Annotated in this window: 37 protein-coding genes, 3 pseudogenes and 1 riboswitch; of the genes and pseudogenes, 31 read left to right on the forward strand and 9 right to left on the reverse strand. The window is 37.4% G+C overall.

Translation table 11 applies throughout. The features are described from left to right. Positions 1-66: 66 nt before the first annotated feature. Complete coding sequence (locus DS742_RS23880) at positions 67-1,479, reverse strand: IS4 family transposase (protein WP_205692797.1); 1,413 nt, start codon at positions 1,477-1,479, stop codon at positions 67-69. 148 nt (positions 1,480-1,627) lie between these two features. On the opposite strand from DS742_RS23880, the pseudogene DS742_RS23885 reads away from it, so the two are divergent. The 13 genes and pseudogenes from DS742_RS23885 to DS742_RS23950 form a co-directional block, all read left to right on the forward strand. Further along, a pseudogene (locus DS742_RS23885) lies at positions 1,628-2,596 on the forward strand (transposase); the annotation flags it as partial. 327 nt (positions 2,597-2,923) lie between these two features. Beyond that, positions 2,924-3,451, forward strand: a complete 528-nt coding sequence (locus DS742_RS23895) for a hypothetical protein (RefSeq protein WP_117419458.1) — start codon at positions 2,924-2,926, stop codon at positions 3,449-3,451. Positions 3,452-3,903: 452 nt separating this feature from the next. After that, positions 3,904-5,491: pseudogene (locus DS742_RS23900) on the forward strand (IS3 family transposase). A gap of 53 nt (positions 5,492-5,544) precedes the next feature. Then, on the forward strand, positions 5,545-7,131 hold the full coding sequence (locus DS742_RS23905) for a transposase (RefSeq protein ID WP_117419459.1): 1,587 nt from the start codon (positions 5,545-5,547) through the stop codon (positions 7,129-7,131). 208 nt (positions 7,132-7,339) lie between these two features. Continuing rightward, positions 7,340-8,395, forward strand: a pseudogene (locus DS742_RS23910) (phospho-sugar mutase); the annotation flags it as partial. A gap of 149 nt (positions 8,396-8,544) precedes the next feature. Next, a riboswitch (cyclic di-AMP (ydaO/yuaA leader) is annotated at positions 8,545-8,678 on the forward strand. Between the two features lie 423 nt (positions 8,679-9,101). Next, a complete protein-coding gene (locus DS742_RS23915; protein WP_117419460.1) occupies positions 9,102-10,748 on the forward strand; it encodes an ABC transporter substrate-binding protein in 1,647 nt (548 codons plus the stop codon). A 69-nt stretch (positions 10,749-10,817) separates the two neighbouring features. Beyond that, positions 10,818-11,750: an ABC transporter permease gene (locus DS742_RS23920; RefSeq protein WP_117419461.1), complete on the forward strand. Its 933-nt coding sequence runs from the start codon at positions 10,818-10,820 to the stop codon at positions 11,748-11,750. Next, positions 11,750-12,661, forward strand: coding sequence for an ABC transporter permease (locus DS742_RS23925; protein ID WP_117419462.1), 912 nt, complete (start codon positions 11,750-11,752; stop codon positions 12,659-12,661). The genes DS742_RS23920 and DS742_RS23925 overlap by 1 nt, the downstream gene beginning before the upstream one ends. A gap of 12 nt (positions 12,662-12,673) precedes the next feature. Further along, positions 12,674-13,660, forward strand: coding sequence for an ABC transporter ATP-binding protein (locus tag DS742_RS23930; protein WP_117419463.1), 987 nt, complete (start codon positions 12,674-12,676; stop codon positions 13,658-13,660). Then, entirely contained in the window at positions 13,657-14,661 is a 1,005-nt protein-coding gene (locus DS742_RS23935) for an ABC transporter ATP-binding protein (RefSeq protein WP_117419464.1), read from the forward strand. The genes DS742_RS23930 and DS742_RS23935 overlap by 4 nt, the downstream gene beginning before the upstream one ends. A gap of 20 nt (positions 14,662-14,681) precedes the next feature. Continuing rightward, on the forward strand, positions 14,682-15,755 hold the full coding sequence (locus DS742_RS23940) for a mandelate racemase/muconate lactonizing enzyme family protein (protein ID WP_117419465.1): 1,074 nt from the start codon (positions 14,682-14,684) through the stop codon (positions 15,753-15,755). 43 nt (positions 15,756-15,798) lie between these two features. Continuing rightward, on the forward strand, positions 15,799-17,166 hold the full coding sequence (locus tag DS742_RS23945; RefSeq protein ID WP_117419466.1) for a transglutaminase-like domain-containing protein: 1,368 nt from the start codon (positions 15,799-15,801) through the stop codon (positions 17,164-17,166). A 76-nt stretch (positions 17,167-17,242) separates the two neighbouring features. After that, on the forward strand, positions 17,243-18,649 hold the full coding sequence (locus DS742_RS23950; protein ID WP_170313566.1) for a serine hydrolase domain-containing protein: 1,407 nt from the start codon (positions 17,243-17,245) through the stop codon (positions 18,647-18,649). 298 nt (positions 18,650-18,947) lie between these two features. Here DS742_RS23950 and DS742_RS23955 read toward each other — a convergent pair whose 3' ends face one another. Further along, a complete protein-coding gene (locus DS742_RS23955; RefSeq protein WP_117419468.1) occupies positions 18,948-21,263 on the reverse strand; it encodes a tetratricopeptide repeat protein in 2,316 nt (771 codons plus the stop codon). 250 nt (positions 21,264-21,513) lie between these two features. Between DS742_RS23955 and DS742_RS29050 the strand changes: the two genes are divergently transcribed. The 8 genes from DS742_RS29050 to DS742_RS23995 all read left to right on the forward strand — a co-directional run bounded on the left by DS742_RS29050 (position 21,514) and on the right by DS742_RS23995 (position 29,321). Then, positions 21,514-21,675 (forward strand): hypothetical protein, encoded by a 162-nt coding sequence (locus DS742_RS29050; protein ID WP_170313567.1) that lies wholly within the window; start codon positions 21,514-21,516, stop codon positions 21,673-21,675. Between the two features lie 173 nt (positions 21,676-21,848). Further along, positions 21,849-23,540 (forward strand): recombinase family protein, encoded by a 1,692-nt coding sequence (locus DS742_RS23965; RefSeq protein WP_117419470.1) that lies wholly within the window; start codon positions 21,849-21,851, stop codon positions 23,538-23,540. Between the two features lie 276 nt (positions 23,541-23,816). Continuing rightward, positions 23,817-24,278, forward strand: a complete 462-nt coding sequence (locus DS742_RS23970) for a VanZ family protein (RefSeq protein ID WP_117419471.1) — start codon at positions 23,817-23,819, stop codon at positions 24,276-24,278. Positions 24,279-24,650: 372 nt separating this feature from the next. Beyond that, positions 24,651-24,926: an FAD binding domain-containing protein gene (locus DS742_RS29835; protein WP_117419472.1), complete on the forward strand. Its 276-nt coding sequence runs from the start codon at positions 24,651-24,653 to the stop codon at positions 24,924-24,926. A gap of 79 nt (positions 24,927-25,005) precedes the next feature. Further along, complete coding sequence (locus tag DS742_RS29840; RefSeq protein ID WP_147325858.1) at positions 25,006-25,440, forward strand: FAD binding domain-containing protein; 435 nt, start codon at positions 25,006-25,008, stop codon at positions 25,438-25,440. Between the two features lie 260 nt (positions 25,441-25,700). Beyond that, a complete protein-coding gene (locus DS742_RS23985; RefSeq protein WP_117419474.1) occupies positions 25,701-26,423 on the forward strand; it encodes a DUF5131 family protein in 723 nt (240 codons plus the stop codon). 159 nt (positions 26,424-26,582) lie between these two features. Then, a complete protein-coding gene (locus DS742_RS23990; RefSeq protein ID WP_170313568.1) occupies positions 26,583-27,974 on the forward strand; it encodes an amidase family protein in 1,392 nt (463 codons plus the stop codon). A 729-nt stretch (positions 27,975-28,703) separates the two neighbouring features. Then, a complete protein-coding gene (locus DS742_RS23995) occupies positions 28,704-29,321 on the forward strand; it encodes a lactate utilization protein (RefSeq protein ID WP_117419476.1) in 618 nt (205 codons plus the stop codon). 301 nt (positions 29,322-29,622) lie between these two features. Here the strand turns inward: DS742_RS23995 and DS742_RS24000 are convergent, their stop codons facing one another. Beyond that, complete coding sequence (locus DS742_RS24000) at positions 29,623-30,198, reverse strand: TetR/AcrR family transcriptional regulator (protein WP_117419477.1); 576 nt, start codon at positions 30,196-30,198, stop codon at positions 29,623-29,625. Positions 30,199-30,373: 175 nt separating this feature from the next. Between DS742_RS24000 and DS742_RS24005 the strand changes: the two genes are divergently transcribed. After that, positions 30,374-30,547, forward strand: coding sequence for an oxidoreductase (locus DS742_RS24005; RefSeq protein WP_242996746.1), 174 nt, complete (start codon positions 30,374-30,376; stop codon positions 30,545-30,547). A 137-nt stretch (positions 30,548-30,684) separates the two neighbouring features. Here the strand turns inward: DS742_RS24005 and DS742_RS29640 are convergent, their stop codons facing one another. Further along, on the reverse strand, positions 30,685-32,346 hold the full coding sequence (locus tag DS742_RS29640) for a M56 family metallopeptidase (protein WP_242996748.1): 1,662 nt from the start codon (positions 32,344-32,346) through the stop codon (positions 30,685-30,687). Continuing rightward, the gene (locus DS742_RS24020) at positions 32,346-32,711 is read right to left on the reverse strand and encodes a BlaI/MecI/CopY family transcriptional regulator (protein ID WP_117419478.1); all 366 of its coding nucleotides are present in this window, start codon (positions 32,709-32,711) and stop codon (positions 32,346-32,348) included. The genes DS742_RS29640 and DS742_RS24020 overlap by 1 nt, the downstream gene beginning before the upstream one ends. 277 nt (positions 32,712-32,988) lie before the next feature. On the opposite strand from DS742_RS24020, the gene DS742_RS24025 reads away from it, so the two are divergent. From DS742_RS24025 to DS742_RS24060, 9 genes are all read left to right on the forward strand, one after another. Then, a complete protein-coding gene (locus tag DS742_RS24025) occupies positions 32,989-34,299 on the forward strand; it encodes a PA2928 family protein (protein ID WP_117419479.1) in 1,311 nt (436 codons plus the stop codon). Positions 34,300-34,527: 228 nt separating this feature from the next. Next, entirely contained in the window at positions 34,528-34,815 is a 288-nt protein-coding gene (locus tag DS742_RS24030) for a zinc ribbon domain-containing protein (protein WP_117419480.1), read from the forward strand. A gap of 14 nt (positions 34,816-34,829) precedes the next feature. Continuing rightward, positions 34,830-35,189 (forward strand): DUF2085 domain-containing protein, encoded by a 360-nt coding sequence (locus tag DS742_RS24035; RefSeq protein WP_117419481.1) that lies wholly within the window; start codon positions 34,830-34,832, stop codon positions 35,187-35,189. 376 nt (positions 35,190-35,565) lie between these two features. Beyond that, complete coding sequence (locus tag DS742_RS24040) at positions 35,566-36,501, forward strand: GNAT family N-acetyltransferase (protein WP_117419482.1); 936 nt, start codon at positions 35,566-35,568, stop codon at positions 36,499-36,501. A 22-nt stretch (positions 36,502-36,523) separates the two neighbouring features. Next, positions 36,524-36,853 (forward strand): MFS transporter, encoded by a 330-nt coding sequence (locus tag DS742_RS24045; RefSeq protein WP_242996751.1) that lies wholly within the window; start codon positions 36,524-36,526, stop codon positions 36,851-36,853. Positions 36,854-37,038: 185 nt separating this feature from the next. Beyond that, a complete protein-coding gene (locus tag DS742_RS29055) occupies positions 37,039-37,275 on the forward strand; it encodes a hypothetical protein (RefSeq protein WP_170313569.1) in 237 nt (78 codons plus the stop codon). A 154-nt stretch (positions 37,276-37,429) separates the two neighbouring features. Next, entirely contained in the window at positions 37,430-37,624 is a 195-nt protein-coding gene (locus DS742_RS24055) for a hypothetical protein (RefSeq protein ID WP_242996754.1), read from the forward strand. Further along, positions 37,605-37,775: a hypothetical protein gene (locus DS742_RS29060; RefSeq protein WP_170313570.1), complete on the forward strand. Its 171-nt coding sequence runs from the start codon at positions 37,605-37,607 to the stop codon at positions 37,773-37,775. Before DS742_RS24055 ends, DS742_RS29060 begins: the two co-directional genes overlap by 20 nt. A 128-nt stretch (positions 37,776-37,903) precedes the next feature. Then, the gene (locus DS742_RS24060) at positions 37,904-39,016 is read left to right on the forward strand and encodes a PQQ-dependent sugar dehydrogenase (RefSeq protein ID WP_242996757.1); all 1,113 of its coding nucleotides are present in this window, start codon (positions 37,904-37,906) and stop codon (positions 39,014-39,016) included. Positions 39,017-39,029: 13 nt separating this feature from the next. On the opposite strand, the gene DS742_RS24065 is transcribed toward DS742_RS24060, so the two are convergent. From DS742_RS24065 to DS742_RS24080, 4 genes are read right to left on the reverse strand one after another with little or no spacing between them, the layout of a single operon-like run. Beyond that, positions 39,030-39,368, reverse strand: coding sequence for a phage holin family protein (locus DS742_RS24065; protein WP_117419483.1), 339 nt, complete (start codon positions 39,366-39,368; stop codon positions 39,030-39,032). Positions 39,369-39,389: 21 nt separating this feature from the next. Beyond that, positions 39,390-39,701, reverse strand: coding sequence for a hypothetical protein (locus DS742_RS24070; protein ID WP_117419484.1), 312 nt, complete (start codon positions 39,699-39,701; stop codon positions 39,390-39,392). Next, a complete protein-coding gene (locus DS742_RS24075; protein ID WP_117419485.1) occupies positions 39,691-40,134 on the reverse strand; it encodes an SHOCT-like domain-containing protein in 444 nt (147 codons plus the stop codon). Before DS742_RS24075 ends, DS742_RS24070 begins: the two co-directional genes overlap by 11 nt. A 59-nt stretch (positions 40,135-40,193) precedes the next feature. Further along, a complete protein-coding gene (locus DS742_RS24080) occupies positions 40,194-40,583 on the reverse strand; it encodes a DUF2089 domain-containing protein (protein WP_117419486.1) in 390 nt (129 codons plus the stop codon). Between the last annotated feature and the right edge of the window lie 189 nt (positions 40,584-40,772).

The raw sequence follows: 40,772 nt of genomic DNA on the forward strand, positions 1-40,772 counted from the left end.
CTATCTCAAGTTTCGCACCTTAAAAAAACCGTCAAAAGCTTATCAGTTCAAGGCTCATCAAGTGAATCAAGCTGCGATTTGTCTTTGTTTTGGTTGTGTTCCGACTAAAATATCTTTAAATTTGCTCGGTAAGGTGTCGATCAATTGATCTAGTAACTTCGTTACCTGCTGTTCAGATAGTACAAATTCGTCTTCAAGCAGTTCTTTCAATGCATCTAACAGTAGAGACAGTGATTCTGTGAAGCGAATATTTTCCAGTTCATCGCATTCCAAATAAAACAGCTCTCCAATCGTTCTTGGATCCTGTTCATTCCGCGAAGCCAAGGCGAAAAATATATAGCGCATAAATACAATGGACGTATGAGCTATCATGATGTCATATTTTCGGCCGTACACTTCTTTCCCAAGCTGTAAATACGATTTACAGTATTTAAAAAATGTTTCAATACCCCAACGTTTGCCGTATAAGCGAATAATTTCTTTGTTGTCCATTTCAGTGTCTGTGGAAAGTAAAGCTAACCAGTTTCGCTTACCGTTAACGTTTCGATTTTTAACAAAAATAATTTTGGCTTGAATGTCTTCCCCTTTATCATTCTGCCCTAGGTTGACAATGGCTTCTGCTTTAACAATGGCACGTCCACGTTTTTTTCTCAGATGGGCGTATAATCCTTTAAGCGTGTACTGTTTTCCTTCGTAGCCATATTTGGCTCTCATGGGTTTTATCATGCAGATAACATCTAAAGAGTAGTCAGTGACGACGCGCTTAATGACTGACGCATGACCAAACCAACTATCAAAGAGGATCGTCTTCGCTTTCAACTGGTTTAAAGGAAGAGAACTGAGTAGATCAAATAGTGTTTCCGTTGCTTTCTTTTGAGCTTCCTGGCGCCTTTTATACCCAACGGTCCGTTTATCTATGCGATCATCTACTTCAGTTAGACGTTTGGCTTTTTCTTTAGAACTGAGGAAGGTCTTAGCCAACGGAATAAACGTATGCCCATCACTCCATCCTAGAGTGAGCATACGAAAGCCTTTCATGTATTTTCCGCTCGCATGATCATAGTTTCTGGCTAATAGCTCTACCTTTTTGCTTCGATTACGACTATAGAGAGAGTCATCAAGAATAAGTACGCGCTCGTCGTCTTTTTTGACGTATGGTATCAATGTGGCAATTACTTTCGAAGAGAATAAAATCAGAAATTTCCGCCAATTGAACTGCTCATTTTTAAGAAAACGATTGACCGTATCTTTTTTGAATCCTGGCTGCTTCTCAGGATCATTTAACAGCTGATTCATGCTTTTTCCGCCATGGAAAGCGACCGCAAATAGAAAAGTGACAATAGCGGTTGCACTAACGCCGTCTTCTTTTCTAATGTTCGATTGATTTAACAAGGTGCCCACTTTAAATTGTGTCATAAACTGATGAATACTAGAATTAAACTCGTTTTTTTCCGTTTTATCTGGTAAAATATTAGCCATAAGACATCTCTCCTTAAAATGTTGGTGTGGTACTTACATTTTACCAAAAAGAGATGTCTTTTTCTGTACTTTTAAGCTGATATATAGTAACCCTCCTTGTTAAACCAAGGATAGAACGACGTTCTTAGGGTGCGAAACTTGAGTAACTATGCTAACAACTACTTATTATAACGACTTTTTTGAGTTTGGGCAACAGAAAATTAACTTTAGTTTCTTCGAATTGAGTTTACCCGACGACGATCCAGTCTATACCCTGAAAAAAGTGATGGAGGATTTAGATTTTTCTGGCCTGCTGGCCAATTGTTCAGATAAGGGAAGAACCGGGTATAACCCAATTATGATGTATGCTGTAGTTACTTATGCAAACATGCGCGGGGTACGTTCTGTTGACCGTAATGTAGAATTATGTGAAAGAGATCTCGCTTTTATCTGGCTGACCCGTGGGCAGAAACCAAAACGGGATGCTTTTTATGAGTTTAAAGGGAAAAAGCTGACCTCTGAAATACTGGATGACCTTAATTACCAGTTTTTGCGCCGACTTCAAAAAGAAGGCCTTGTTACACTGAAAGAACTTTTTATTGATGGGACTAAGATTGAAGCCAACGCAAACCGTTATACATTTGTCTGGCGTGGTACGATCAATTACCATCTGGCTGGCCTGCTGGATTCTATCGAGCTGAACTTTACCAGGTATAATACATTTTTGCAGGAGAAGGGTTATGGACAAAAGTATGATATCGGGAATGCACAGATGTTTGTGATCGAGGGAATGGATAAAGTCCGCAGTGTAATAGAAAAGAACCGGAAAAGGAAGCTGTCAAAGCATAAGAAGCTTGCAAATAATACAGTCATTGAGATTGATAACTGCTCTCCTCTTGAAATCCTGAAGCTGCAGAAGAACCTTAATACGATTGCCACTGGAGAAGGGACAGAGTTCGTTTATGGAAAAGGAAAAAGAAAACCTGAGATCCAGCAGCTGTATGAGGAACTGGAACATCTCGGTCAGCGTCTGATGGGATATAAAGAATGCTTTGAGATCATGGGAAAAGACCGAAACAGCTATTCTAAAACAGACCTGGAAGCTACTTTCATGCGGATGAAAGAGGACGAATGCATTAAAGAACTTTTCAGCAGTTAGTTATAAGGTTGGAAGCCATACTTTTAGATTAACCCAAACTGATATGCGGCATATTTTAGTAAGACACCATCCTTCATATTGGAACGGAACCATTAAATGTTCCCAAACTTTTTTCCATCATAATACTACAATTAACCAAATTAGAAATATTGCTATTGAATTAGCAAAACAAAATAGAACAATTATTGCTAGTAAAGGAACAACAAGTACATTTCAGGTGCATGGTATAGTAAATGGAGTTAGATATACAATGGGTATTACAAATGGGCATATACGTCAAATATATCCAAGATAGGAGTTGGCATAATGAAAGATAAATTTAAAATAGAAACGTTTATTTTAAGGGAACCAATACTAGATTTTATGGATTTTGAAGAGAATCCTAATAAATATCTTGTCTCAATAAATTATCAAAAAGAAGAAGCAGAAAAAATATTAAGAAAACTTGCAAGCAAAGTAGAAACAGATGATTTGTTATACGTTGAGGGGGTAGTGTTCATGGAGTATCAAGGGCAAACAATTATCCCTTATATTTATTGGGACGAAATAAGTGCTTTGTGGCCATATATAGTGAACTTAATTGAAGATTTCATTACAACTGGAGAAGGATTGTATTATTTTCCTGATCAACCAATTGAAATGAAATTGTCGCAAAAAGACAATGGAATTGTTTTCTCGGTTGATAATAAAAAAATATTTATGGATAAGCACTATTTTTTAACTAAAGTAATAACAGCCGCCGAGTATTATTTTGAATTTATTAATAGTACTCTTGAAAACCAAGAATCAGTTGAAAGCCAAAGAGTAAAAAAACTGCTAGAGAAAATATCATAAAAGTAGCATTTAGGGCTTCTTTAGGTAGCGAGGAACTTGATTATTATTAAAATAGGGAATATCGTTTTGTGATTTACTAGAAGTGATAATATTAAATATAAGAATAAAAAGCCTCTACCTATAGTGCAAAAAAGTTTTAAATTATATTATAGGTAGAGGCTTTTAGAACATCAAGCTTTTTGGGTATCGAGATTCCCATTTATTAAAAGCGCAACAGGAAATGAATTATCGGAGGCCGTCAAGCTATGCATGAAGGTGGATTTATCAATGTCTGTTTAGTATACGAAAAAAGGATATTAATTGAAAATGAGTTATTAGCTTTAATTTCGTTGTTTAAAGAAAACATATCTTCTTTTCAATTGAAATATAGTAGAGATCCCTCTGAGTTAGGGTAGTTGTCACCCACCTCTCATACTGGTATGATAGGTACCAGAGAAGGACAGGTGACAGATATGAGTTTTAATAAATATCCAAAAGAAATGAAGAATGCAGTTGTAGCGAGAATGCTATCTGGAGAAGAAACCATAACAGATATTCATCGCGAAACCAGAATAAATATCAATACGTTATATCGGTGGAGAGATGCCGCACAGCAAACAGGATTATCTGCGACAACAAAATATAAAAGTGCTGATAAGTGGAGTAGCCAGGATAAGTTTATGGTGGTTCTTGAAACAGCGAATCTGAATGAAATAGAATTCTCCGAATATTGCAGAAATAAAGGAATTTATCCAGAACAGGTGAAAGAATGGAAAGAAGCCTGTATGAATGCAAACGATGGAGAAAAAGAACAAAATGCAAAAGTCAGTAAAGAATTAAAGGAAGAACGTCGGCAGAAAGAAAAACTAGCGAAAGAATTAAATCGTAAAGAAAAAGCCCTGGCAGAGGCTGCAGCACTCTTAGTGCTAAGAAAAAAAGCCGATGCGATTTGGGGGATGGACGACGAGGACGACTGATTAGCGCCTCAGATCGCAAGCAAGCAGTAGAGCTAATTAGTGAGGCAATCAATGCAGGAGCTTGTTTATATAAAGCAAGTGCTGAACTTGGAATCAGTAAAAGAACCTATAACCGTTGGAAAAATAATGCCAATGATTATATAGATGAGCGAGTAACATGCGCTCGTCCTGAGCCAGTAAACAAACTGACGAAGGAAGAAAGAAATCTGATATTGGACACGATGAATTCAGAAGAATTTGCATCAAAGACACCTTGTGAAATTGTACCGATTTTAGCAGATAGAGGAATTTATCTTGGAAGTGAAAGTACATTTTATAAAGTTTTGGATGAGGCAGAAATGTTAGCACATAGAGGGCGTGCACATAAGCCTCAAAAGCGACCAATATCAACCCATAAGGCAATGTCACCAGATGAAGTCTTGGATTAAAGAACTAAAGTTCTTGGGATATCACATATTTAAACGGACCCATTAAAGGAAAATATTATTATCTCTATCTGTTTTCTGATTTATTCAGTCGAAAAATAGTGGGTTGGGAAGTGTGGGATAGCGAAACAGCAGAACATGCAAGTGAGCTTATAAAACGAATTTACAGAGATGAAAAGATGTATCTGAAATCAAAACCATTGGTTTTGCATTCGGATAATGGAAGTCCAATGAAGGGGGCGACTATGTTGGAGACCCTGTATGCATTGGGAATTATTCCATCAAGAAGCAGACCAAGAGTAAGTAATGATAATCCATATGCAGAGAGTTTATTTAAAACCTTAAAATATGTACCGAATTATCAGCCAGAAGGATTTGCAACCTTAACAGAAGCAAGACTTTGGGTAAAGCATTTTGTGGACTGGTACAATAATGAGCATCGTCACAGTGGAATAAATTATGTTACACCATCAGAACGACATGAAGGAAAAGATATTGAAATACTAGAAAAAAGAAAAGAAGTTTATGAAAAAGCCAGACAAATGCATCCGGAAGGATGGTCAAGAGAGACTAAAAACTGGGATTATAACAACACAGAATGGCTGAATCCAAGCCAGAAAACAGAAGAAATAAAGGGGGCTGTAAAAAAACTCCCCTAAAAGAAAAATCGCTGAGGTCGTGAGACTTCAGCGATTTTTTGGTATAATTAATTATGCGACTAAATAAAAACACCAATGATAATTATACCGTACGACAGCTGAAATTACCATTGGAAATTGAAAAACTAATTGATATATCTGATCCAGTATACACTTTCTGTGAGGTAATAGACCACATAGACCTATCAAAATATTTTGTAGAGAAAGGCTACAGAGCAGGTCGTCCAAGATGTGATGAACAGAAACTCCTCAAAGTGATACTCTTTGCTTTTATGGAACACGGAATCTGCTCTCTTCGGGAAATCGAAAAACTTTGCAGAAATGATATCCGATATATGTATCTTCTTGATGGCATGAAAGCGCCTTCATTTGCTACATTTGGCAACGTCATCCGAAATGAACTTATTGATTCCATTGAACAGATTTTTTTGGATGTGAATACCTATATTTTTGAAAAGGATCATGTCGACCTGGAACACACCTACATTGATGGGACAAAAATAGAGGCAAATGCAAACCGCTATACTTGGGTATGGAAAAAGTCCTGTACAAAAAACCGTGGAAAGGTTTTTGAAAAGATATCCGTGCTAATTGATGCAATGAACCAGGAAGCATTAGGATATTTTGGTGTAAAACTTGATAAGAGAGACGAGTATGCTGTTGAATATGTATCTGAACTCTTGGAAATGTACAAGAATGCAACAAATCTGGAGGAATCCACGTTTGTATCTGGTTGTGGTCATAGAAAAAGCCTTCAGCAAAAACAATATCAGGAATTAGAGGAATATCTAGAACGATTAAAGACATATGCACATCATATAGAAGTCTGTGGCGTTGAAAGAAACAGTTATTCCAAAACCGATCACGATGCCACTTTTATGCGCATAAAACGGGATTATATGGGCAATGATCAGCTTCTCCCAGCGTACAATCTACAGACCGCTATCTGTGATGAATATATAGCAGTAGTTGATGTAAAACCATATGCATCAGATATGGAATGCTTTGTTCCTTTGATGGAAAAATTCAATGAAATCTATGGTCATTATCCAAAGTATCCAGTTGCAGATGCAGGCTATGGTTCCTATAATAACTATCTTTACTGTGAAGAGCATGGGATGGAAAAGTATATGAAATTCACCATGTTCAAAAAGGAAACATCCGATAAGAAGTATCATGAAAATCCATATCGTGCAGTCAACTTTAAAAGAGACGAGAATGGAAATTTGAAATGCCCAAATGGAAAGACTTTTCACTTCAAAAGCAAACAACATGTCTATAAAAACAAATATGGCAGAACCGAAGAAATCTATGAATGCGAATCGTGTGAAAGCTGCCAATTTAAAAACGATTGTTGTCCTAAGGCAAGCAAAAACAGAACCATCCGAATGAATCTGGAATTAACATCAATACATCAAGAGGTAATTGCAAACCTTGAATCAATACATGGCGCACTGTTGAGAATGAATCGTAGTATACAGGCAGAAGGAACATTTGGCATTTTAAAATGGGATAAGTCCTACAAAAGATTATTTCGAAGAGGTGAGAAAAATGTAATTCTTGAACTCACACTGATTTCTTGTGGATTTAATCTTTATAAATATCATAATAAAAAGCAGAGAAACGAGTTGGCTGCTTAAAATCCAAGAACTATACTCATAGCTTTATTAAGTGCACGTTTTTTTATGGAAAAATCAATCATTATCATAAAAAGTAGATAAAAAAACGAAGAATCGCCAGGACCGGCATTTGCCGGAACTGGCGATTCTTGATTAAGGACTTATTTTACAGCCCCTTAGAAATGGAAAATGAAAACGAGGCTGGGTGACAACTAGCCAAAAAAATTCCGTTGCAGATGAATGTAAGGATATGAGGATTGTTTATTCTCCTTTAAATGGAACGGGCAACCTTCCTGTGAGAAGGATACTAAAAGAACTTGGATTTTCAAACGTTTATGTAGTTCAGGAACAGGAGATGCCGGATTCCAATTTTACTACAGTTGGTTATCCGAACCCGGAAGATCCAAAGGTTTATGCACTTGCCAAGAAGTTATCGGATAAAGTTGGAGCAGATATTATTCTTGCGACAGATCCGGATGCAGACAGGCTTGGAGTACAGGTACGTAATGATAAAGGTGAATTTGAATTACTGACTGGTAATATGTCTGGCGCCCTGATTGCAGAATATGTATTTTCACAGAGAGCAGCAAAGGGAACGCTGCCTGCAAATGCTGCATTAATCAAAACAATTGTAACAGGTAACATCACGGATCAGATGGCAAAATATTATGGTGCTACCTTGATTGAAGTATTAACCGGTTTTAAATATATTGGTGAGCAGATTAAGTATTTTGAAGAGACAGGTTCAAATGAATATGTATTTGGGTTTGAAGAAAGTTATGGATGCCTTGTTGGTACCCATGCAAGAGATAAGGATGCCATTGTTGCAGTAATGATGCTGTGCGAGGCAGCGGCATATTATAAAACTCAAGGAATCACTCTTTATGGACAAATGATTCGTATCTTTGAAAAATACGGCTATTTTAAAGAAGATTTAGTATCCGTTACTTTAAAAGGAATTGAAGGAATGGGTAAAATTAAAGAAATTATGGAAAGCTTCAGAAATAATCCTCCAAAAACTGCAGGGGGATATCAGGTATTAAAGGTAAGAGATTATCAGGAAAATACCATTACTGATGTGGATACCGGAAAAGTTATACCAACCGGATTGCCAAAATCAGATGTGCTTTACTTTGAATTAAACGATGATGCATGGTGTGCAATTCGACCATCCGGAACAGAACCTAAGATTAAATTCTACTTTGGTGTGAAAGGTAATTCATTAACTGATGCTGATGAAAAACTAAAGAATTTGGTACAAGATTCTGTTTGGAAGGTTCAATAAGCAAATTGTTTATACATTTATAGCTTAATTCTAGAAAATTAAATAAATTATTATTTGCGAATTTTGTAAAATGATATGATATTATCAAAGTCGGTAATTGCAATTATTAGATTAGAAAATAACAATGAAACTGAATCAAAAAAATTGAATAAAATGTAGCGCTGAGTTCATAATCATGAAACGGGAGACCCACATTTTGGGGTGAATCCGATGTAAGTTGGTAGGGCTAATCTCTTTGGCCCGAATCCGTCAGCTAATCTCGTAAGCGTAAAGGAGAGTTAGGTATATTATATTTTAATACACCTTTATTAACGCATGTAAACTCAAGTGCTACAGTTATTATCTGTAGCACTTTTTTAGTTTAGAGTTTGTATTGCAAACTCTTTCTTATTTTATTTATCATTTAGAAGGAGGTATTGGCATGATTAGAGTGTGTCTTTCAGGTATCGGGAAAACAGGTAAAACGATTTATTAATTATCCTTCAGAGTATTGTGAAGGTAAAGGAGTGGAAAACTCTTGAAAAATAATGTGTATATTTTACCATTTAAATTGTTGACAAATATAAGAGACATTGCTACAATAATATAAAGCTTTATTAACAAAGAAGTTAGTTTGAAGATTATTCCAAACTGACTTCTTTTTCAATATATTACTTTATAGCGATACAGTAGTAAAGAAAAAGCCAAATAAAAGAGGAGAAAAACAATGAAAAAAACCATTAAGAAACTTGTTTCATTAGGTTTGGTAGTTTCCCTGGTAGGAGCTTTGTCCGCGTGTGGAAGCTCTTCCAACACATCAAAAACTGTAGAAACTACTGCGGCAGCAACTGGGGAGTCAACTGCAGCAGCTGATTCATCAACGGCAGAGAGTACAGGATCAAAAGTACTTCGTGTAGCAGCAGTTGATCCACAGGTAGCTTTTGATATGCAGCTGTATACGTACAGTCTTATCATGAAGGTTACAGACAATGTTGTAGAATCATTAGTTACAACAGTTGAAGGGGGTAAGGTGGTTCCAACATTACTTACAAAGGAGCCTGAGTTATCAGAAGATATGCTTACATATTCCTTCGAATTGATTGATGGAGTTAAATTTCACAACGGTGAAACATTAAAGAGTTCAGATGTTAAATATTCACTTGAGAGACTTGTTAAGAAACAGAGTATGGGAAGTATTTTGGAACATGTAGAAGGATACCAAGCGTTAGTTGATGGTCAAGCAGATGAAATGACAGGTATCCAGGTAGTGGATGATACGCATTTCACAATAAAACTGTCCGAAGTTTATACCCCATTTGTTTCTGTTTTATCAACCCCTTACTGTGCAATTTATCCAGCAGACGCATGTGAAGCAGCTGGAGATAACTGGGGTAAGACAGAACTGATCGGTACAGGTCCTTTTAAGTTTGATAGTTATACAGCAGCCGTAGGTGTTGAGATTTCAAGATTTGATGATTATCATGGTGAGGTAGCAAAACTTGATGGTGTAAGTTATAAGTTTATTGAAGATACGAATACACAGGTTTTAGAGTATCAAAAAGGCAATGTTGATTATGTAGACGTAGAGACTAATATGTATCCTGTATATCAGGCAGATCCAACTCTAAGCAAACAGATGCATATGTTCCAGCCAATTGGTGGGTACTATATGACCTTTAACGTAAAGGTAATTACGGATCCAAAAGTAAGACAGGCTATCTCAATGTCTATTGATAGAGCAGCAATTTGTGATAGCATTTTTCATGGAACAGCAAAACCAGCAACTTCTTTTATACCAACCGGTATTATAGGACATGACGACTCTTTGGAAGCATTCCAATATGATCCAGAAGGAGCAAAGGCATTACTTGCTGAAGCAGGATATGCTGATGGATATGATCTTCGTCTAACAGTTAATACAAAATATGCAACTTCTATTCCTATTGCAACAGCATTCCAGGAGCAGGCTAAGGCAGCAGGTATTAATGTAACAATTGAACAGGTTGACTCAGCTGCATGGTCTGATATGAAGAAATCAGGTGGTGTTGATGCTGGTGTTGGTAACTGGTATGTAGACTATAACGATCCAGACAGTATGTTATATCCTGTAAGTGATGCCCGTACAGAATTAACTTCAAGTTTCTGGCATAATGATGAATTTAAGAAGCTGATGGAAGATGGTGTGAAGACAGCAGATGAAGCTGAAAGACAGGAAATTTATATAAAAGCTGAACACATTTTAACAAGAGGAGACTATGCAATTGCTCCTATTTTCAATGAGTCAAAATGCTATCTGTTAAATCCAAAGGTTACTGGACTTGTTATGGATTCAACTTACCGTAACTTCTATGCTACAGTAGATATTCAAGAATAATTTGAATTAAGTATGTGGTCTTAAGGGAGCGGCATGCCACTCCCTTTTTATCAGGAAAAGGGGAACTTTATGTTTCGATACGTATCAAAGCGACTGCTCCAGACGTTGCTTGTATTAATTGGTATAAGCCTTATTACATTTATTCTTCTTCAAGTTGTACCAGGAGATCCGGTAGAACTAATGTTGGAGAAGAGGGCAGATGTAGAAACTATTGCAAGAGTTCGTCATGAACTCGGACTGGATGTACCACTTCCACAGCAGTATTTTAATTTTATTAAAGGTGCTTTTCATCTTGATTTTGGAAAATCTTATTTCACAAAAGAAAGTGTAACTATAGCTTTAATCCGCTCCTTTAAGGTAACTGCGAAACTAGCGTCAATGTCTTTTGTTTTTGCAGTTATTATTGGGGTAACATGTGGTATGACAGCTGCAATTAATCGTGGTAAAAAGTTTGATTCTGCACTAATGACTGCTTCTATTATAGGTGTATCCGCACCATCATTCTGGATAGCTATTATTCTTCAGATTATTTTTGGTTTGAAATTAGACTTACTTCCTATATCTGGATTTGATACACCTGCAAGTTTTATACTACCCAGTATAGCACTTGGGACGCGATATGCAGGAAGTATTGCACGTATTACTCGAACCAGTATGCTAGACGTGATTAAGCAGGATTACATACGAACAGCAAGAGCAAAGGGTGTAAAAGATAATCTGGTTATTATGAAACATGCTTTAAAAAATGCAATGATTCCTATTATAACACTTGTTGGTACGGAACTTGGAAATATGCTTACGGGCTCTATGCTTATTGAACGTGTTTTCTCTATACCGGGAATTGGTAAATTAGCCGTTGACTCCATGTCCAACCGAGATTTGCCATTACTTGAGGGAACTGTTATGTATATTGCATTTGTATTTGTTATTGTAAATCTTATAGTTGATATATCATACGCATTCATCGATCCGAGAATTCGTTATGGGAAAGGAGCTAATTAATGAAATTTTTAAGCTTATTCACAAAACAAAAAAAATTCGAAGAAGAGTTCATGAATGGTGGAATGGAGTATACCAGTTATTACAAAGATAGTTTTAAGAGATTAAAGAAAAATAAAGTTGCCCTATTTTGTCTGGGTTTTATATTTTTTCTGATTCTTCTGGCTGTTTTTGCACCATTAGTAAGTCCATATGATCCTACATACCAGGACTATGCATCGGTCCTTGCTCCACCCTCATCTAAACACCTTCTTGGCGCAGATGAATATGGAAGGGATATCCTTTCTCGCTTGATTTATGGTACCAGAGTTTCTCTGAGTATTGGAATCCTTGCTCAGGTGATCGCTTCTTTAATAGGAATTACACTTGGTGCTATTGCCGGTTATTTCGGAGGTGTAGTTGATACAACTATTTCACGATTCATGGAAATTTTTGCAGCATTTCCGGATTTACTTTTTGCAATGGCAATCATGACTTTTATGGGACAGGGAATACAGAATCTATTTATTGCACTTGGACTTCTGACCTGGGTTAGAACGGCACGAATGATCCGTGGTTCAATAATGCAGCTGAAAGAAAAGGAATACGTTGAGGCAAGTAAGGCTAGTGGTGGGACATCCTTTAGAATCATTACAAAGCATCTGATACCGAACTGTCTTTCAACAGTTATAGTACTTATAACATTGGGTATTCCGAATGCTATCATGTATGAAGCTTCCTTAAGTTTCCTCGGTCTTGGCATTCAGCCACCTACACCGAGCTGGGGAAATATGATTAGTTCCGCTCAATCATTTATCAGCTTTCTCCCGACATACAGTATTGTGCCAGGTATTGCAATTATGTTAACGGTAGTCGCATTTAATATCTTTGGCGATGGACTCCGCGATGCACTGGATCCAAAACTGAGAACGTGATAGGAGGAAGGTATGGAAAATAAATTAATTGAAGTAAAAAATTTAAAAACGTATTTTTATTTGGATTCCGTTGTAGTAAAGGCAGTGGATAACGTATCATTTTCTATTGAATCAGGGAAAACCCTTGGCATAGTAGGTGAATCTGGTTGTGGAAAGAGTATTACTTCTTTATCTATTATGCAATTGCTGGAGACTCCTCCTGGAAAGATAGTAGGTGGTGAAATTCTTTATCATGGTGAAAATCTTTTGGAAAAAACACCAAATGAGATGAGAAAAATCAGGGGTAAAAAAATAGCAATGATTTTTCAGGAGCCGATGACTTCCTTGAATCCTGTATTTACAGTAGGCCAACAGATTATAGAAGCACTAATGATTCATGAGACAGAATTAACCAAGCATCAGGCTCGTGAAAAGGCAATTGAGATGCTTCGTATGGTTAAAATACCACTACCGGAAAAAAGAATTAATGAATATCCACATCAGTTATCTGGAGGAATGCGCCAACGTATTATGATTGCCATGGCTCTCTGTTGTAATCCTGAACTTCTGATTTGTGATGAGCCCACGACAGCCCTTGATGTTACAATACAAGCACAGATTCTTGATCTTATTAATGAATTAAAGAGGAAGACAGGTACCTCTATTATGATGATTACTCATGATCTTGGGGTAATTTCTGAAATAGCGGATGATGTCATGGTTATGTACGCAGGAAAAGTAGTAGAACAGGGTTCTACTGATGATATTTATGATAATCCTATGCATCCATATACTACTGGTCTTATAAAATGTATTCCAAAACTGGATGATGAAGTTGAGGAACTTCATGTGATTAAAGGTATGGTACCAAGTTATGACTCTATGCCGAAAGGTTGCTCATTTTGCCCTAGATGTGAAGATGCAAGAAAAATTTGTGAAGATGAAATGCCTGAGCTGATTGAAAAGGATGGGAGAAAGATTCGATGTTTTAAATACACGGAAAGTTGGAAGGGGGAATGAAAATGGAAAATCAGGTAGCGAAACAACCGATATTGGAAGTAAAGCATCTTAAAAAATGGTTTTCTGCAAAGACTTCACCTTTTTCAACTAAGAAGATGTTTATTAAGGCAGTAGATGATGTTAGTTTTAACTTGTATCCTGGTGAAACACTTGGTGTAGTTGGTGAGTCGGGATGTGGAAAATCAACCATGGGTCGTGCAGTTCTTCGTCTTATTGAGCCTACAGAAGGTGAAATTATTTTTAAAGACAGTGACTTTATGAATCTAAAGAGTTCAGAACTGCGAAAGAGAAGAGGTAAGATGCAAATAATTTTCCAAGACCCTTATGCTTCTCTGAACCCACGTATGACGATTGGTGAAATCATAGCAGAACCACTGGATATCCAGAGGAATCTAAATAAAGAGGAAATTAGGAAACGAGTTCTGGAAACCATGGAGGTTGTTGGATTAAATACAAAATATTACAATCGGTATCCTCATGAATTTTCTGGCGGTCAGCGCCAGAGAATCGGAATTGCAAGAGCTATAGTTATAAGGCCTGAACTGATGGTGTGTGATGAACCAGTTTCTGCTCTGGATGTTTCAATTCAGGCACAAGTAATTAATTTGCTTAAAAAACTTCAGAAACAGATGGGTATGGCATATATATTTATTTCTCATGATTTGAGTGTTATAAAACATATTTCAGACAGGGTAGCAGTAATGTATCTCGGGCATATCGTTGAAATTGCTGATAAAGAAGATTTGTACAAAGATACGCTTCATCCATATACAAAAGCTTTAATTTCAGCAATACCGGTACCGGACAGACGAACAAAGAAAAAGAAAATCATACTGGATGGGGATTTACCTAGTCCTGCTAATCCACCATCTGGATGTGTATTTCATACCAGATGCTATATGGCACAGGATATATGTAGAAAAGAGTCTCCCGTCTTTAAAGATTTTGGTAAAGGCCATTTCTGTGCATGCCATTTTGCAGGAGATTTCAATAAAATATAAGATGTATTTGGAGGATAAAGATGAAAATTACAAATATAGATATAAAAACAGTTGAAGTTCCATTGATAGAACCGTTTCATATTTCGCTTGGAACTATCACGCATGCAATCAGTGCTATCGTAAAAGTTGAAACTGATGAAGGGCTTTTCGGTTATGGAGAAGGTGCCCCCGGAGTTCTGATTACAGGAGAAAATCTTGAAGGAACAGTTGAGAGTATAAAACGTTTTGAAAAAGCATTGATTGGTACAGATCCAACAGATTTGGAAAAAATATACTGGATTTTAAACAGGGCATCAGCATATGCACCAAGTGCAAAAACGGCTATTGATATTGCCTGCTATGATATCTTAGGGAAAAAGGCAGGACTTCCTGTATACAAACTGCTTGGAGGATATTCTAATACTATCGAAACGGATATTACGGTAGGTATTACTAAGCCCGAGTTAATGGCAAAGAAGGCAGCTGCTCATGTTGCAAATGGTTTTGATACAATAAAGACAAAAGTTGGTACAGGATTAAAAGAAGATGTTGCAAGAGTTAAAGCGATTCGTGAAGCAGTTGGCCCAGAAGTTAAAATCCGTGTGGATGCCAATCAGGCATGGTCAGCGAAAGAGGCACTACAGATCATAGACCGTCTAAATGAATATGATATCGAATTGGTTGAACAGCCTGTAAAAGCAGCAGATATTGAGGGTCTTGAATATGTTACGAAAAACAGCAAGGTCCTTATTATGTCAGATGAGAGTTGTTTCAACGCAAAAGATGCGCTTAAACTTGTGGAAAGAAGAGCTGTTGACGTTCTGAATATCAAACTGATGAAGTGTGGTGGTATTAGGGAAGCATTAAAGATTAACGCTATTTGTGAAACAGCTGGAATCGAATGTATGCTTGGATGTATGGCAGAAGAAACAAATATTGGAGTTACTGCAGCAGCCAGTCTAGGTGCAGCAACTAAGAATATTACCAGAGCTGATTTGGATGCTACATTCTCACTTACTGAGCTTCCATTTAAGGGTGGCATTGGAACAGAATGTAAGAAGACGCTTGTTCTTCCGGAAGAACCTGGATTTGGTTTTATTGGACTAAATCAATAATGGAAAGGGTGCGGCACCCTTAAAATGTAAGGATGGGAATGATATGGAAAATAATATTTCATGGACTAAAATTCCGCTACCTGATGATGTTCTTCGTTTAAAAATTGGCGGATATTTCGATGATGCAGTAAGAATGATAGACCATATGATTGGTGGATTTCTGCCGGAATGTATGAGGAAACGGCTGGAATTAGAAAAAGAAATCATACGGATGCTTGGAGAAGAGGAGTATCCGTTCACACAAGAAGAAGCATTGAACATGATGAAAGAAGCCTTTATAGATTTTCAAGAGGATGAACTTGATAAGCTGATTGAAGTATCTGGAGTTAATTGGATTTATATAAAGGGGAAAAGGCATTTTCATAAGCTGTTTTATGATAATATAGTTAAAACTAGAACTGATTACAGAGAGCGTTTGAAAACCAGTGAGGTAGAAGATTTTAATATAAAACGCCAGAAGTTACTGAATGATAATGTTACGTATATGAAAGAACATGGTGGGCGGACAGCCAAAATGACAATCAGGGCTTCCGTTAAGATAAAGAAAGAATATGAACATGTCGGTAAAAAGGTGCGTGTTTATATTCCGATACCACAGAAATGCAGGCAAATAAGTGATATCAGACTTCTGGAATCTTCTCCGGAGATTACGGTGATTGCACCAGAGGATGCACTACAAAGAACCGTGTACTTTGAAACAGAACTGAAACCGAAACAGGAGTTTTTTATAAAATATTCTTATATAAACCATGTTAATTATATAGAACCGGACCCTACAATAGCTGAAATAGATCATCCTGATTTTTATATGGGTGAGCAGGCTCCTCATATTGTATTCACTCCATTTATGAAGGAACTGATAGCAGAGATTAAGGGAGCTGAGACAAATCCGTTAATCGTTGCAAGAAAAATATATGATTTTATTACAACTAAGGTAATGTATTCTTTTGTATGCGAATATGCTGCATTAGATAATATATCTGAATATGCTGCTAAAAATATGAAAGGCGATTGTGGTGTTCAGGCAATCCTATTCATAACCTTATGCCGTCTGGCAGGAATTCCCGCAAGGTGGCAGTCAGGTCTTTATGCTACTGAGATGTATACCGGATGCCATGATTGGGCTGAATTTTATATCGAACCTTATGGGTGGCTGTATGTGGACACATCTTTTGGGGGAAGTGCATATAGGTCAGGTCAAATAGAACGCTGGAATTATTATTTCGCTAACCTTGATATTTACCGTATGGTTGCCAATAGTGAGATGCAGTCTGAATTCATGCCACCTAAGGTATACTTCCGTGCAGATCCCATAGACAATCAGCGTGGTGAAGTAGAATATGAAGATGGTGGTCTGCATTTTTCGCAATTTGATTCTTTCATGAAAACAGTGGAGATAGAAGAAATGTAAATATAGTTAACAGTTAATGGTGTGGAGCTAAAGGCTTTATATGGGAGCTGATAGTTTTAAGAAAGGAGAATGCCTGGTGGACAGGATTACAGAAGAAAATCGAAAGAAATTTGAGAAACTTGTAGAGATGGTAATGTCGGAGCAGCGGGCTGTTGGGATAGCTGTTGCTATTGTAGATAAGTCAGGAAAAGTTCAGTATGAGAAGTATTTTGGTTATCGAGATGAAGAAAAGAAATTACCTATAGATGAGCATACCATATTTGGACTGGCTTCGGTGACAAAATCATTTACAAGTCTAGCAATTATGAAAATGGCAGAAGATGGGATCATTAGTTTGGATGATCCTATTAGCAAATATGTTCCTTTTTTTACTAATAAGAATCAGAATGCACCGGTAAAAATCTGGCATTTACTTTGTCACAGTGGTGGATTTTACCCACTGCCACGGATTGTAGTTGATAAAGTGGCTGAGGAAATGGGGCTAACTGAAGCAAAAGTTGGTGATTTGGCTTATAATGAGGCTCTGGCTACAGAAGGCGCTAAGCGTGTTGCCGGACGGTTGGATGAGCAGACAGACCTGATTGGTCTACCGGGAGAGATCATGAGCTATTGTAATGACGGTTTTGGTATTTTGTCTGATATTATAAAAAATTATGGTGATCAGCCATCATTTGCAGAATACCTACTGAAACATATCATTAGGCCGTTGGATATGGAAAGAAGCTTTTGTGATTTTTTAAAACCATCTTTGGATAACAATGCAGCAACCCTTTATACAAATGAAGAAGGAATAAGAAGGGCTACCAGAGACTATCATGACGATGCATTTGTTCTGAATGGCGGTGGAGCTATGAAGTCTACAATGTCAGATATGCTCAAATATATCTGCATGTATTTGAATGAAGGAAGAGGATTGAATAGTAAACGGATAGCATCCGAATACTCTATTCGAGAGATGTGTAAACCGCGTCAATATTACAGACCGGGCGGATGGTATGGGTATGGACTTTGTCTAAAGTCGATTGATGAAATCAATGTAATAGAACATGGTGGTAGTCTGCCAGGAGTTTCTTCAAATATGTCATGGTCTTATGAAGCCGAAGCCGGTGTCATGGTTCTATGTAATACCATGGATGTCTCTTCTGGTGTAATTGCAGATGCAGCTATGCGTATGTACCAGGGAAAAGATCCGGTTGCGCCTAGTATGGAGTATCCGGAGTTTTCATGGAGTAAAGAATTTATTAATGCAGTAAGTGGTGATTATGTCATGGGTGAGGGAGAAAGGTTTACATTGTCCATGTCGGAAGAAGGAAAACTAGCTATGACATTTAATGGTAAGAAGAAAGAAATACGCCCTGTTAACCCTTATCTGGCAATTACTCCAGGAAAATTTTCGAATGGATTTGTCCAGATTTTGTATGATGAAAAAAGAGGAATTTGGGGAGCTAGATGTGGTAGCAGAATCTATCCTAAAGTTAGTTAAAGGGATATTAAATAGTTTAAGCACTCGTCTGTAAATAAACGAAGTATTACAAAATAGTACCATGATTTTGTAGTAAGAGATATAAATAACAAATTTCAATAATAAAAGGGCCTTATGGCCCTTTTATTATTGAAAATAAAAAAGGAGCCCACACATGAGCTCCTCCGGCCACGGGCATCTCAAGTTTCCGTAGCGCAACCACTAAATATAATATACCCAAGAACCAATGAAATGTCAATGGAAAGTATATTTTTGTGGTAGTAGTAGTTTATGCAGTAAATCAAAATCTATGAATTATCTATGCAATCTGCATATCAGCAGACAAGAACTCTGGGACAGGTAGAAGAGAGCACTCGCTTGTTGTGGCAAGTTTATTGTTCAAATCTCGTTGCTGAGATTGGCAGAAAAGTAAGTCGGGATTGTCCTCTTCAAGGTATTGTCTCAGTATGCTATCAGCTTGAGAAAAATAGAGCATTGCCATCTTGTTTTTACCAGAAGAAGCGCAAATCGCGGCAAGATTTTGCGTAAGATATCCTTTGGTAATGCTATTATCTCCGTACACTTTGTTAACAAGACCAATGCAGTTGGAATAAATCTGTATGGCATCATTTAACTTACCACTTTCGTACAAAAGCTTTGCATATGATGTGAGAGTAAATATTCCAGCGGTGGAATATTGCATTTGTGTATTTGATAGAACTCCAGCAGCCTTTTTAGTGTAGTCCAGAGCTTTTTCTTGCTTCCCTAGCAGAGCAAGATACCTTCCTGCATCCAGATACATACTGGAAAGGCTTGGTATCTGAGAGGTTCCATATTTGGTAGCAAGATAGATTGCCTTCTCTTCCACTTCCAAAGCTTGAACATAATTTTGATGAATTTTGGCTGCTTTCACTGCCTGAAAGTGAAGTAGCATAGCTGAGTTTTCAGTTGAAATATTATGATAATGCTGGCAGATATCATTACACTCATTCAAAAGCTTTTCAAAGGAGCGGAATCGCTGGTATCGACTATTTTGCTCTAATGAGGCAAAGACGATTCGCTTCCAGATATCTTCATTATCCTTTTCTACAAAGCGCAGTGTAGTATCTATTATATCCAGTGCAAGATTATGATAACAGCTCGCTTCACTTGTGCAAGTGGATTTAAGATTTTCGAATATTTGAGGGCAGTCATTTAAAGACAAGGATTTTCGTGCATTTATCATTTTTCGTATATAGGGATGTAGTTGAATCAGGTTATGTTTGCTTGTTAAAAATCCCAGTTCCAACAGTTCATTTACTTCATTTACACAATGTCCATACCACTGATACAGTAATTTAACAGGAAATCCTGATTCAGGTGCTAGCGCAATAACAGCTAAAACTTTTTGATGATTGTATTCGAGTTCCTGTATGTCCAATAACTTTTCCATGTGATTCTGATAACGACTCTTCTCAGTCTGGTTGTCTTTGATCAATGAGATTTTGATGTCATCCGAAGGAAGCAAAATATTTTCCTTTAACAGTTCAAATAGTTTGGTAGGTGTGATTGCTGCATATGAAAGCAATCTTGCAACTAGTTCTACCGCCATTGTGTGATAGTCTAAGAACTCGAGAATGAGATTCAGTTCTTCTAGAGAAAAATCTATGGAAGTCCCTAAGTTGCTTTGCAATACTAGCTGCGCCTGCCTCATGTCAGCAGTAATTGTGAATGTTTTATATGCTGAAAACAGGTTTCTTGTGGTGTAGATAACCTTACACTTTAAATCACAAAATTGTGAGAGCAGACTTTCTTTTGAAGCGGTCGTATCAAAGTTATCAACCACAAGCAGGGTATCTTCTTTTAAGGATTTTAGAAAGCGAAAATGTTTTCGGAATCGCTCTTTATCTGTCAATCCATCGGTATCATCAACAAAATCTAAATCTGCTATCATTTCATAGAGACTTCCTGAATAATCAAGGAACAAGATGTTGGTATAGCTTTTTCGGTGCAGCTTAATATATTGCTTCATAAACTCGCTTTTTCCAATGCCAGCAACCCCTTGAATAAACAGAGTATGATGTTCATCTAGTAAATTATGTAATTCTTCCAATTCTTTTTCCCTGCCTACAAAGGTTTGAATAGGTTTTGGTAGAACTGTAGTCAGAATAATATCATCTAGCAGTGGGGAAGTGCCACCAGAAGCTTTCGCATCAAATTTGACAAAAGTTCTGGACATACCAAACATAAGAACTACAGCAATGAAGCTTGCATATGCGGCACTTGATGAGTCTGCATAATATGATAGCAGTCGTTCTTTTTCAAAATCGGATATCGAAGTGTCAGATAGCAGAAGTGTTTTAATATCTGTAGCTGCATTGGCATAATCACTGAGGTAAGGAAACAGTTCCTTTTCCATATCCTGATACATGGCTTCCTTGTGGGACGTATCCACATAATAATTAACGATTCTAGGGCTGACCTTTGCCTGTCCTTTAATCCATTTGCAGACGAGTCCATTGTCATACATAAAATCAACAGTATCATTGGAAAAACTGGAAAAAATCATATACACATAGTCTATTTGTGATGTATCTGCTTCTTTTAAATAGTGGAATAGTATTGCAGATACAGAATGAAAATCAACTCGATTCAATCAATCATCTCCTCAAAATGTTTAATATTTATGTTCCTTCAAACGTTAACCCAATGTTAGCTGAGAAGGAACATTTAAATTATATCATACAATCTCATGACGAACAAACGTTCTTTTTGGAGGGGCTCAAATTTCACTCAGTTTTCTATCAATGTCTCGGGATTCAATTCACGGTAGGATAGAAAGAAAAAGCTTTAAAAAGCAGGAAGGAGATGCTATGAATAAGGAATTTGAGCGATGTTGCAGGTTAATGGCTAAGTTGATGGAAAAGTATGGTTCTATGGTTTTGCGGGATATTGCAAAAGAACTTCGATACAGACCAGAGCGACATATTGTAAATGTGGATGGAAAGAAATCACGATTCACAACCTATGTAAAACGATTTGCAGTTTATCAACTTAGAGCAGCATAGAAAGATTTGGTGTAAGAATGGGCTCATAAATTGGGGCTTGGGGATATTATGCCATGCTCCAATTTATCAGTTTAGTAAAAGTTTTATTTGAATATAAGTTGGAACAATGATAAAATAATGTTGGGACAAATAAAGAAATCAGAAGTAATATTATTTAGAGCGGAGGTATGCCGATGAAGAAACAGCTTAAATGCTACATCTACACTAGAGTATCCACTTCCATGCAGGTGGAAGGATATAGTCTAGATGCTCAAAAAGATAAATTGAAAAAATATGCAGATTATCAGGAGATGGTAATTGCCGGTGAATATTCCGATGAAGGCAAATCTGGTAAAAGTGTTGAAGGAAGACCAGAATTTCAACAGATGCTTCAGGATATAGAAAGCGGCAAGGATAACGTAGACTTTGTACTTGTATTTAAGTTATCTCGATTTGGAAGAAATGCGGCAGATGTTTTAAGCTCCTTGCAGAGAATGCAGGATTTTGGTGTGAATTTAATCTGTGTGGAAGATGGTATTGATAGCTCTAAGGATGCTGGTAAATTGATGATTTCCGTATTGTCAGCAGTAGCTGAAATTGAACGAGAAAACATTCTTGTGCAGACCATGGAAGGTCGTAGGCAGAAAGCCAGAGAAGGCAAATGGAATGGTGGCTTTGCTCCTTATGGGTATAAGCTAGTTGAAGGTGAGTTACAGATTGCAGAAGATGAAGCACCAATTATTCGCCTAATCTATGATAAATTTGTTAATACCACGATGGGTATTGGAGCAATTGCTGTATTCCTTAATCAAAATGGATACCGAAAGAAAATCCGACAGAACAACACCATGGAGACTTTTTCTTCTTCCTTTATCAAAGGAGTATTGGACAATCCAATCTATTGTGGCAAGCTTGCCTTTGGCAGACGAAAGAATGAAAAAATAGCAGGAACTAGAAATGAATATCATGTGGTAAAGCAGGATTCTTATTTGATTAGCGATGGAATTCATGATGAAATTATTTCAGAGGAAGTTTGGAATCAGGCACAAAAAAAACGTCAGGAAACTGGAGTGGGCAATGAAAAGGTGCATAGTCTTGAACATGAGCATATTTTATCAGGTATTGTAAAATGTCCAATCTGTGGAAGTGGTATGTATGGAAATGTCAATCGTAAGAAACGTAAAGACGGAACCTTATACAAGGATTATTTTTACTATGCCTGCAAGCATAGAACTTTCATTGATGGTCATCACTGCACTTATAAAAAGCAGTGGAATGAAGATAAAGTAAATGATGCAGTAGCCGAGATTATTGGAAAACTTGTTAATAATCCGAAGTTTGAGAATGAGATTAGAACGAAAATTGGAAATAGTCTGGATACAAAAGATTTGGAGAAAGAGCACACGAACTTGAAGGAACAGTTAAAGCAGTTGCAAGGTGCAAAGAATAAGCTGGCATCTCATATGGATCATTTATCCGTATCGGACAAGCATTATGATAAAAAATATCAGGATATGCAGGAACGTATGGACGGACTGTATGATGAAATGGATGCAATGGAGATATCCATAGAGGAAGTGGAAAATCGACTATTTAACATCAAGCAACAGAAAATTTCTGGAGATAACGTCTATCAATTCCTTCTTTATTTTGATAAACTGTATGATAAGATGACCGATGGAGAGAAAAAGGAATTTGTAAAAAGCTTTGTAGAGGAAGTCCATCTCTATGAGAAAGAGCAGGAAGATGGCAGATTTTTAAAGCATATCAAATTCAAATTCCCTGTATTTTTCAATGGAACAGAGACACAGGAACTTGATTGGGACAATGAAAGTACCGTTGAAACGGTGATAATGATGACGTATTGTGGTAATAGTAAGAAATAGATGGGGTGTGCCACAAGTTGTAGTGGCTTTTGGAAGGGAAATGTGCAAAAAATGGGGCTAAAAAATACGATTTTTAGCCCTATTTAAGGAAGCAATATCCTGTTACCAGAGATTATACCATAGAAAGCAAGTGAAAAACGGGAAAGTCATAACAATTGTGGAATGTGCTTTGTGCACTTGGCTGTGGTGTTGCTGGAGGAGGTGCGGGATTATGTCTTGCCGATGGGAAGCATCCGGTTCTGGTATTAAGTTAAAGCTGGCTGAAAGGTAGAAATTATGTTACTTAAAAAAACTATTCTTCATAAAATTCTGTGGATGTATGCTGCTTTCCTTTTCCTATTTGTTGCAGTCAAATTTAATGGTTCTTTTAATGATATTACAAGCAGAGTAAATTCTATAATGGAAAATCGACGCGATGGTATTTGGAATATCAACTTAGTACCTTTTAGATCTATTGCTCCACAATTAAAGTATATTACAGAATGGTGGTCATTGAAAAACATCATTGGAAATATCATTTTATTCATTCCTCTGGGTTTTTTAGTTCCATTAGTTTATATCAATGCTCAAAGATTTTATAAAACATTTTTAATAGTATTCCTAAGCGTACTTTTAATTGAATCTTTTCAACTATTTACTATGCTAGGCGTATTTGATATAGACGATATTATTCTAAATTGTACTGGCGGTATAATAGGTTACTTTCTATTTTATATTTTAAAAAGAATGGTATATTAAGAGACGCCCGACCTTTCGATACCTATCCAAAAATGGTTACAGGATAGGAGATTTCCTATATGTCCAGAATCGCCTCTTATTAACAGGAAACTGTTCATGTAATGATGGATTGATGTGGCAAATGTTTTCTTTTTACACAATTTCAAAAAGATAGAACAGTTAGGTCTGCGACTTTACTGGAATTATCCATTCAGACCCAGCCGATGCGCCAACATGTCAGTTTAATGCCAAGGGAAAGGGCGAGTCAACATTGGTGCCCGTAGCTCCTGCAATAGCTAACGCAATATACAATGCAATAAGTGCGAGAGTGAAAATTGGACCCATAAACCCGGCGAGAGTATTAGAAGCGTTGGGGAAGATATAGGTGGAGAAATGGAAAGATTTTCATATGAGAATGCAGTAACAGTTGCTGACGCAGTTTCTATGCTGAAAGCAGAGAATGTCTCTGTCTTGGCGGGTGGCACAGACATTCTGAACTTGATGAAAAAGAACGCTCTGACCAACCCTCCCAGAAAATTAGTGAAAATCAAAAATATCCCTGAATTGGACATTATCAGTGAGGATGCACAAGGTCTGACCATAGGGGCAACGACTAAGCTTTTGTACAAGGAAAAGCGGGAGTACTTGCTTCGCCATTCAAGGAGATAATAGGTATCATTCTATATTCGGGGGAGCAAGGGGGTGTGTAGCGGTTAACGCGTCCGATATTGCCCCAGTGCGAATAGCCTTGAACGTTAAAATCAAAACTACTGCGGGAGTAATTGAAGCGGAGAAGTTTTTTACTGGTGAGCGTAAGACGACTGCTCTGAACCATGATGAGATCGTCACTGAGATCCAGATGCCCTCACCTAATTCTGGAACAAAGCAAAACTTTATCAAGTTTGCTCAAAGGCCCACGATAGATTTTCCTGTAGTAAACGTAGCTACATCTATTACAATTGAAGGTGACAAGGTGTCCGATGTGAGGATTGTACTTAATGCCGTAGCACCGGTGCCAAAAAGGGCAATCGGAGTTGAGGAGGCCTTGAAGGGTAAAATCATCAGCGAATCAGTGGTAGAAACAGCGGTTGCTGCTATTGCCAATTGTGCTGTTCCGCTGAAGGACAATAAGTACAAGGTGCAAATAGCTAAGACATTGATAAAGAGAGCGATTCTGGAGTAAAGAGTTCCGGAATCGTATATTAGGGGGGGCGTAGTTTTTTTATCCGCCCCCTAAAACTCTGTAGGTTTAATAAATTTCTATTGTTATCGAGTCTTACGGGGGGCGTAATGTATTCGCGGCGTACAATTTACGATCTCATTTTGCTGCATCTCATAACCGACACTAAAATCAGCGCGGAAAAACCAGATAGCAAGCGGTGGTGTAGCACTGAACAAGCATTAGGTTAGATACTACAAAACTAACTAAATAAGGAGGACGCTATGAACTGGGAACCATGGACAGGCTGTTATAAAATTAGTGATGGTTGCACCTATTGTTATTTTTATGGACCCCATGCAAAACGATTTGGTCAAAATGTCATAGAAAAAACAGACAAATTTGATTGGCCTGTAAGGAAGAATGCAAAAGGCCAGTACAACATTAAAGGCAACAAAATTCTTGCAACATGTTTTGCAACTGACTTTTTTCTTCCTGAAGCAGATGAATGGCGTAAAGAAATATGGGCTATCATCAAGAAAAGAACAGATATAGAATTTTTGATTTTGACAAAGCGGATTGACCGCTTCCTTGTATCGCTACCGTCAGATTGGGATACTGGATATGACAATGTGAATATTGGATGTACGGTCGAAAATCAAATATTAGCCGATTACAGGCTTCCATTATTTTTATCCTATCCGATAAAGCGGCGTTTTATTGCCTGCGCACCGCTCTTAGAACCGATCGATTTAACATCATATCTTCATGGAGTAGACCATGTTACAGTTGGCGGTGAAACGGGGCGGGAAGCCCGTGAATGTGATTATGATTGGGTACTTAATATCCGTGAACAGTGTGTAAAAGCAAATGTAACATTTTGGTTCAAAAATACAGGTTCACTTTTTAAACGTGACGGAGTAGTGGAAAAAGTAAATCCATTTAAGCAAACCAGTATGGCGAAAGAGTTTGGTATAAATATTTCTGACGGAAAAAAGCTGTTTTGACAGGAACGAAAATCAATCATGCGGCAATCCGCACTCATATCTTAATCTGCCAGTACATCTATCTTACTATGAATAAATCAAACTATATAAGAAGATAATAGTAAATATATAACTATTATTGATATATAAAAGAATGTCAAACAGATGCAGGAGATTAATATGGCAGCCAAAATAAATTTAGGCGAAGTAACAATTACTGAATTAAGTAAGATAATAAAAAATAAAACCTATTCTATAAAAGAGATTGTTTCACAATATTTAGAGCAAATTGACGCTTTGGACAAAGGCTTTAATGGATTAAATTCTATCTGTGAGATAAATTCTGATGTTATTACAATCGCAGAGGAGCTTGATGAAAGAAATAAGGATGAATCTGGATTGCTTTACGGAGTACCGATTCTTTTAAAGGACAATATAAATACTGCAGACCGCTTGCACACATCCGCAGGATCACTGGCATTGGCAGATTCAATTGCACAAACAGATGCTGAGATTGTTAAAATTTTAAGAAATAAAGGTGCTGTCATTCTTGGCAAAACAAATATGACTGAATTTGCCAATTATATGACGAAGGGAATGCCAAACGGATATAGTTCTAAAGGGGGAATTGTAAAATCACCATACGTTTTAGGTGAAAGCCCGGCAGGTTCCAGCACCGGTTCAGGGGTTGCAGTTGCAGCTAATTTATGTACGGCTGCTTTTGGCACCGATACTTCCGGTTCTATCATATCTCCTGGTTTAAAGAATGGTATTGTAGGGTACCGCCCAGGTAAAGATGCTTTGAGTATAAAAGGTATTATACCCATAAGTTTTACTCTTGATATGGTTGGTCCCATGACAAGAACTGTTAAAGATGCAATTATTATTTTTAATGAGCTATCAGCTAATAAAATACACTTTACAGAAAAGACAAGTCTTAAAGGTACTGTAATAGGGATTGACCAATCGGCTATCGATAATATGTCGCAGGAAGACGAAAAGAAGGCGAATGGTGTTTTAGATAAATTAAAGGATGCCGGTGCAATCTTAAAACGATTACATCTCAAAACAATTTCTAATAAAAAGATCGATGACATTAAAAAATATGAGTTTAAGTATGCTATGAATCAATATTTATCTGAGTTACCACAAGATTATAAAATAAAAAGTTTAAAGGAAATAATTGAATTTAACAATAACCATAAAGAAGAAGCATTAAGATATGGTCAAATATTATTAGAAGATGCCCAGAATAATACCTCTGGTGATATGACAGAATCCATATATATGGATACGTTAAAAGATATGGAATCCACGAAACGATATATGAATGATCAGCTAAAGGATGTGAATGTGTGTATTGTATTTAAAGATCACCCAATTGTTCAATATACTGGTCTGCCAGCAATTACAGTACCCTGCGGGTTATATAATAATGGAATGCCTTACGGAATAAATATTATTGCTCAAACGGATGAAGATCTATTAAATACAGCATATGCAATAGAACAAATCGCTGGCAGAAGAGTGAAACCTAAATTTATTGGGTTTAAAAAAAACTGTGATTTTTGAATTTTAGTGCTCCAGTAGAATCTGAAATTGCTTCACTAAGTGATATAATGCCTATAGAAGAGCTTTTAATTTCGCTTGGACATATATTCTTTTCCTATATTGCAAAAGACAAAAATATATTATTAATTTTGCTGAAAGAAAAAAGTGCCTTTTCAGAAGAGTATACGAATCGTTTTAATCAACATGTAAATCTTCTCATTAAGCAGACTATGGAATGAATACAGGTATATGTTGACAGAATAGAAATCGATCTTTTGATATTTTTATGATGGTAAATCAGTTTTGGAGTGCAACTTATTCTTATATTGTGCAAGATGTATTCTTTGAAAACCATAAAATGTATCACAGTGACAGAGAGGCGTATCTAAAACAGATTGTCAATTATACACTTTTAACCTGGAAAATATAATCATGTATTTTCCAGGCTTTTTTTTAGAACATTGTCAGGAGGGGAATCATGCCCTGTTTCATCAGGTTATGTTTGATTGGTTAGATGAGGTATTTCACTACAATATTCTGAGAAAGACAGGTGCGTGCCGGCATGTATTCGGATGAAATTGATATAGTAGCAGTGTCCGCAAGAGAAAAAAGTGAATTCAATATGGCAGGAGGCTGCATTTTGCTGGGACTGCCTTATTGGTATGTTTCAAAATAGTTGGAAAAAAGATTGATTCAAAAAAATCTTCGCTTATAATAGTAGCTAAAAGAAAACAGTAAGGAGATGCTATTTTGGAGCACAAAATTTTATCATTAATTAAAAATTTAGATAAGAAAAATATAAAGGGATATTTTATTCAAACCCGAGAAGATCTTTTCTCTCTTTTAAAAGAGCTGATACCAGAAAACTCCAGTATAGGTTGTGGCGATTCTGTGACTTTGGAAGAACTGGGAGTCTTTGATTTTCTAAGAAAAGAAAATGTGATTTTTTATGATAAATTTCAATCTGGGCTAACCAAAGAAGAAAAACGTGAAATTTACTTAAAAAATTTTTCTGCAGACACTTTTATCAGTGGAACCAATGCCATCACTCTGGATGGAGCTATCTTTAATATCGATGGTAACGGAAGCCGCGTTGCTCCTATGCTTTATGGTCCAAGTCAGGTCATTCTTATTGTTGGAATTAATAAAGTCACTCCCGATATTGACTCTGCTATTAAAAGAACAAGGCAGATTGCAGCTCCAATGGATGCCAAACGCCTCGGGAAACAAACTCCTTGTACAAAATTATCACGTTGTATTGATTGCAAACATAAAGAACGTATTTGTAATGATTTTGTACTAATTCAAGGCCAGTTTATCAAAGACCGAATCAAGGTGATTATTTTAAATGAGGAATTAGGCTATTAAATGTCTAACTCTATTCTTGGATTTGGGAAAAAAGGGAAAATTCAGATTTTCGAGGAAAAATCTGCACTGAAACAGATAAGAGGAGACTTTGCGGATAATGTTAATGAGGCAAACAAAATTCTTGAAAATGCAGAAAAATAATTATTTCTTCTAAGAAAGTATTTGAAAAGGACACCACTGCAATTTATATTACAATGGTGGTTTACCAAAAGAAATAATTTAATAAATCTTCCATCGGTTTGTAACGGGTACAAATCAAATGCAAGCAGGAGGCTCCCAACGGAGTCTCCTTTCTTTTTGATCAGTCTGTATTAGCCGTCAGATAGACGGCTTTCATCATATCCACGATTTGTTTCTCAATACTTTCCTGGGATATCGGCATTCTGCTGGTTAACCACCACTGTAAGGTTTCTAGGATAGCGCCGGTAAAAAAATGTGCCATAACCTCAGGATCGGCAATGAGATTATACCCTTTTTCCGCATTTTCTTTAAGCTTTTGAAGAATATCGAATTCTATCTGTTCCGATAGAATTCGGAATAATGACGGATAACATTCACTCTTCAGCACAGATTGGACGAGCCTGTCCTTTTCCTTGAAAAATGTCATGACGCGGCGGACGATAGTGATATAAAAATCGATAGGCATGGAGGTATTCAGGCTGCCCGCGATTTCCCTGTCGAACTCCGCCTGAATTTCCCGGATGATAAATGTGAAGAACTCATATTTGTCTCCGAAATGCTTGTAAAAGGTAGCCCGGCGTACCATTGCCCGGTCACATAGTTCGTTGACGGTGATATCCTCAAAACGTTTTTCTTCCAACAACTCAAAGAAGGTGTTGGTAAGGGCCATATAGGTTTTTTGTATTCGTAAGTCCATTTTTGTACAGAACTCCTTTATATCGGAAACAGTTTCGGTGTGTTTGTCAATTAAGTTACATAAGGGCAGGCATTGAGCGTTGCATTTGCTCTCCTTAAAAGTATAATTGATATAGTGACAGATGTCAATTAGTTATCATATGTAACTACACCAAATACTGAAAGGAGTTTTTATTATGAACACTGATGTATTATTTGAACCGATTCAGGTCGGTAATGTTGAACTTAAAAACCGCATTGCCATGTCACCTATGAACATGGGGTATACAGGGCCCGAGGGCTTTACCAGCGAACAGTCCAACGCCTGGTATGCTGGGAAAAATACCTTATACCATTTCAGGTACATTTAAGAATGGTGCTATCAATGCCATTGCTAAAACAAAAATGGGCGATTTGAGTATAAAATCAAAGTAGAATACTTAAAATCCCGGGCAGCCAGTTAAATGGTAGCCCGGGGTTTCGTTGCTAATGTACTTAAGTGAAGTCATTATAGAGGATTCGTCTCTGAACCAATGAAATTAGTCAGCTCCTGCAATTTTTCAGGACTCTTCCCATAATCACGAATATCTCCGTCTACAGCATGGTCTGCCCATTCCCTGCCACTGGTAAAACCAACTTTCTGGCTGCCATCTGTCAAAGTGACTTGAATTTCATCTGCATTTTCTATTAAAGCAAGTAAGAAAAGCGCGTTTGCCCTGAAGGTATTGGCTTCGGCTGAGTTTTCCCTGTCGTATTCAGCAAGGTATTCTGTTGGAACAGAATATACAATTTCCGCCTTATATGGCTGCGATGAGGTTTGTAATTCAAAATGGTCATATTTCAAACCCATAGGAACTGGCAGCAATCCAATCAGGTTACCAACCGCGGAATTATCACCCACATATTTCGTCCGGGCTTTCCACAAATCTTCGATAGGGTATGCTGTGTCTGGTATTCCTTTTGGCTGTAACTGTATTGTTGAGGCTTTTGTTCTTGTAGGATAACTCTCCTGGATTTCCCCTAAATAAAGCACTACATAATCACCTTCGGCGAAATCATCAATGGATAGTTCTGCTGGTTCACGATTGCTGTTCACTGTCTGAAGGCTTGCATTCCCCCAACTGACAATACAGTTATCGCCAATGGGACTATTTGTGTCAATTCCCTTTACTGTCATAGTCTGATTAGCCTTGTCAATTTTAAGAATGGCAGCATTTACACCTGAAAAACCGTTTGGCGTCTTTGGACTTGTTGTTAAACCGATAACAACAATAACAACCGCTATAACTGCCCCTAAAATTACCCAAAATCCAGGCTTTTTATAATTCAGAACATTTTTAACTCTGCCTTTTGTGTCGCCTTCACCAAAGGCAAGAGGCGTACTGCCCACAACTCTTCTGCCAGTTGCAAGGGCTAGCAGTGAGGCAGAATAATCCTTTTTCACATCATTACCCAGTCGTTTAATAACTGCTTCATCGCAGGACATCTCCATATCTTTCCCGCTGAGAAAAAATGCGGCCCATACAAGAGGATTAAACCAATGAGCGCAAAGAACCAGAAAGCTTATGAGTTTGACAATATGGTCAAGTCTTTTGATATGAGTCTGCTCATGAAGCAGGATATAGTTTTGTTCGGCATCGTTTAGAACAGAGGGAAGATAAATTCTCGGGCAAAAAATACCCATGACAAAGGCAGTAACAATATTCGTCGAAACATAAATGTTATTCTGAAACAGCGTGGCCTCCTTCAATTGCTTTTTCAGACGCAGAAGTGAAGTAAGGCTATATATCAGCAAAGCTGCAACACCCAGTAACCAGATCTGACTGCAGATTAATATCCCGATCTGCAATGGATTTGCGCTGGCTTGCGTGGCTGCAGCAGGAAGAATTACATGAACAGAATGATTAATTACCCCAATACCAGTATCAATTTTGGGTACCTGCATATTGATGATATCTTGTGAGATTGGGTTTGCCTTTGCCGGTAAAAGACTAAACATGCTCTCAAAAGAGAACGGGCTGATCAGGCGAAACAGAACTACCGGCCACAGCGCATAGGAGAATACCTTTGGTGCTTTTTGCAAAAGAATTCTTACAATTAATACAAAGGCAATAACAATACTTGCTGTGAAGCTCATATTTAATACGTGCAAAAATACCTTTTCTAACATCACTCCTCCTCCTTATATTCATCAATCAGTTGTTGTATCTCCTCAATTTCTTTAGAATTCAGTTTTTTCCTTCGAGTAAATGCAGCCAAAAATTGTGGAAGCGAGCCAGCGAAAGCATCGGACAAAAACTGCTCTCCCTGTGCGGCTCCAAACTCATCTTTGGACATCAGTGCAGTGACTGTGCCGTTATTATTTTCAAAAATCTTACGCTCACACAGTCGTTTTAGCATGGTGTATGTTGTAGTGCGCTTCCAGGCAAACTCTTTTTCGCAAATTTCTGTGAGAGTACGGGAGCTGACAGGCTCATTTGCCCAGATAATGCCGGCAAATTTTTGCTCCATCTCACCCAATTTATATTGTTCCATTGATGAATCCTCCTGTCGAATAGCATTAGACTAAAATTAGTCTAACACAGTTAGACTAAGGAGTCAACAGTTTTTAATTTGGTTGTAGTTTGTCTCATTAGATATTTGGATTACATTTATTCCATGTTTTTATCATTTATGTTATAATTGTAATTGAACATTAGTGTAATACCCGTTTCTAAATTTAATTCATGCAATATAAATAGAAAATAATTATCTTGATGAGATTGGGAATTACCAATTAGATGTATTAATATAAAAAAGGGAGAAATACAAATTGAATTTTTTTTCATCATGGTTTTATAATGAGGATATCGCTCATAATATCGTCTTAACAGTGTTGTATGGCTGGATTTTATATCAATTATGTTTGTTAACTTATAAGCGCATAAATAATACAACAGAAGAAAGAAAATATTATTATTTTCGCAAATTGTTCCTGCTTTTATTGATTTATTTTATATTAGGTGAAATTATTTTTTTATCACTTAGAAAACATTTTTTTCTAAACTGGATTCCCAGTGGCTGGTTTTTGCAAGACATCACCCTATATATTATTTATTCTGTTATGGTTTTCAGCTGTCTATTATTTCTAATAAAACGGGTAAAAAAGATTTTAAAGAGAGAAAAGAATATAAAGGATACAATTTGGGGCATTATTTTAATTCTTTTCTCGGAATTCCTGATCGGTTCGTTTGTACTGATTGCATTTAACGGTGCGCTTAGTAATGTCAGGGTTGAATTGGAATCCCCAACCATATTAGTGGGTGAAAGTAATAATGCATTAGTAATTAATAAAATGAGAATGGTGCTTCCAAACGGGGTAGAACGTGGTATTACAACAAACACTGTTAAGTTTACACTTGTTGCAGTAAACTTAAAGGATGGGAGTAAGTGCTGGACGCGTCTGTCGGGCTGGCAGGAGTATCTCGTAGGGGAAAGCACCAATGGACTTCTTATTGTAAACAATAAAAAAAAGGTGCTTAACTTTATAAATCCCAAAACAGGCAAAGTAGACATTACAGAAAAAGAATGGGTAGAAAGAATTCCAGAGCTGAAAGACAATTTAAGTTATAATCAAAATGATTCTTACCTTGCAACAGAAGATGAATTATATATATATGCATTAGACGGAAAGTATTATAAAGTGAATATGGTTGATAATTCGGTAACAGAAAGTCCTGATTATAACAAGATTTTGTCCCAACGGTTTTCTGATTCAAACAACATCAGCGGGCTGTCAGGTGAGGATTTGCAGTGGGTTGCAGAAGCATGTACCACTTATTATTCAGATTTGTTGGATGTGAACATTTTATGGGCAGAGGATAGGAAAACAGCTCTCATTTCCTACCATCAAAAGAGAAACGATGACAAAATAAACGTTTCCATGGTTTCACTGAACGAGCATTCCATAAAATGGACTACACCAATCGAGTACAGTTTTTCTGGCATGATGAATCATTCTATTTCGATATCAAAGGATGATGACTGGTTTTATATCATTTCCAATGGAAACCTATATAAATTAAGTCAGGAAAACGGGAATATCGAATATGTTTATCAATATCGTTGGAATAAATTAAAATAAAGTCTTTTTTCCCTTGTCAATACTGCATATTCTTAGTTAAATTACATAAGCGGAATCATGCTGGCTGTTATAGAATTAGGGGAAAACATAGAAAAAAATAGTAATTTTGACGTTTTTAAATAAAATTGAAAAACAATATGGATTAATTACATGTTATATGATATATTTCATAATATTAGAAGAAATGTAATATGTTTCTAATTAATTGAAAAATGGAGGATACAAAAGATGTATTGTAAAAATTGTGCCAAAGAGATTGATGACAAAGAAGCTGTATGTCCGCACTGCGGAGTTGCTCAGACACCTCAGGAGGTAGATAATGGCGGTTTTGGCTGGGGGCTTTTAGGCTGCTGCGTTCCACTCGTCGGTTTAATTCTGTTTCTGGTTTGGAAAGGAACGAAACCGAAGACTGCAAAAGCTGCAGGTTTAGGTGCTTTAATTAGTGTTATTTTAAGCGTTGTGATAATTGCATTAATTTTTGGTCTTGGAATTATGAGTGCAGTAGCGGGTTATTAAACCTGGCGGCTCGTATGAGTAGTTTTTTTTACCGATGGCTTCCAATTTTCTTTGGATGCCATTGCAGGGCGGAACGTTCATTTTTTCTGAATGGAAGGCAGTTTCCTATTTGTGCACGATGTACCGGCGAATTGGTGGGGATCTTAATTTTAGGAATAACCTATGGTATCTATCACCCACAAATTTTATATGCCGTACTAATTATGATCCCCATGATAATTGATGGTGGGATTCAATTACTAACCACATACGAAAGCACCAATATCAGGAGATTCCTGACGGGTTTATTTTTTGGGTATGGTCTCTTTTATCTATTTGTAACAAGTATGATTGCTACATATTGGTATGGATATCATTTCGCAAAAATGCTTTGAAACAGATTCTTGACATAAGATCCTGTAACCATATCAGGGAAAATAAAAAAGGCAGGGACGGATACGAAAACGATAAGGCATGATTTGCTGGAGAGTTATGTTCAGCAGAATATATACGTTACCACATTGTATCAGTGTTCTGACCTGTCTTTTTAATCGTTTCTTAAGTTTGTAAACGGTTGTCATATCCAAACCAATAGATACTCTGTATTGGTTTTCTGTAAATATTCTTAGTTCATATTAAAAATTCGGTTCGTATTAAAAATATCTCCCCCCAGTAACCACATTCGCTCTGTTTTTATGAAAGAAAAAGAAGCATCTATGATATAATGGTACAAAGATAAAATATCCATATAAACCGGAAGGAGAATTGTTTATGGGAAAAATCATAGAGGAACCCTCTATCAGGCTGAAAAGCAGTATCAATCGCCAAGATTATGAATCAATACAGAATCTTGAGGCACAATGTACACAAAACGATGCAATCACTCTGAAACTTGAGCTTGACTATAAACTGAGTGATGGTGAAAACAGCATGTCTGAAAATGGCATTTCCGACATAAATGAATTCCTGTACTTTGATGGCGGGAAATTAATCGGATACATGGGAATATGCTGTTTTGGAGGCATATCACAGCCGCTGGAGATTACCGGAATGGTACACCCCCTTTATCGGCGTCAGGGAATTTTTTCAAAACTGTGTGAATTGGTTATGGTGGAATGCAGGAGAAGGAACGCAGGCTGTATTCTTGCTTTGTGTGATAAAAAGTCTGATTCAGGCCAGAAGTTTTTACAAAAGGCGGGAGCGGTCTATCAATATTCTGAGTTTGAGATGTATCTGAATGATGAAATTTATGAAGCTATGGAAAAGCAGGAACCCTCTGGCATCACGTTCCGAAAAGCAATCAATGCAGATGCTTTAGAGATAGCCAGGCAAAACACGATTTATTTTGGCGACGCTGCTGTGGAAGATGGGGATGCTGTGAATCGTGATATCCTTCTGCCGGAAGAGGAAGAAAAACGGGGTATGACGATGTATATTGCAGAAAAAGATGACAGGATAATCGGGAAGGTGAACATACAGATGTCTGAGTCAGGAACCGGAGGAATCTATGGGCTGGGCGTTCTGCCGGAGGAGCGCAAAAAAGGATTTGGAAGAGCAGTACTGACTCATGCAGTAGAAAAATTGAAAGATGCAAAAGCAGCAAAGATTATGCTTCAGGTTGCGGCCGAAAATGCTGCAGCTCTAAGCCTTTACAAATCCTGCGGATTTCAGGAAACGTCGGTTATGGACTATTTTGAGTTAAAGTAAATAACTTTAAATGGAGAATCAAGTGAATATTACACAAAAATTAAAAGTTCTGTGGAAACATCCACTAATTGAATTATTAAAAAATAACAAGGGAAATCCAAGAACACTGATTTTTATGGAGCCCCTCTGGGGGATTCCGTATAATCTAATTGCACCTTTTGCCACACTGTATATGTATACCCAGGGGATAACGGACGTTCAGATCGGGTTAATTCTGTCTGTCTCTATGGTGGTTCAGGTGCTTTTTTCCTTCTTCGGAGGGATCATTACCGATAAGCTGGGACGCAAATTCACAACCATGATGGGGGATTTCTTTGGCTGGAGTGTTGCCTGTGTTGTATTCCAATCATAAAAATAAGCATCACTGCCGCATTCAAAATCGGGAAAAAAGCAAGATAGCGGTTTTCTATACCCAGCCTTTGTGTTACATACAGACTGAAAAAGCTGGTACTGACAAGGTTTGCTATATGTAAAATTACAGAGACAGTCAACACTTTCATAATGTCTTTATTCATCAGCACTTTGGGGATTAAATTCTTGTATTCAAATAGCATCTTTAAAACAGAGTTATCTTTTGTTTCAGCCATACGGATCTTCCCCTGCCGGGTTTCTTCACAATACCGAAAAGTAACAATCACCTTAATCAGCATATTCAGTGCGAAAACAAAATATAAAACACGGACAACCGGAACCACGGTAAAAGAGTTGATCAACAATCCTGAAATTGGTGCAAAAAAGATTGCAATCAGCCCGCCTATGTTCACCCAGGTATAGATTCCTATTAAATCTTTGGAATCAGCATCTTCAATCAGCAGGCAGTACCATGCCGTCTGGTTTATCTGTTCAAAGCTGTTAAATAAAACTGCGGTTAAAAAAAACCAGAAGTTATCCGAAACAGCCCCCCGGAGAGAGGGCTCGCATTAATGCTTTGATTATGTCCTTTACCATTGCATTTGCATCGCCTTTTGGCTACTTAGCCGGTTGGCTGTCAAGCATTGACCGCCGTCTTCCTTTTGTATTTACATTTTCTATTTATATCATAGCAATTATTATTGTTGGACGTATCCGTGATCCTGAATTTTCTGGTGATAATGAAGCAGCTGATGATTGGAATAAGGGATGATACAGGTAAGCGGTTTGTTTTTGCAGATGCAGACAGGACGAATTCGTTGAAGGCTGTATTAAGATATTTGTTTTATGATTTTCACGCAATCATGAATAATGAACTGACCTTTTCATTTCAGCCATGGTTTTTCGATAACATGAACATTTAAGCAGGCAGGATTTCCGTCCGCTTGTAGGTGATGGTGACAATGAAACGCATGCTGAATGCTTAGGGGAGAAGTAACTACGCACATGATTCTGTTTTCTTACATATAATGTCAGGAAAATACGGCGGGTAATGCCGGTAATATGTATTGAGGAAGAAGTCATGGTTAACCGGTGTTTTATCACATTAAGCCACAAGGATTATATCCGGAATGGTATACTTAACTCTCAGAACTCTTCATTCCAGATTCAGAATATTGCAGAAAACCTTCAGATACCCTGGGCAGTGGATATCAGCGAAGATGGCAGGATGTTCTTTACGGAGCGCAGCGGAAACCTGCGTGTCATAGAAAACGGGACATTAAATCCGGTGCCGGTGTATACATTCGGCCCACCTTTTGTCAGTACCGGAGAGGGCGGGCTTATGGGTCTTGCTTTGGACAGGGATTTTCTTTCAAACGGATACATCTATCTTATGTATACCTATAATGAAAACGGAGGGATTTACAGCCGTGTAGTACGCATGCACATCGAGGGCAATACCGCATTCGGGGAGGAAATTCTTTTGGATAAAATTCCGGCAGGCCGGTTCCATAACGGCGGAAGGATAAAAATTGGCCCCGATGGTTACCTGTATATAACTGCAGGAGATGCGGGTAACCGTGATCTTGCACAGGATATAAACAGTCTGGCAGGTAAAATCCTGCGGATTGGGACAGATGGAAGTATCCCGTCTGATAACCCCTTTCAAGGTTCACCGGTTTATGCCCTGGGACTCAGAAATCCCCAGGGCCTGGCCTGGAATGACAGAAATATACTATATGCATCGGATCATGGAGAAACAGCCCATGATGAAATTAATATCATACTGCCGGGTGGAAATTATGGCTGGCCTTTGGTTACAGGTGACGAGGAAATGCAGGGATATGATTTTATTAATCCTGTCATACAAAGCGGGAATGATACCTGGGCCCCTGCAGGAATGGTCTTCGTAACCGGCAGTCCCCGGAATGGCCAGCTTATGGTATCAACACTCCGGGGGAGTGTACTCCTGGCAATCACGTTCGACCAATCCGGGACACAAGTAGTTAATATGGAACGGTTATTGCAGAACGATTACGGACGGTTAAGGGAGGCTTATCAGGCAAGGGACGGTTCCATATATCTTACTACCAGCAACATGGATGGCAGAGGGCTTTCCAATCCCCATGATGATAAAATCCTCAGGCTGGTACCCCGCATGTAATAGCAGCATTACCTTACTTACTTTTATCGCGAAGTATATGCTGTAATATTGCTATAATAAACGCGGCAAGTAAGGAATTCAGGAAACCACCCATATTCACACTGGATACAAAACTGTCTGCTATCATAATGGTCCAGGCATTTACAACAAAGGTAAACAATCCGAAGGTTATAATACTGAAAGGCAGGGTAAGAAGCAGAATCAAAGGTTTTATAAACAGGTTAACCACTAATAATACCAAGCCTAAAACAAGCAGGGCAGGGATGCTATGAATTGTAATCGTATCAATAGCCATGGATAACAGATAGATTGTTGCAACAATGGATAAATATTTTGATAAAAGTTTAGACATAGTACCTCCATAGAATAAGCGTTATCTGATTATAACGGATACCTTAACATTTTCAACGTCAACATTTACAAGTTCATAAGACTCGCTGCAAACCAGAGAATCCATCAGATTGGTCAGCCCTTTCATCAGTGATCTCAATGCATGAACCGGGAAGGAAGAGGAGCTTGTTAACTGCTGCTTAGGCACAAAGAAGCATACCACATCAAATATGTCAATTACGCAGTCAAGCAGCTCTCCGAAAGCATACAAAGATATGGGTAAATTAAGATAGAAATGCTTGCCGCCACTAATATTCACTTTAACCCATAAGACGCGTAATACCTTAGTCAACATAAACCTTCACCATAATCATCGACTTACTGGCCTCATCCCATGCTTCAACATCCACGATGCTGGGGTCATCCAGTGTGCCGTTGATGATTTCCTCAATTATTTTTGCAAAATCAATATTCGAGATATTGACGCCTTTTGTTTCCATATTTCTGCGGGCATCTTCCGGTATAATAGCTGTCATTTTATCAGCAATTTCTCCTATGGTTGTTAATAGCCTTAAGGGAACATTGACACTAACGTTCACAGCCTTATTATCAGATGTTACTCTGACTTTTAAAAATTTATATTTGTGGTTAGCAGTACCTGTGATTGCTGTTGTCTGCTCAGGAGCAGATTCACTTGTAACATTCAATGCATCTAATAACTCCATTCCTTCGGCTGCTGTGATCAGTCCCTTTTCAATCATTTCTAATATTTTTTTTTGTTCGCTCATGATAAAACCTCCCTTATATAATATGATACTTTTTCTGATTTAGATGATATTACGGCGGCTTATAAATTCTTTAGCTTTTCCGTCGCTTCTTTCGGTGTGATTTCCCCTTTTGATAGCTGATCAAGAATTACATTCCTGGTATTCACTTTGTCGTTGTTCTCTTTTAAAGTTTCTTTGGCAGAAACCTCATAACCAAGACCTCTGATCACCGAGTCAAGTTTACCGCGGACAGTTGGATAGGAGATACCCAGTTCTTTTTCAACATCCTTGATATTGCCTCTGCATTTGATGAATACTTTTATAAATTCAAGATCCTCTTCAGGAAGACGGCAAAATTCACAGGGCTGGAAATCACCTTCGATGGTAGTGGAGCATTTGGGACAGCCTAATTTTGTTATGGAAAGTTTCTCTCCGCAGACAGGACATTTTCCTGGAGCTTTATATTTCATATACGATACCCTCTTTCTGTTCTTTCTGTTACAATATACTACTAATATTAAATGATGTCAATATATAAGTTAATATTATTAATATGATAATAAAAATATTTAATATATAAATTCAAATATTTAATTATTTGTGCGTTCTGTCCATACCCAGCCAAATACAATAACCAGAAAAAGCTCCCTTCTTAATAT

The organism is Lacrimispora amygdalina (assembly GCF_003432035.1).
GTDB classification, from domain to species: Bacteria; Bacillota; Clostridia; order Lachnospirales; family Lachnospiraceae; genus Lacrimispora; species Lacrimispora amygdalina.

Excerpts from the sequence above, each read along its gene's own strand:
- DS742_RS23880 (WP_205692797.1), bottom strand. The coding sequence starts at position 1,479 with ATGGCTAATATTTTACCAGATAAAACGGAAAAAAACGAGTTTAATTCT.
- DS742_RS23895 (WP_117419458.1), top strand. The coding sequence starts at position 2,924 with ATGAAAGATAAATTTAAAATAGAAACGTTTATTTTAAGGGAACCAATA.
- DS742_RS23905 (WP_117419459.1), top strand. The coding sequence starts at position 5,545 with ATGCGACTAAATAAAAACACCAATGATAATTATACCGTACGACAGCTG.
- DS742_RS23915 (WP_117419460.1), top strand. The coding sequence starts at position 9,102 with ATGAAAAAAACCATTAAGAAACTTGTTTCATTAGGTTTGGTAGTTTCC.
- DS742_RS23920 (WP_117419461.1), top strand. The coding sequence starts at position 10,818 with ATGTTTCGATACGTATCAAAGCGACTGCTCCAGACGTTGCTTGTATTA.
- DS742_RS23925 (WP_117419462.1), top strand. The coding sequence starts at position 11,750 with ATGAAATTTTTAAGCTTATTCACAAAACAAAAAAAATTCGAAGAAGAG.
- DS742_RS23930 (WP_117419463.1), top strand. The coding sequence starts at position 12,674 with ATGGAAAATAAATTAATTGAAGTAAAAAATTTAAAAACGTATTTTTAT.
- DS742_RS23935 (WP_117419464.1), top strand. The coding sequence starts at position 13,657 with ATGAAAATGGAAAATCAGGTAGCGAAACAACCGATATTGGAAGTAAAG.
- DS742_RS23940 (WP_117419465.1), top strand. The coding sequence starts at position 14,682 with ATGAAAATTACAAATATAGATATAAAAACAGTTGAAGTTCCATTGATA.
- DS742_RS23945 (WP_117419466.1), top strand. The coding sequence starts at position 15,799 with ATGGAAAATAATATTTCATGGACTAAAATTCCGCTACCTGATGATGTT.
- DS742_RS29050 (WP_170313567.1), top strand. The coding sequence starts at position 21,514 with ATGGCTAAGTTGATGGAAAAGTATGGTTCTATGGTTTTGCGGGATATT.
- DS742_RS23965 (WP_117419470.1), top strand. The coding sequence starts at position 21,849 with ATGAAGAAACAGCTTAAATGCTACATCTACACTAGAGTATCCACTTCC.
- DS742_RS23970 (WP_117419471.1), top strand. The coding sequence starts at position 23,817 with ATGTTACTTAAAAAAACTATTCTTCATAAAATTCTGTGGATGTATGCT.
- DS742_RS29835 (WP_117419472.1), top strand. The coding sequence starts at position 24,651 with ATGGAAAGATTTTCATATGAGAATGCAGTAACAGTTGCTGACGCAGTT.
- DS742_RS23985 (WP_117419474.1), top strand. The coding sequence starts at position 25,701 with ATGAACTGGGAACCATGGACAGGCTGTTATAAAATTAGTGATGGTTGC.
- DS742_RS23990 (WP_170313568.1), top strand. The coding sequence starts at position 26,583 with ATGGCAGCCAAAATAAATTTAGGCGAAGTAACAATTACTGAATTAAGT.
- DS742_RS24000 (WP_117419477.1), bottom strand. The coding sequence starts at position 30,198 with ATGGACTTACGAATACAAAAAACCTATATGGCCCTTACCAACACCTTC.
- DS742_RS24005 (WP_242996746.1), top strand. The coding sequence starts at position 30,374 with ATGAACACTGATGTATTATTTGAACCGATTCAGGTCGGTAATGTTGAA.
- DS742_RS29640 (WP_242996748.1), bottom strand. The coding sequence starts at position 32,346 with ATGTTAGAAAAGGTATTTTTGCACGTATTAAATATGAGCTTCACAGCA.
- DS742_RS24020 (WP_117419478.1), bottom strand. The coding sequence starts at position 32,711 with ATGGAACAATATAAATTGGGTGAGATGGAGCAAAAATTTGCCGGCATT.
- DS742_RS24030 (WP_117419480.1), top strand. The coding sequence starts at position 34,528 with ATGTATTGTAAAAATTGTGCCAAAGAGATTGATGACAAAGAAGCTGTA.
- DS742_RS24035 (WP_117419481.1), top strand. The coding sequence starts at position 34,830 with ATGAGTAGTTTTTTTTACCGATGGCTTCCAATTTTCTTTGGATGCCAT.
- DS742_RS24040 (WP_117419482.1), top strand. The coding sequence starts at position 35,566 with ATGGGAAAAATCATAGAGGAACCCTCTATCAGGCTGAAAAGCAGTATC.
- DS742_RS29060 (WP_170313570.1), top strand. The coding sequence starts at position 37,605 with ATGATTGGAATAAGGGATGATACAGGTAAGCGGTTTGTTTTTGCAGAT.
- DS742_RS24060 (WP_242996757.1), top strand. The coding sequence starts at position 37,904 with ATGCCGGTAATATGTATTGAGGAAGAAGTCATGGTTAACCGGTGTTTT.
- DS742_RS24065 (WP_117419483.1), bottom strand. The coding sequence starts at position 39,368 with ATGTCTAAACTTTTATCAAAATATTTATCCATTGTTGCAACAATCTAT.
- DS742_RS24070 (WP_117419484.1), bottom strand. The coding sequence starts at position 39,701 with ATGTTGACTAAGGTATTACGCGTCTTATGGGTTAAAGTGAATATTAGT.
- DS742_RS24075 (WP_117419485.1), bottom strand. The coding sequence starts at position 40,134 with ATGAGCGAACAAAAAAAAATATTAGAAATGATTGAAAAGGGACTGATC.
- DS742_RS24080 (WP_117419486.1), bottom strand. The coding sequence starts at position 40,583 with ATGAAATATAAAGCTCCAGGAAAATGTCCTGTCTGCGGAGAGAAACTT.